Origin of the sequence: Ferruginibacter sp. (assembly GCF_028288465.1) — a bacterium.
GTDB lineage: Bacteria > Bacteroidota > Bacteroidia > Chitinophagales > Chitinophagaceae > Ferruginibacter.
In genome coordinates this window covers 115343-173013 of record NZ_JAQBNR010000050.1, presented here as the reverse complement: position 1 = coordinate 173013, position 57671 = coordinate 115343, and the positions used below count along the sequence as shown (strand labels likewise).

General features: G+C 42.4%; 46 protein-coding genes (1 of these 46 cut by a window edge). 12 read left to right on the top strand and 34 right to left on the bottom strand.

Translation table 11 applies throughout. The annotated features are described in order from the left end of the window. The 6 genes from cysC to JWR61_RS19315 form a co-directional block, all read right to left on the bottom strand. Positions 1-497, bottom strand: partial view of an adenylyl-sulfate kinase gene (gene cysC, locus JWR61_RS19340; protein ID WP_301929373.1) — the 5' portion only. 28 nt of this gene lie to the left of the window's left edge; only the first 497 of its 525 coding nucleotides appear in the window; it begins with the start codon at positions 495-497; the stop codon falls past the left edge of the window. A gap of 418 nt (positions 498-915) precedes the next feature. Next, positions 916-1461: a 3-oxoacyl-[acyl-carrier-protein] synthase III C-terminal domain-containing protein gene (locus JWR61_RS19335; protein ID WP_301929372.1), complete on the bottom strand. Its 546-nt coding sequence runs from the start codon at positions 1459-1461 to the stop codon at positions 916-918. A gap of 53 nt (positions 1462-1514) precedes the next feature. Continuing rightward, positions 1515-1784: a hypothetical protein gene (locus tag JWR61_RS19330; protein ID WP_301929371.1), complete on the bottom strand. Its 270-nt coding sequence runs from the start codon at positions 1782-1784 to the stop codon at positions 1515-1517. 315 nt (positions 1785-2099) lie between these two features. Beyond that, positions 2100-4484 (bottom strand): T9SS type A sorting domain-containing protein, encoded by a 2385-nt coding sequence (locus JWR61_RS19325; RefSeq protein ID WP_301929370.1) that lies wholly within the window; start codon positions 4482-4484, stop codon positions 2100-2102. Positions 4485-5360: 876 nt separating this feature from the next. After that, the gene (locus JWR61_RS19320; protein WP_301929369.1) at positions 5361-7379 is read right to left on the bottom strand and encodes a M13 family metallopeptidase; all 2019 of its coding nucleotides are present in this window, start codon (positions 7377-7379) and stop codon (positions 5361-5363) included. 156 nt (positions 7380-7535) lie between these two features. Then, entirely contained in the window at positions 7536-8255 is a 720-nt protein-coding gene (locus JWR61_RS19315) for a hypothetical protein (protein WP_301929368.1), read from the bottom strand. Positions 8256-8739: 484 nt separating this feature from the next. Here JWR61_RS19315 and JWR61_RS19310 point away from each other — a divergent pair, with 484 nt between their 5' ends. Continuing rightward, positions 8740-10638 carry a 7TM diverse intracellular signaling domain-containing protein gene (locus JWR61_RS19310; RefSeq protein WP_301929367.1) on the top strand — a complete coding sequence of 633 codons (1899 nt, stop codon included), beginning with the start codon at positions 8740-8742 and terminating at the stop codon, positions 10636-10638. Here the strand turns inward: JWR61_RS19310 and JWR61_RS19305 are convergent. Further along, positions 10603-11244, bottom strand: coding sequence for a response regulator transcription factor (locus JWR61_RS19305; RefSeq protein ID WP_301929366.1), 642 nt, complete (start codon positions 11242-11244; stop codon positions 10603-10605). The genes JWR61_RS19310 and JWR61_RS19305 overlap by 36 nt on opposite strands. 467 nt (positions 11245-11711) lie before the next feature. Here JWR61_RS19305 and JWR61_RS19300 point away from each other — a divergent pair, with 467 nt between their 5' ends. Further along, complete coding sequence (locus tag JWR61_RS19300; RefSeq protein WP_301929365.1) at positions 11712-13328, top strand: thiol-activated cytolysin family protein; 1617 nt, start codon at positions 11712-11714, stop codon at positions 13326-13328. A gap of 125 nt (positions 13329-13453) precedes the next feature. On the opposite strand, the gene JWR61_RS19295 is transcribed toward JWR61_RS19300, so the two are convergent. From JWR61_RS19295 to JWR61_RS19270, 6 genes are all read right to left on the bottom strand, one after another. Beyond that, the gene (locus tag JWR61_RS19295) at positions 13454-14056 is read right to left on the bottom strand and encodes a M13-type metalloendopeptidase (RefSeq protein ID WP_301929364.1); all 603 of its coding nucleotides are present in this window, start codon (positions 14054-14056) and stop codon (positions 13454-13456) included. 417 nt (positions 14057-14473) lie between these two features. Next, positions 14474-15700, bottom strand: a complete 1227-nt coding sequence (locus tag JWR61_RS19290) for a beta-propeller fold lactonase family protein (protein ID WP_301929363.1) — start codon at positions 15698-15700, stop codon at positions 14474-14476. A 119-nt stretch (positions 15701-15819) separates the two neighbouring features. Further along, positions 15820-17073: a hypothetical protein gene (locus tag JWR61_RS19285; protein WP_301929362.1), complete on the bottom strand. Its 1254-nt coding sequence runs from the start codon at positions 17071-17073 to the stop codon at positions 15820-15822. Beyond that, on the bottom strand, positions 17061-17633 hold the full coding sequence (locus tag JWR61_RS19280; protein ID WP_301929361.1) for an RNA polymerase sigma factor: 573 nt from the start codon (positions 17631-17633) through the stop codon (positions 17061-17063). Before JWR61_RS19280 ends, JWR61_RS19285 begins: the two co-directional genes overlap by 13 nt. A 631-nt stretch (positions 17634-18264) precedes the next feature. After that, entirely contained in the window at positions 18265-18702 is a 438-nt protein-coding gene (locus JWR61_RS19275; protein WP_301929360.1) for a VOC family protein, read from the bottom strand. A gap of 614 nt (positions 18703-19316) precedes the next feature. Beyond that, entirely contained in the window at positions 19317-20234 is a 918-nt protein-coding gene (locus tag JWR61_RS19270) for a glycoside hydrolase family 16 protein (RefSeq protein ID WP_301929359.1), read from the bottom strand. A gap of 303 nt (positions 20235-20537) precedes the next feature. Here JWR61_RS19270 and JWR61_RS19265 point away from each other — a divergent pair, with 303 nt between their 5' ends. The 3 genes from JWR61_RS19265 to JWR61_RS19255 all read left to right on the top strand — a co-directional run bounded on the left by JWR61_RS19265 (position 20538) and on the right by JWR61_RS19255 (position 22029). Beyond that, complete coding sequence (locus JWR61_RS19265; protein WP_301929358.1) at positions 20538-20921, top strand: response regulator transcription factor; 384 nt, start codon at positions 20538-20540, stop codon at positions 20919-20921. Positions 20922-21067: 146 nt separating this feature from the next. Next, complete coding sequence (locus JWR61_RS19260; protein WP_301929357.1) at positions 21068-21430, top strand: response regulator transcription factor; 363 nt, start codon at positions 21068-21070, stop codon at positions 21428-21430. Between the two features lie 230 nt (positions 21431-21660). Then, positions 21661-22029, top strand: a complete 369-nt coding sequence (locus tag JWR61_RS19255) for a response regulator transcription factor (RefSeq protein ID WP_301929356.1) — start codon at positions 21661-21663, stop codon at positions 22027-22029. A gap of 252 nt (positions 22030-22281) precedes the next feature. Here the strand turns inward: JWR61_RS19255 and JWR61_RS19250 are convergent, their stop codons facing one another. From JWR61_RS19250 to JWR61_RS19240, 3 genes are all read right to left on the bottom strand, one after another. Continuing rightward, positions 22282-22839 (bottom strand): hypothetical protein, encoded by a 558-nt coding sequence (locus tag JWR61_RS19250; protein ID WP_301929355.1) that lies wholly within the window; start codon positions 22837-22839, stop codon positions 22282-22284. A 265-nt stretch (positions 22840-23104) separates the two neighbouring features. Beyond that, positions 23105-23812: a LytTR family DNA-binding domain-containing protein gene (locus JWR61_RS19245; RefSeq protein WP_301929354.1), complete on the bottom strand. Its 708-nt coding sequence runs from the start codon at positions 23810-23812 to the stop codon at positions 23105-23107. Then, the gene (locus tag JWR61_RS19240) at positions 23809-24870 is read right to left on the bottom strand and encodes a sensor histidine kinase (protein ID WP_301929353.1); all 1062 of its coding nucleotides are present in this window, start codon (positions 24868-24870) and stop codon (positions 23809-23811) included. The genes JWR61_RS19245 and JWR61_RS19240 overlap by 4 nt, the downstream gene beginning before the upstream one ends. Before the next feature lie 214 nt (positions 24871-25084). Here JWR61_RS19240 and JWR61_RS19235 point away from each other — a divergent pair, with 214 nt between their 5' ends. Beyond that, positions 25085-26512 (top strand): C1 family peptidase, encoded by a 1428-nt coding sequence (locus JWR61_RS19235; RefSeq protein ID WP_301929352.1) that lies wholly within the window; start codon positions 25085-25087, stop codon positions 26510-26512. Positions 26513-26787: 275 nt separating this feature from the next. On the opposite strand, the gene JWR61_RS19230 is transcribed toward JWR61_RS19235, so the two are convergent. After that, on the bottom strand, positions 26788-27213 hold the full coding sequence (locus JWR61_RS19230; RefSeq protein ID WP_301929351.1) for an energy transducer TonB: 426 nt from the start codon (positions 27211-27213) through the stop codon (positions 26788-26790). A gap of 498 nt (positions 27214-27711) precedes the next feature. Between JWR61_RS19230 and JWR61_RS19225 the strand changes: the two genes are divergently transcribed. Further along, a complete protein-coding gene (locus tag JWR61_RS19225) occupies positions 27712-28443 on the top strand; it encodes an SDR family oxidoreductase (protein WP_301929350.1) in 732 nt (243 codons plus the stop codon). A gap of 279 nt (positions 28444-28722) precedes the next feature. On the opposite strand, the gene JWR61_RS19220 is transcribed toward JWR61_RS19225, so the two are convergent. The 11 genes from JWR61_RS19220 to JWR61_RS19175 all read right to left on the bottom strand — a co-directional run bounded on the left by JWR61_RS19220 (position 28723) and on the right by JWR61_RS19175 (position 39024). Further along, a complete protein-coding gene (locus JWR61_RS19220; RefSeq protein ID WP_301929349.1) occupies positions 28723-29625 on the bottom strand; it encodes an NAD(P)-dependent oxidoreductase in 903 nt (300 codons plus the stop codon). A 1100-nt stretch (positions 29626-30725) separates the two neighbouring features. Beyond that, positions 30726-33896, bottom strand: coding sequence for a Z1 domain-containing protein (locus JWR61_RS19215; RefSeq protein WP_301929348.1), 3171 nt, complete (start codon positions 33894-33896; stop codon positions 30726-30728). Beyond that, positions 33893-34420: a hypothetical protein gene (locus tag JWR61_RS19210; protein ID WP_301929347.1), complete on the bottom strand. Its 528-nt coding sequence runs from the start codon at positions 34418-34420 to the stop codon at positions 33893-33895. Before JWR61_RS19210 ends, JWR61_RS19215 begins: the two co-directional genes overlap by 4 nt. Beyond that, complete coding sequence (locus JWR61_RS19205) at positions 34421-35401, bottom strand: DNA cytosine methyltransferase (RefSeq protein ID WP_301929346.1); 981 nt, start codon at positions 35399-35401, stop codon at positions 34421-34423. Next, positions 35388-35891, bottom strand: coding sequence for a hypothetical protein (locus tag JWR61_RS19200; protein ID WP_301929345.1), 504 nt, complete (start codon positions 35889-35891; stop codon positions 35388-35390). The genes JWR61_RS19205 and JWR61_RS19200 overlap by 14 nt, the downstream gene beginning before the upstream one ends. 13 nt (positions 35892-35904) lie before the next feature. Beyond that, the gene (locus tag JWR61_RS19195; protein ID WP_301929344.1) at positions 35905-36123 is read right to left on the bottom strand and encodes a helix-turn-helix domain-containing protein; all 219 of its coding nucleotides are present in this window, start codon (positions 36121-36123) and stop codon (positions 35905-35907) included. Positions 36124-36264: 141 nt separating this feature from the next. After that, the gene (locus tag JWR61_RS19190) at positions 36265-36687 is read right to left on the bottom strand and encodes a very short patch repair endonuclease (RefSeq protein ID WP_301929343.1); all 423 of its coding nucleotides are present in this window, start codon (positions 36685-36687) and stop codon (positions 36265-36267) included. 202 nt (positions 36688-36889) lie between these two features. Next, positions 36890-38098 carry a DUF4932 domain-containing protein gene (locus JWR61_RS19185; RefSeq protein WP_301929342.1) on the bottom strand — a complete coding sequence of 403 codons (1209 nt, stop codon included), beginning with the start codon at positions 38096-38098 and terminating at the stop codon, positions 36890-36892. Positions 38099-38391: 293 nt separating this feature from the next. Then, entirely contained in the window at positions 38392-38589 is a 198-nt protein-coding gene (locus JWR61_RS19180; RefSeq protein WP_301929341.1) for a hypothetical protein, read from the bottom strand. After that, positions 38522-38788, bottom strand: coding sequence for a hypothetical protein (locus JWR61_RS28310; RefSeq protein WP_367881816.1), 267 nt, complete (start codon positions 38786-38788; stop codon positions 38522-38524). The genes JWR61_RS19180 and JWR61_RS28310 overlap by 68 nt, the downstream gene beginning before the upstream one ends. A gap of 95 nt (positions 38789-38883) precedes the next feature. Next, positions 38884-39024, bottom strand: coding sequence for a hypothetical protein (locus JWR61_RS19175; protein ID WP_301929340.1), 141 nt, complete (start codon positions 39022-39024; stop codon positions 38884-38886). A gap of 156 nt (positions 39025-39180) precedes the next feature. Here JWR61_RS19175 and JWR61_RS19170 point away from each other — a divergent pair, with 156 nt between their 5' ends. Then, positions 39181-39756, top strand: coding sequence for a hypothetical protein (locus JWR61_RS19170; protein ID WP_301929339.1), 576 nt, complete (start codon positions 39181-39183; stop codon positions 39754-39756). A 95-nt stretch (positions 39757-39851) separates the two neighbouring features. Next, on the top strand, positions 39852-40841 hold the full coding sequence (locus tag JWR61_RS19165) for a c-type cytochrome (RefSeq protein WP_301929338.1): 990 nt from the start codon (positions 39852-39854) through the stop codon (positions 40839-40841). Positions 40842-41120: 279 nt separating this feature from the next. Here the strand turns inward: JWR61_RS19165 and JWR61_RS19160 are convergent, their stop codons facing one another. Together JWR61_RS19160 and JWR61_RS19155 are read right to left on the bottom strand one after the other, a co-directional pair. Beyond that, positions 41121-45488, bottom strand: a complete 4368-nt coding sequence (locus JWR61_RS19160) for a T9SS type B sorting domain-containing protein (RefSeq protein ID WP_301929337.1) — start codon at positions 45486-45488, stop codon at positions 41121-41123. A 100-nt stretch (positions 45489-45588) separates the two neighbouring features. Further along, positions 45589-47088, bottom strand: coding sequence for an alpha-L-fucosidase (locus JWR61_RS19155; protein WP_301929336.1), 1500 nt, complete (start codon positions 47086-47088; stop codon positions 45589-45591). Positions 47089-47294: 206 nt separating this feature from the next. Here JWR61_RS19155 and JWR61_RS19150 point away from each other — a divergent pair, with 206 nt between their 5' ends. Next, the gene (locus JWR61_RS19150; RefSeq protein WP_301929335.1) at positions 47295-48518 is read left to right on the top strand and encodes an alkaline phosphatase family protein; all 1224 of its coding nucleotides are present in this window, start codon (positions 47295-47297) and stop codon (positions 48516-48518) included. 181 nt (positions 48519-48699) lie between these two features. Here the strand turns inward: JWR61_RS19150 and JWR61_RS19145 are convergent, their stop codons facing one another. Next, entirely contained in the window at positions 48700-51216 is a 2517-nt protein-coding gene (locus JWR61_RS19145) for a glycoside hydrolase family 9 protein (RefSeq protein WP_301929334.1), read from the bottom strand. A 161-nt stretch (positions 51217-51377) separates the two neighbouring features. Next, on the bottom strand, positions 51378-52265 hold the full coding sequence (locus JWR61_RS19140) for a dienelactone hydrolase family protein (RefSeq protein WP_301929333.1): 888 nt from the start codon (positions 52263-52265) through the stop codon (positions 51378-51380). Between the two features lie 285 nt (positions 52266-52550). Between JWR61_RS19140 and bla the strand changes: the two genes are divergently transcribed. After that, positions 52551-53423, top strand: a complete 873-nt coding sequence (bla, locus tag JWR61_RS19135; protein WP_301929332.1) for a subclass B3 metallo-beta-lactamase — start codon at positions 52551-52553, stop codon at positions 53421-53423. A gap of 143 nt (positions 53424-53566) precedes the next feature. Further along, positions 53567-54097: a DinB family protein gene (locus JWR61_RS19130; protein ID WP_301929331.1), complete on the top strand. Its 531-nt coding sequence runs from the start codon at positions 53567-53569 to the stop codon at positions 54095-54097. A 388-nt stretch (positions 54098-54485) separates the two neighbouring features. On the opposite strand, the gene JWR61_RS19125 is transcribed toward JWR61_RS19130, so the two are convergent. Then, complete coding sequence (locus JWR61_RS19125; protein ID WP_301929330.1) at positions 54486-54977, bottom strand: peptidylprolyl isomerase; 492 nt, start codon at positions 54975-54977, stop codon at positions 54486-54488. An 8-nt stretch (positions 54978-54985) separates the two neighbouring features. Further along, positions 54986-57649 (bottom strand): GH116 family glycosyl-hydrolase, encoded by a 2664-nt coding sequence (locus JWR61_RS19120; protein WP_301929329.1) that lies wholly within the window; start codon positions 57647-57649, stop codon positions 54986-54988. Between the last annotated feature and the right edge of the window lie 22 nt (positions 57650-57671).

Genomic DNA, 57671 nt, shown 5'->3' with positions numbered 1-57671 from the left:
AATATTTGCGAGGAATCTTTTTCAGAAGTTGTATTGGTATCTATGACCAAGTCAGGGTTTTCCGGTATTTCGAACGGATCGTCAATACCCGTGAAATTGATAATTTTTTCCGGATGTCCGTTTGGGAGAATAGCGCGACGGTATAAACCTTTTGTATCTCTTTGAATCAAAGTTTCCAAATTGCAATCAACCCAAACGGTATGTACAAAATTGTTTTGAGATTTAAGTTCCTGGCGGACTGATTCATAAGGATTGATGGCAGCCATTATCGTTATTACTTCATTTCGGGCTAACACGTTCGCTAATATGCCAAGCCTGCGGATATTTTCAATCCGGTCGGCTTTGGAAAAACCCAGGTCTTTACATAATGTTTGACGGTAGGCATCACCGTCAATTACTTCTGCCTTATATTGTAATTTTATCAGCATCGCTTTTACATTACAGGCCAGCGTTGTTTTGCCTGTCCCGGAAAGACCGGTTAATTGAATAATAATCATCACGTTTTGTTTAGCTATCAATATTATTTTTTGTATACAGGGTGATCCGTGTTTAGAACGAATTTTTTAGCCACGTATCTCAGCGCATTGACTATCAAATTGTCCTGCAATGCCAATGGAATTCTCCCTCACTGGTCAAAAGTCCTTCACCAATAATGCCTTCGCCATTTCCAACGGCCTACCTTTTACAAAATTCCGATGTTGTATCGTGAGCACCTCTTTAATAAAATCCGGGTGATTGAGTAAACGATCCGTATGGGACCAAGTTTAAAATGAACGATATCGCCGAATTCTTCAGCAATGTTTCTTAAAAAACAAATACTGTCCTTACGGAAGCTAAATAGATAACCTAAAGGAAGTCTGGTCTTCGGTCCGGGAGGAAGTTTAGATTTCTTGATAGCATTCATACACCTTAGAATCAAAAATGATAAATAGCACAGCCGACCTGGATACCTGAACCGACAGTAATCATTAACCCGGTATCACCAGGCTTTACAAGCTCCTTTTTATATGCAAAATCCAGGGCATAAGGTAGAGACGAGGTAAATAAGTCAGGCCCTTCCCCCACGGCATCAATAAACATGTCCGGTGGAAGATGCAACAAATCGCTCAATCGTACAATAAACCCGGATGAAATTTGGGGCGGGAAAACCTTGTCTATCCCGCTGAGATCGAGTCCTTCCATCTGCAGCAATTCCTGAACGGCAGGGAGAATGCAGGCTAAATACAATTCTTCAAGATTGTTGTCTTTCCGGATATGAAGATAAGGCTTTACGTTACTGGTATTACAATAGGTGGTATATGAATGTAGTGATTCTTCATGGTATTTGAACAGAAAACGCGAAAAACCGACATTGTTCAGTGGATCTGCATCCAGGATGATGGCCGATGCAGGTTCAAGTATACCCAACAAATCATCCGGAAAATAACCGGCGTTGTTTTCACATTCTGCTGCGACTATCATTGCTGTCTTGCAATTTTCGGCTACGATCATTTGTTGAACCACATAGCACGCATTCAGGAAGCCAATGGAACCATTAAAATATCAAAGGCAAGCGTTTTATTATTGTTGTCGTCCGGCGAAGTTGCATTCATATCCAACTCTCCAGCCAATAATGCAGCATAGGCTGGTTCAAGCAGATAATCTGTGCGATAAACGCCGCAATAAATTAAAAGGCCGATGTCATAGCATTGGTAAGAGGATTTATTAAGGCAAGTTGCAGCTGCGTGATGGAGTAACTCTATGGAATTATTTTTTAAGATGCGCTCTTCCGGAATCGTTCCCATACTAAAAGTAGCTGCCGAATTTGGATGTACAGCAATTGCCCTGAAGCTGAAAAGAAAAATAATCTCAAAAATAAGTGGTAAGAATAATTGTAGCCCAAATTCCTGCAACCAGCAAAATATAGTACAGGCCCATTCATTTTTAGCAGGCTCTTTCAATATAATCTGCGCAGCTGCATAATAACAAAAGGAGGCTGCTCATATTTTGAGACAGCCTCTTGTCATTTTTAGCCTCCCGGCGCCGCCCCGGGGCCGCTTACTGTCCCGGAGAGAAAGTTGTGCTGTATCAGGCCAGCAAGCTTTTGCTACATCTTATAGTTAGTCGTTTTTAACCAGTTTAATATTCACGCTGTTGCCGGAAGCATCTTGTACTTGTGCCAGGTACATGCCCGCCGGCAAATTGCGTAATCCTAAGGCCACCGTTAAGCTGCCTTGTCCGCCGGCGGAAACTGTGCTGTTTGCCTTCATTAGTTTTCCGCTTAGATCAAATATATGAACCGCTGTTACTGGCTTATTGCTTTGCAGCATAACAACGCCTCCGCCATCTGTTGGGTTGGGAGAAGCTGACACGGCCCAGTTTGCAAGTGCTGTAAATGTCACCGTTCTTGTTATGCTGTATTGTTCAGCGGCATTTAGGTCAACGGCCCTTAACCGGTAATAATTGGTTTCGTTTGCAGGTGCCATATCAGTAAAATGGTACTGGTATGCCAGTGTGTTATTTTGCCCTGCCACTTTTCCAACAGCTAACCAATGAACGCCATCGGTACTCCGCTGCACTTCAAAATAATTAAAGTTCACCGCTGCTGCAGCAGACCAGTTTAACAAAGCTGTTTGCCCTTGTTGCTGTGCAGTAAAATCAGTAACTGTTACCGGCAGTGTGCATAATGCGCTAACCGAAATATCATCAATTGCCAGGTCGTTTCCAGATCCGCCTGGGGCGTTATTTTGAAGGAAAATATCTGCAGTGGACACAGAGGGTGTAAATGTAAAAGTGTAATGGTGCCATGCATTGCCGGCAGGAAACTGGCCGGTGTTTACAGAGCCTAATAAAGTTGATGAAACTGTATCCCTTATACCAGCAGTGATATTCGGCTGCAAAGGAGAAGTCGTTGACAGGTTACCTGCCCAAAAAGACAACATATAACTTCTGCCGGGCACCAAACCGGTGATCCGGCGCTGGTAAAATAAATCCGGTGCAAAAGAAGCGTTTACCAGCATAAAATATCCGCCACTGAGACCGGTATGATCTGTAAGTGTGGCATTAGCCCATTGGGCAGAGCTCTGTGATAAGGCATAGTAGCCATCACTCATAGTATTGCGGGCGGCATCATTCCAATAATGGTAATCGGTAAGGCCGGATAGCGCATTACCGCGGATACCCGTTGCGCCTGATCCAAAGTTTTCTATCATAATGCTGGCACCACAGCTTGACGAAATTGCGGTGGCGGATACAAGGCTGTTGGTAAATACTACATGTACTACCTGGCCTGCGGTAACAACAACAGAAGTGCTGTTGCCGGCAATATTAATAGTGCTTCCGCTGGCAGGATTGTAGATAGTAATATTCTGCAGGTTGTAATTGGCGGGGCTGCCTTCTGTAATGGTGTAGGTGCCAGCAGCTACAGGAATCATAATGGCATTGCCATTCCGCGAAGTCTGCACCCGCTCATCGTCCAGCCACGTACCTGAGCCATCGCCTGTCCGGGTAAATATTGAAGAAGGAACCGCATAGTACGTTTGCTGACTTGCTGTAACTCCGGTAACCGTCCACGCCTGGCCGTTATCGCCGCAGGTAAAAAAGAAATGGTGACTGGCAGTAGGTTCTTCCGTCCATGTGCCGCTACTATACCTGTAAACAGAACCCATGCCGGTAAGGTTGGATGCATCTCCATATACATTGCCATTGCCGTCAACCGCAACATCATAGTCGGAGGTGCCTGTGCCGCCGCGGGCATAATATACTAGGCTGCCGCCCGTGGCATCTACTTTAGTGATATACCCTGCGCCATCTGTCAGCACAATATCATTGTTAGTGGGGTTAATGTCGAGTCGGGTAAATGAGAATCCGCCATTATCAACAGGTGTTATTTCCGTCCAGGTAAAAGTTGAACTGTAATTACCGGTGTAGCGGCCAACCCGGCCACCGGATACAACAATGGCTGTAGCTCCTGTGCCATTGGTGATGCTGCCGTTACTGGCAATATCAATAGCTTGCAGCCCGCCGTAGGTAGCGTGGTTATAGAGCATAATAAAAGAGCTGCCATTGTACACGTATGCGTCGCCTGCAGAATCTGTCATTACAAAATGACCCAGGTCCGCACCATCTATCGTAACCGCCTTTTGGGTAGCAGACACTTTGTTCCAAACGGTGCTGTTAACGGAGCGGTGGTAAATGTAGCCAGGCGCTCCCAGCGTTGGCCCTGCCACTGCCCAAAGTTCACCATTGCCGGTACCATGACCAGCACCAATGTCTGTGGGTTCAATATTGAGTGCATTATCTTCCAATGTGAAATTGGAAACGGACGTGGGGCCGCCCGAAACGGAAAAATTAAAAGGTTGATTCAGGTCTTCACTGAGGGTTTTAGCATGCAGATACAGGTATCCGGTTTGTGCATGTACTGCTTCTGCAGCGCATAGCGAAACAAAGCCGGCGATAAAAGAGGCAATAACTCTTTTTTGAAAAAGGTGAGTGATTGTTTTCATTTGCGGGGCTGGGTTTTTAAAAATGAGTTTGTTATTGTAATTGTAAGCGCATTGGGTAAAACAATGTCAGTGCCGATTTTATAACAAGCTGTCAACCAGGATACATTACATAATACTCCACGACCAGCTTTCCGGTTTATGGATGGCAATTCTCAATTCTGTATCAATGCTTGTATTGTTACACTTCGTTAATGCCATTCACCGGGGGAAACGGATAGTAACAGGGAATTACTAATACAAAGAATGATTGGCATCATTGGTACCAAGTGAAAAATGAATAAAAGGCAGCTTGATTTATGTTGATTAAGCTTACTCAACCAAGTTCATGAAATAAAAGTATGGTGTTAGTAGTTGGGGGTAGTGACATTTAATATTAAAGAAAAAATCAAGATCAAAGTATGGAGTTCTGAAGGAAGAAGTAAAGCGTGCCGGCGTGCAAAAAGACCAAATTCATTTTCACAAAAATGATATTTTTATTTGCTTCAATATGCTTTACAGCTGTGCCCGTTTTTTTAGGTTGTGGAGTTTGACATATCAGGCCCCGACCAAATGGGTTAATACAATGCAGGTATTGATTTTCGATTCATCCCAATATCTCCAAATTGTCCTTCATCATCCTGGCTGGCGTGCCTGTAAAAATAAGGGTGAGAAAAAAGTTTTGCCCGTAAGCTCACCGCATGGTATCTTGAATTTGGTCATGTGGTCAAAAAGCGCATCCCATTTTTAACTATCCTAACCAACGGATCAACAACCCGTCCACCGGTTGCAATATGCAAAAAATCAAAAACCCGTGGCAGACTAACCGCCATACCAGGTTTTTGTTCGCTGAATCAGTTTGCTAAATGAGGTAAAACGGTCTAAATTCACCCTTGGCCACTACCAGATCTTTATCCTGTCTTTCTCCGCTACATACATCTTATCACCCGGTTGTATATTGAAAGCCTTGTGAAAATAGGGCATGTTCATCAGCGGGCCATTCACACGCCACATGGGTGGTGAGTGCGGGTTATTGTTGATCCAGTAACGAAGAAACGCATCTTTCATCTTCACGCGCCAGATGCGTGCAATGGAAATGCAAAACCTTTGATCGGGTGTAAACCCATCTATCCTGGTTGTACCATGCCCTTGTGGTGTTAATTTAAAAGCATCGTATGCAATGGATACACCACCCACATCTGCTGTGTTTTCTCCAAGGGTTAAAGCTCCTTTCACATGCAGCGTATCCAGCACTGTAAAGGTGCTGTACAGGTCAACAACCTGTTGCGTTTTTGCCTTGAACCTGCCGTAATCACCTTTGGTCCACCAATTGGAAACGTTGCCATCTTTATCAAACTGGGCACCCTCGTCATCAAAGGCATGCGTCATTTCATGGCCGATTACCATGCCAATGCCGCCGTAGTTCAAAGCATCATCTGCGGCTTCATCAAAATAAGGCGGTTGTAAAATGGCTGCCGGAAATACAATTTCATTGGCTGCCGGATTATAATAGGCCGTAACGGTAGAAGGGGTAGTAAACCACTCCGACCTGTCGACCGGTTTACCTAACTTCTCCAGTTGGTGCCGGTAATCGTTGCTGGCGGCCGATACAACATTCTCAAAGTAGGTACTGCGTTCGATATGCACCTGTTTATAGGCTCTCCATTTGTCAGGATACCCTATCTTTTTTGTGATGGCAAATAATTTTTCTTTCGCCTTTTGCTTGGTGCTGTCGCTCATCCAGTCTAGGTGGTTAATTCTTGCCGCGAATGCCTGCTGTAAATTATTCACCAGTTCAAGCGCCCTTTTCCTGGCATTTTCTGTAAAGTATTTTTTTACATACAATTGGCCTAATGCTTCCCCTAATAGCTGATCCACAGCTTCCGCTATTTGCTCACCTCTTGCTTTTTGTACTGCCTGGCCCTTCAACACTTTGGTATATTCAAATGCCGCATCCCCAAAAGGCTTGCTTAACTCACCGCTATAAGCGTTGAGGGTGCTGGCTTTAAAATACAGTTTCCAGTCAGCCAGGTGTATGCCTGTCAGTAAGGCGTCCAGTTGATCATAGTAAGCAGTTTGGGCAACATCAATCGAATCTGTCGTTACTCCTAAAATAGTTAATACATTTAACCACCCTATGTTGGGTTGCTTTTTTGCAAGTACCGCTACAGGCATTTTGTTGTAATTGGCATTGACATCCCGCAGTTCAATATTTGTCTTATGCGTCGCGGCCAATTGTTTTTCTATGCCATATACCAGTGTTGCATTGCTGACTGCGGTTGCAGCATCGCTGCCTGTTAACGTAAATAAAGCGGTAAGGTATTTTTTATATGCCGCCTGTATGGCAACCGTTGGGGAATCAGTTTTAAAATAGTAATCGCGGTCTGGCATACCAATGCCGGTTTGGTATAGATGCGCAATATTAAGATGGCTGTTTTTATTATCCGGCCCGACGCTAAAAGATAGTATAGAACCATTACCTGCTTTTAAGCCACCGGCAGCAAAGTGCACCAGGCCTGCAACATCAGCTATGCTGTCAATTGCACGGAGCATATGTTTGACGGGATCGTAACCACGTTTGTCAATGGTGAGGGTGTCCATACCCGAAGCATAAAAATCGCCGAGCTGCTGCTCAATGCTGCCTGTTGTATTGGTAGCCTTCGACACACTATCCAGGATACCCTGCAACCGTAACCGCTGCGGGTAATTCATAAACATATAAGCACCAACGCCCGACTGCGACGGCGGTATCCGGGCGGTATCGTACCATTTGTTATTGATGTATAAAAAGAAATTATCACCGGGCTTTTTAGCCGGGTCGATGCCCTCAACGGCGATGTATTTTTTTTGCGCAGCAACATAGTTGTTACAGGCAGCCAGCGACAGGGCTACTGCAAGAAGGAATACCAGTTTAGTCATACCCAATTACTTTGTTTAAATGAAGATAAATTAAAATCAGCGATGTTGATTGCACCTGGCCCGTTACGGAAGGCAAAGGAAAATCTTAATTATTGTGTGTGTAGTATTGCCGTTCCCGCAGTGAAACCTTCCCTTCTGGTATACACTTGCTTTTCATTATTGGTTGCGGTATAGCCTCACCGTCCAGTTGGCGGCTTTGTACAGCTCCAGGTTAAATGTTTCTCCGTTGGAAAGGGTGGCAAAGAAATGGGCAGGAAACTGGCTTATTTCATACGAAACAGAACTTTTGGTTGCAGTTGCAAAGTTAGAGGTTCTATTGGCAAATACCGCGTTGACAGGCGTTAAACTGGTAAGCGTAAGCACCGGGTTTCCGGACGGAGGCGCAACATTGGCTGCACCGCTGGTAGTAGAAATTTCTATCTTTAATATATGGCCACTTTCTTTTGAAGGGATCACCTCAACGTTATCGAAAAAGGTGGTGCCGTTTAGCAGGTAGGTAATGTATTTTCCTCCCCTGTATTCTCCACCACTCCAGAATCCTGACAGAATGCTGTCCGGTAAACTGCCCCGCATGTAATGCAATTCGCCTTTCCCTTCCTTGATGCCATCCTGGAAATTGCCGGAGTACCAGGTACTGTCACTGTAGTTGTAAACGCCGGCACCGTTCGGCAAACCATTCCTGAAAATACCCTTGTAGTGATTTAAGCCGGTGGCCTCACCCTTGCCATTGGCCAGCCCGTTTTTACAATCACCGGTATACTTGCCTGCCAGGTCCATCAGCGCAACTTTACAAGCCTTGCTGCTGTCCTGCGCAGCGACAATATTTATGAAAAAGCTGACAGCCAAAACAAGTAAAACAACAGGGGTTAGTTTCATATCATTTTTTTAAGAAGTTACAATCATTGGTAATGCGGGCGCCGCGGCAAGGCAGAATCAGAAGCACGGGTTACGTGCCATTGGCATTTTTTACAAGGTAAGGTAATATATCGTTTGCACAAACGAACCGGCTAACCATTGTAAATTTACCGGGTTGATTTTTTTCTTCAGGGCCCAATGCCCGCCCCTTCTCCATACCAATGTGTTACTTTTCTTAATACACATGTTTTTCACTACCGTTTTTGCTCACCTGAAACAAATTATTAAAATCAATAGTAATACTCGGTTTTATTTTTTAATTTAACCGTATCATTATTCTTTACAAGAATAAAAGTTGAACTAACTGCATGAATTATCAAAGATGTTTTTATTACATCATCCGGCTGTTAGTATTTATTTCCAATCCTCTTTTACATTTTTTTATTAAACAATCTACCTCTGTGCCATAATTGATTGAAGCATGTACTACTTCATTTAATTAATTATGTCAATACTCTATAATTCGCTTCTAAAAACCGGCAGGGAAAAGCATATTTTTTTATTGCTATTATTGGCCTCAGCAGTTGGTTTCACCAATGCTCAACCGTTGACTGTATTTGATAGCGTCCGGATATTTACAAACAACCTGGAACCGGAGCAGACCCTTGACGAATTGCACCTGGCTTTATTCCGCTTCTCCAAATTCCCGGACAATCAAATCAACTTTGGCCTTACGGGGAGCGCCTATCACTACATTTTATTAAAACTCAATGCTGCCGCAATTGAAAACGATCAGCGGCTTTCCATTGATAATACCAGCCTTGATTCCGTTGCCATTTACCGGGTATTTACCAATGGCGAAAGACAGTTATTGTACCAGGGTGGCAATGCAATGGCCTACAAAAACAAATTGTACAACTGGCATACAGCAATTGTCAACGTTGGGCCTGTTCCATCTTTTTATCTCATCGCACTAAAAGCCAGTCAGAAGAACATAAACGTACATTATGAAATACTGGATAAAGATGCACTACAGCTGAAATACCTGGCGTACGACAGGGTGGTTTATTTTTACATCGGTGTGGTCAGTATGATCCTGATTGTAATTACGGTGGCTTTATTCCATTTTAAGAAGCCTGAGTTTGCTGCTTACACCGGATACATCCTTTGCTTTGCCGGTTGGGTATTGGCGCATTACGGAAGGCTCTTTCCTTTGTTTTATCCGCGGGTGCCTGTCATCAATGAAATCATTAAACCGGTCAGCAGTTTGGGTGCCTGTTTCTTCCTCATCCTCGTTTTACAGCTGGTCTTCCAACAACAACTGCTCAACCATCGCTGGATTAAAGCAATCATTCAATGGACGCTCTATGGCCTGGTGATCATGATCAGCTTTATGTTATCGTTCCTTGATGCCAATCTGCTTCCTTCGCTGAAATATGGTCTCGTTGCATTATGGCATGCTGGTTTAATTGCCTCCATTTTACTCGTTGTTTGCATACCGCTCCTGCTGTTCAAAACGGGCATCACTGCCAAAATATTTTCGGCTGCCATGTTTGCTGTTGCAGTAATGGCCTTCATGCAGGTGTTTGCGACGGCAGGCGTTATCAGCAGCTTTTTCCTGAACGAACACGGCCTTACAGTGGGCAGTTTACTTGAGATTACCATCATGGCATTTGGCCTGTTCTTTAGTTTGCTGGAACAAATGAAAGCGCGGGAAAAGCAGGTACTCGCACTGGAACAGGAACAAACAGAAACCTTAAAAAGACTGGTAAGTGTGCAGGACCATGAAAGAAAAAGAATAGCGGCGGATCTGCACGACAATATTGGTCCGCTGCTGGCAGCGCTTAAAATAAATTTTGGCCGCATTGTGCATACTAAAGACCCGGCCCTGTTGAATGGCGTGGTCGTAAAAACGGAAGGTATCATTGATGATTCCATTGCCGAGATACGCAATGTGGCGCATAACCTGATGCCCAAAGGACTTTCCTCCAATGGCCTTATCAGTACGCTGAAAGAATACCTTGATTCAATCCAGCAATTGTATAATAAAAAGATTGATTTTAAACACGAGGTGCAGTCAATCCTCAGTATTGATTTACAGACCAATTTATACCGCATCATTTGCGAGCTGGTATTGAATGCTGCCAGGCACAGCAAAGGCAGCCTGATCAGTGTAGAGATAAAAGCCGACTGCGACGCAGTGATGGTAAATATTGCAGACAATGGCCAGGGGTTTCTGCTCACCAATGGCGATCAAAAAAAATCGCTTGGGTTGCAAAGTGCAGAGAGCAGGGTGTTGTATTTAAAGGGAAAATTTCTATTGCATACCGCAAAGGAAAAAGGCACTGCCATCCATATTGAAATACCCTTACAATTTGACGAGACCCATGTTGACCGCTTTTAAAATCAGGCCGATCCTGTTTTTTACTTCGAACTTTTCAAACAGTCTTGCCCGGTAGGTGTCCACCGTTGACTCACTGAGAAACATTTTTTTTGCTATCTCAGCATACGGCATTTCTGTACACAGGTGATTCAGCAATTCTTTCTCCCGGTCTTTTATCTCAGGCACATTGCCCGATTGATTTTTTTTCTCTACGTGCTTGTGAATGTTGCTGGTAATGATGGGTGTATAATAATAACCAAACTTCACTACCTGCTCCAATGCCATACGCAATTCTTGTGCACCGATATTTTTTAGCAGGTAACCTCTTACGCCATACTGCAGCATTTGTATCACGCTGTTGTCATCCTCCTCCATGGTAAGCGCCAGCAATTTAATATCCTTTCTATTTTCGCAAATCCATTTGGCTACTTCCAAACCACTCATGCCCGGCATCACAATATCCAGGAAAACAATATCCGGCTGTTGCGCATTTTGCTGCAGTAGCTGGATTGCCTTGGCTCCATCCTGTGCCGACCAGCAAACAGTAAACCCCTCGAAGTCGTTGATTAAACTTGCAAGCGAATCACTGAATATTTTATGGTCATCAACCAGCGCAATGGTAGTCATCCGCCAAAGTTAAATTATTCAACAGGCAGTTTTTCCATGAAAATTTATCAGGGTTTTTCCTGATGAGGTTATGGGGTTTTCCCTCTGGTTTGATTTAAGCACACAACATACTTTTGTTGAAATAAAAATGGTTACTATAATGAGAAAAGATATTTTCCATAATGTAATCAACAGTAGATTTCTTGGCTAGGGAACAAAAGTGATTTAGGAATTTCGAGGGTAATGTATATATCTGATGTGCTAACGACCATGCAAGTAACCAAACACAAAACCGGAAACATTCAGTGTCAAATCTAGCAAGGTTTTGATGGAGAATAAGTCTCAACAACAGGTCTCAACATTAACAATATCACAGACCGAGCAACAGTTCCGGGCTAGATATTATAAAAACCCACGCCTGTAGCAAATATTAAAAGTTGTACATCACCTTTATTTACGACTCACATAACCAAATAAAAAAATTAACCATGGCTAAAAACTACACTTTATTTCTATCAGTACTCATTCTTAGTACGACATTTTTTTATTCCTGTAATAATTCAGAAACTGATAATAGTTTAGATTCTAAATCAACAGCAAAGAAAATTGACAGCCTAATAGTAAATGAACAAAAATTGTCTGTTAATCCATCCGGTGATGTTATAAAGGTAACTACAGAAAAAATTGACAATTCAGAAGAACATGGAACGAAGACAACCGAGCAACATAAACTTACTAGTCAATTTGAGAAAATTGTCGCTTTCGACCCAAACGTTCAATCTTTTTATCCTGGTGCTTTAGTACAAGGAAAAGGGTTGCCAGATGGAATTTTAATTCCAGTAAACACGTCAAGAAACCCTCTTACAATTACGATAAGTGATTTTTACCAAAAAGGAGCGTTTTCAGTAAGTAGAATAGTGAAAGACCCCAACCTTGCTAATATCAACGACAGTATTCAAAAAATATTAAAGCAAGAAACTAATTCCGCAATGGGAGCTGATATTACTTATTCGGTGACACAAGTTTACAGCATGGACCAAGCTTTCCTGAAATTTAATGCATCATATAAGTGGGCAACTGGTGCAATAAATGGCGCCTTATCAATAAGCAAAGATGGAACTTATTCTAAATTTTTAGTACGATTTGTAGAAAAATACTTCACCGTTTCTTGTGAGCCACCTCATTACCCTACTTCTTATATTAAAGAAGATGGATATAAAAGTTTATTAAATTACATTGATAGTAATTCACATAATACTTCAGCCAACCCTCTATGTTATGTAAGCTCTGTTTCTTATGGCAGAGAATTATGGGTTCTGATAGAATCTAAAGAGAGTGCATCTGATGTTGAAGCCTCGCTTAATGCATCATTCGGAAGTTTAAATACTGGAGGCAAAGTCAATATTAGCGGTGGAACAAAAAAGATATTAAACGAGTCGTTTATCCAAAGCTATATCATTGGAGGTTCTCGTGGGGCAGCAACTGATTATTTAGCGGGCGATAAAATAACAGGATTAGCAAATTTTATAAGTGCAAAAGATACGTTTGATATACTTCGGGATCCACCTAGACCAATTAGTTATTCAGTAGCTTATTTGAGTGACAATTCTCCTGCCCGAGTTTCGTCGACCACCGATTACACGGTTAATACAGAAAATATAAAAATTAAATCACCTTTAATGTCTGCAACAGTTCACTTTGATAATGGTAATGATGGTAAAGATAAGACTACCGGCTTAAGAGTTTATATTTTCGATAATAGAACTTTAGGTGTCAACTATGCAGCTGCACTCAACAAAGCAAATCCAGACATAACCCCAATCGCGTACGGGGACCTAATCAATAATAATCAAGGGACGAAATTTCCTGATAACTCTTCAAATGATTTTCCTTTGGATCTTAAGGGAGCTACTAATAATGAACTACTACAAGATGGAGTGTTAATTGTATGGATTTTTGTTAATGGTCATGACCGATGGCAGTTTACCCCCACGATAAAATTAAAATTTAAAGATCCCAAAGTTAATCGGGATATTCAACTATCGCCCATAGATATAGATCAAAGCAATGGTTTTGTAGCCATCCCATTTTCGTTACGACAATAGCCAAATGCATTCTTCTATACCCAAAAAATGAATGAAATACAAAGCATGCTGAAGTTTTTTATCACTGCGCCAAACAATTTTTGGTTTGCTTACCAGGCAAGTCTCTGCGCTGATCATGAAGCCTATCAATTTGGGTAACCTGCATAAATCGCCGACCTATAAGGAAAAAATCCATCCAATTGTCTACACAATACGCTTGTAAATATATGTACTCCTGTCAGTCGGCGAGTCTTGCAACTACTGCTGGTTGAGGACTTCAACAATTCGTACAGAAACTCCCTTAAGCAATTTCTGGGTTGAGATTCAGAGTAGAAAAAAGTAAAATTGCATACAGCAATCCTTTCCCCTTGCCAAATCTTAACTCGCTGCTTCTCTCCCAAATACATCCTATCCCCAGCCTGTATATGAAACGCCTGGTAAAAATAAGGCAGGTTCATCAGCGGGCCGTTTACACGCCACATGGGCGGGGAGTGCGGGTTGTTGTTGATCCAGTAGCGTAGATAGGCATCTTTCATTTTCACCCGCCAGATGCGTGCGGTGGAGATAAATAATCGTTGACCGGGTGTAATGCCGTCGATGGTGTGGCCCTGTTGTGTTAATTTAAACGCATCGTATGCAATGGCTACACCGCCTGCATCGGCCGTGTTTTCACCAAGGGTGAGAGCGCCTTTTACATGCAGTGTATCCAGTACCGTAAATGAATTGTACAGGTCAACTACTTGCTGCATTTTGGCTTTGAACCGGGCGTAATCAGCCTTCGTTCGTCAATTGATAACGTTGTCATCTTTTCCGGGTGCCCTGGTCATAAAAGCCATACGTCATTTCATGACCAATCACTTCACCGGGGCTGCTTATTTGTAGTGCTTGGTGTAAAAGCCCCGCAGGCCCGGAAGTCCGCTGCAGCTGAAGCCTGGTAGTAATTTGCTCACCTATTTTTGAAGTGAATAAATCACTATTGAAAGCAGCATAGCTGCGAGGGGCAGTTTTGCAAACCGTTGGGGGATAACATTTGTCAGCCGCAATTATATGGGCTTGCTTCGCCCCGGGGGCGACAACACAGTATGGCGGCATTATGAAATTGAGAAACAAATAATAACAGGAAGCGGTATCGACACGCTTCCTGTTGTTTGCATGACCCAGCCTGTTTAGTAAGTGGCAAGTCCTGTAGCAGATACAGGCAGGTTGGTTATACTGCTTTTAAACTCCAGCTCACCCATTAACTTTCTTTGATACCAGCCAATGGTATTGGATTTGGAATTCAATTCATACACATCGTAGTTGTTGGTGCCAACCACTATATCCACAGGATTCATACCTGTTTTGGCCGCCGCTCCAAGTACTAAATACAAAGCGCCCCATGGGGTAACATAATAAGAGGAGATGCTGTTGCTGGCAGTGTTGGTGATGTAGGCAAAGCGTCCATATTTTGTAGTGGCTACCCAGCAGGGGGCTGCCTGCTGACTGGCTACAGCTCCGTTAACGGCCCTTGGTATGCCCCCGTTTCCGATGGAATAGGATGTTGCAGAACCTGCGCCTGCAGCTCCTCCTGCGGCATTGGAAACAATCATATAACCTCTTGAAAAATCAAACCCAAATGGAGTAGGCCCTGTGGATGCTGTAAAAATGCCTTTGCTTACCGAACCATCACTGGCTACTTTGAAAGTGCCGATTGTATTGGTTGCTTTTTCTGTTACCAGCACCTGGTCTCCATCCGGTGTAAATGAAATTTGTGGTGCATCAACACCTGTTGAACTCAACGGCTGCATGCTGCCTTCAATCGCGGTTAATTTACCACCGCCACCAATTTTAAAACCCTGTATATTATCACTTCCCCTGTTAAGTACATAGAGCAGATTGTCGTGCACGGTTACACTTACAGGAGTTGTACCATTGACAGAGGCCGTGTGTGCAAGCCGCAGGTTGCCATTACCTTCAATTTTAAAAGATGAAACAGAATTTGCACCGGCGTTGACTGCATACAGCCACTGTTGCTGCTGATCAATTACCAACGCTCCCTGCGATCCCAGCGATTTACCGGTTCCTGCACCTCCTGATGCTATGACTCCGCTACTTTCCGGGGCACCATCCGGCTTAATTTTAAAAACAAGAATTTCGTTTGTTGCGGCACTGTTACTTTCTGTATAGAGATAGTGATTGCCATGGCCTTCCCTGCCGCCAACGTTTGCCGGCGATGTGTTTTCCGTAACAGCTGCTTCATCCGGATTGGCGTCTTTTTCTGATATCATTTCTTCCATTCCTGTTGCTGACTGGTTTGCCGGAGGTATTTTTGTGTCATCCGTTTTTTTACAGGCGGCAAAAGAAAGCACGATCACAGCCGCTATTGAAAGCTTAAAAAAAATCATCTTTTTCATTGTTGTTATTTTTTATTGTTAGTGATTAAATTTTAACCGTTGTCATTTCGTTCTGTTAAAAGCATGGCGATGCCCTTATCTTTTTTTAAGATTTTTTTAGTAACCCGAAAAGCGAAGTGTTATTTTAGAAGCCTGGCTATACCAACCTGCAGCCCTGCACTGGTGATATGTAATTCGCCTACTCCCATTCCCTGTAAGGGAATTTTTAGAAAGGGTTCTATACGTATGTTTATAAACTTTGAAACATTTTTTTGATACCCCAAACTTATATTGGCTACTGCCGGTAAACCATAGGTATTTTTTTTGTAAACACCCGCCATCATGCCGGTATTGCCATTCATGGTTACATGGTACCTGTTTTTTTCACTGGTCATAATATAGGCTGAAATTCCTGCTGCTGCAAACCATATTGCATTCGCCTTATGCATAAAATCGTATTTAATTTTTACAGGAATTTCGATGAGCGAACTTTTACCTTCCAGGCTGGTGATTACCATACCCTGCGGCATTGTGGAAGCAATCTTTTTCATACTGAACTGGTCGCCCATACTGCTGTAATTTTTCCTGTTCCAGCTAATTCCGGTTTCAATATATACGTTGCCTGCCAGGTTTACGCCTGCAAATAATCCTGCCCCAATGCCCGTATTTGTAAATGCAGCCGATTGTACTTTGCTCAGGTCAGGACCCGCTGCAACACCAATATAAAATGTTTTCTTTTTCTGGAACCGGTCGCTATCTTTTCCTGGTGTTTCCTTTTTGCTTGTTGTATCCAGCTCACTTTTTTTCTGATTCGTCAAACTGGTAGCATCATCGTTTAGCAACCGGACAATTTTATTTGTTGTACTGATTTCATGTACTTCATACAATTTTTTTTCAGGAGCATACAATGATAAAAAATGACGCTCATTATCTTTTCGGTCCTGGGAAAACTGGTTATTTTGCTTGTCGGGCCTGGTTGATTTTGAACTGCTTTTTTTTGAATACAAATAATGCTGACCTGAATGCTTTAATGACTGGCCCGCCGGTAATGTATTGTAAGTATGACGGCTGGTTTTATTGGTTCCCTCTTCCTTCAACAGCGCAACAGCAACGGCATCTTTTTTCGCTAACAGCGTTTTGGGAGTATTAAATAATTCCCAGGTTGTGGGTTGCTGTAACAGCGCATCGCTGACAGGCAGTGTAAACAAAACCAGTATGAGCGTAAGCAATTCTTTACCAATGCTTTTTTTAGAAGGGACTGCAGCCTGGGGTGTAGTTAGTTCAGGTTTAATTCTCAGGGCAATACTTTCCCAATCACCGTCACCTGTTTTAAGAGGGTAGTTTTCCGCAGCCCTTTTAAACAAATCATCCATATCGTTTTCTAAATACTGCATGCTGTGAGCGATTCTTTTTGGTTTAAATATTTTTGTAACAATGCCCTGGCCCTTAACAAATTTGATTTTGACGTACCGACAGGAATTTTTAAAATTTCGGCTATTTCTATATGGGTGTATCCGTCTATAACATGCATATTAAATACAATCCTGTAGGCAGGTGGCAGCTTTTTTACCAGCAGTACCAGGTCTTTATAAATAATCAGCTGCTCGGCTGATACAGTTTGGTCTTTCATATTCCACACATCTTCTGCTATACCGCCAATCTCGGGCAACAACATTTTTTTGCGTAAAAGGTCAATGGAGGTATTGATCATAATTCTTTTAATCCAGCCCATTAATAATTTTTCAAGATCAGCCTCGTTGTCACACCTGAACTTATCAATCTGTAAAAAGAATTTAACAAAACCATCATTGGTTATCTCCAGTGCTTCTTCATAGTTATAGATATAGCGAAACACAATTTTGAGTGCAAATGCACGATAGTTATCATACAACAGCTTTTGATACTTATGATCATTTGCCCTGCATCCATTTACTATGTTGATTATTTTATCCAAAAAAGCTATTCAATGATTTTAAAATGTAACTGTGGCAACCCGCAATTTGAATTATCGTTTAGGTGAATTTAAAAGTAAAATCCTTTTAAGCCATCAACCTGTTCAGGTTTACTTACACTTTAAAGTACGTTGGTATTAAAGAAAGGGTTGCAATCAATTCAATTATTTTTTAGAAACATCAGGTACTCTGCAAAACAGCAGGTGAGTTATTATTTTTAGCATCTGATGTAACAGCCCGCCAGAACTGCAGGTTGAAATGATTGCGGCCGGTATTGAAACCGGAATCCATAAAAATAGTGAATAATGTTTTCAACCTTTTTTGCTACCAAGTCCGCGGGGCAGTGAAGCGGGATGAGCTTAAGTTTAATTTGTGAGATCATTCCAGCGCCCGGCGGCGATATAAAAACAAAGGCGAAAGAAAAGGCAGCCTGCCGGTGTAAGATTGTATCACCAGAAAAATTATAATTATAGGTAGTGCGGCAGCATTATATATGCCGCGTATGCTATGCCGGGGTTTTAGTGGAGATGCGTTATTATTTTAGTACCTGCTGCGCAAGTCAGGGCTGAATAAACAGCCAAAAGAGCAACAAGTATTTTGTTGCAGCAATGTTTTAATTGAATGTTTTTTTAATCACCCCTGTTGATTGGTAATATTGAACATCCAGCGAATGCCGAATTTATCTTTGCAGGTTCCCCAGTAGCCCCAGAATTCGTCATGAGGCGCCACGCCATCTGCTCCGTCCAGGGAGAGTTCGTTGTACAGCCGGTCGGCTTCTTCTTTTGTATCCGGGTTTAAACTGATGGTAACATTATTGCCTTCCACCAAATGATGCCCCATACTTTCAAGCATATCGGTTGCCATAATTTGTGTGCCACCCAAAATGGGCAATGCCACATGCATCACTTTTGTTTTGTCAGCTTCAGAAAGGGCGGGCATTCCCGGTTGAGCTGGCATGTCGCCCATACGCATAATGGGAGCAGAAAATTCAGCCTTAAAAATTCTTTTATAAGCATTGAATGCTTCTTCTGCATTGCCTGCAAAATTGAGGTAGATAGATACGCTTGCCATGCTTTTTGTTTTAGTTATAAGGTGAAAATTAGGAAAAGTTTTTAAAAATTCAAATGGGCGAACTTTTAAGATGGCTGCAAATGGAGAACAACACAAGATGCACAGTCCGCTCACGATGCTATTGGTAAGCCGTTGTCCGAAAGATACCTTCTTCATCAACGGTACTGCTAAAACAGGCGTTTAAAAAATTGTTCCTGCGGCGCAGAAAAACCTGCAGCAACAAGGTTCAGAAAAATAAAAGCGATATGCTATTGTATAAACCAGTCAGCTTACACGCGGGATAACCCAAACGCATAGAATTTAGTTAACCAATAAGTCAAAATGCTGACCATGGTCATTTATTCCCTTAATTATCCCACTTATTTTTACCGCTCATAGATATTAAAAACACGGGCAATCTATTCTTGGATAGCCCTTTTTATTTTTTGCAGCCCCTGCCGTGAAAACCTTGCCGGTAAGGAAAACGGCAGGCAGGGGTGTTAACAGGTCATTCAAAAAACTGATGGTGGCCGAAAGCGCATGGTAAAACTGCCAAACCATTCCCCGCCCTGGTGCAGGCCCCTTACAGCAGAGCCGGCTATGAAAATTTGTGGTAACTTTTACCCGGCCAAATGCTAATTCGATTTAAATACTTTTACAAAATCTACATACATGCTGCCGGTTACAATTTGTGCAGCATTAAAATTAGAAAAGAAATCGCCGCCAACAGCCAGGTTCAGCGCAACACGTTCTGTTTTGCCAAAGAGATTGGGCACATAACTGCCCGTTTTAGTTTCAACTATAACCCCGTCAAATAAAGAGGTTAAACTGTTTTGCGACCATATCATTTCATACACATGATAACAATCTGTGAGGCTTACACCGGAGGTAATAATGCCCACCTGGTTTTTTACCAGGTTCCTGTTGGCGGCCCTGCCATAAAAATAATTGGTTTGGTATTTAAAAGGCTCCTGCCCTCTCGCTTCCAGGTAATCTATTTCTCCCTGTGTTGGCCATGGATCGCCATAGCTCCAAAAGGCAGGCCACATACCATAACCGGCGGCCAGTTTTATGCGGGCCACTATCCGAATTTTAGGAGTAACGGCGGATGCTGAAATATTGGTTTTACATTCAATTCTGCCAGAGGTATAATTAAATGTTTTGGGTGTTGCATCAAACGGGGTTGTGGCGCCCGTTACGGTTTCTTTTTTTGCGGTAATAACAAGATTGCCATTCTGCAACTGGAGGTTGGCAGCCTGGTAATATTGCAGTTCATTGTTGAAGGCACCACCGGTCCACACATTCCATTTGGTAAGGTCGGTATCAAAATTATCTTCAAAAACTTTGGTATAGCCCGCCGCTGTTACAGCGGTTTCGTTAAACACATAATCGCAGGTGCCCGTTGCACTTACAGTGACATTGCTTAACGAAACTGGGGCCAGGGTAGCATTTTGCTGCAGGGATGCATCCATCGTTTTATGGCAAGCTGCCAGGTTGGTAAGGCATACAAGGGCTGCAAATAACCTGTTGCCTGTTTTGGTTACACTTTTCATGCAATAATCGTTTGGTGAACTATTTTATACAATAATAATACTTTATAATGTGATTAAAGGCATGCTGCTGCTGGTTTAGCCGGAGGGGACAAAAATAATTTGTAATGAAGGCGTTTATTTTAAACATGCGGTGATAAACCGACGCCCATTGCGGAAGGGAGTCTGTGCAGGCTGTGTTTTGATGCATATACAACAGGGTGGTTGGTGTGTTAAATCAAACAGGAGTGGTTTAAATCATACAATGATATGTTTCATGCTCTGTCGCAACTAAATAAAAGGATTTAGCTTACTGAAAATAGAATCATGTATAATATTTTGATTGTTGAAGATGAAGTTGAGTTGTCTCACTTGTATGTGAGGTTATTTAGCCTTTGCAGGTACCGTATCAAAGTTGTATCTGCCGGAAAAGATATTCATGCTGTGATAACCGACTATCAACCAGACGTTATTCTCCTGGATATTTATTTAAGAGGTGAAGATGGAAGGGATATATGTAAAGAAATAAAACAAATCCATCAAAATATTCCCATCATTTTGGTGTCAACAGCCAACCAGCTAAAGCAAATGGCGGATGCCTGCGGCGCAGATGACTACATTGAAAAGCCCTTCGACATTTATAACATCATGAATAAAGTTGCCCGGTGGGGAAAGGGATGTGAAAAATTAAAACTTGATTCTGCAAAATAAATTTCCACTCCTTTTACGTGGCTGAATGCTGATATCATCCAACTTATACAATTAAATAAATCCTATACTACCGCTGGTTCCTGTCAATATTTTCTTTGGGTCCATTATTGTACAGTGCAGGCTTTACTTTAATTAAAAAGCTAACCATGCCCAATATTTTAATTGTTGAAGATTCTGCTGAGTTTAAACATGTTTACATTCAGCTTTTTTCAATGTATAATATACATGTTACAGCAGTATCAACGGGCAACGGGCTAGATACTATTATAGAAGCTGCAAAACCTGATCTGATTTTATTGGATATATATTTAGGGCATGAAGATGGAAGAGATATATGCAAAGCAATCAAACTAACCCACAACGCAATTCCAGTAATTATGGTATCAATTAGCAGTGGCCTTAAAGCAAAGTCGGTTGCTTGTGGTGCGGATGACTATATTAAGAAACCTTTTGACATAAAACATTTGTTGGGGAAGGTGAATAAATGGACACAAAATAACCCGAACTAAAACAGGGTTCACCAAAATAATTTCAACTCATTACACCCGGCACAATACAACTGCGCAGTAACTATTTTGATGATTGAAAACAGGTCATTAGCAAAGTAATTGTTAAACACAACTTGCACCATATGTTGGTTTATATAATTTTGATGTTGGAACTTTAACGCAGGCAATTTCTTTCAAAGTGAGAACGTTTGTACTGATAATTACCATCTGAAATTTTAACATTGCCCCACATGAAGAAGATTCTGATAGTTGATGATGAACCTGATTTACTACAAATGGTTTCGATTGTACTCAGGTTAGAAAATTTTGAAACATTTACTGCTGGCTCCAGGGATAAAGCCCTGGCGATTTTACAAGGGGTGATTCCGGATTTGATCATACTGGACGTAAACCTTTCCGGCTGCGATGGCAGGGATTTTTGTAAAGAATTAAAATCCAGTACTTCATTTAAACATATCCCAATACTGCTGTATTCTGCAGATTCACAAAAGTTAGCTGATTTTGAATTATGTAATGCAGATGCAGTGATTGGTAAACCATTTGAAATTGCACAGCTTACTGCTACCGTTAAAAGTTTAGTCATAGCAAGATTCAGCTGACCAGGTATAGACTTTAAATATTTACCTCCTGGTAAACCATTACGGCCCGCACATCAACAGGATTTTTACAATTGTAATTATCGCCCGTACGGCAGCGTTACCGGTGCTGTGTATTCAATGCCGGCTTTTATGGCAGATGCGTTATTATTTATAGTGTGTGCTGTAAAAATCACGCCGCTACGGAAACCAAGCCGTGACACGATGACGCAAAGGTTCAACGTTGACACTGTGAGTTTGCATTCCCTTTCTCTGTTAACTTTCTTGAAAAGATGAATCATCATATTTGTTTCCGATTGAAGAAACGATGGAAGAAATTTTTCTGACTTCCAGTTCTTCGTGGACCTTTGTTCTTAATTTATCTATCCAAATTACCAGTACCAGGGCAATCAAATTGATTTCAATAACAAAGTCCGCAGGGTCATTTATTGAACCAAATGCGAAGCTGGAAATATCTGCATCAAAGGTAAAGTTGATTGTATGGGTCAGGTCAAAACCAACCATAATACCAATGCCTGCCACATATTTAAAAGCAAATCCAAAAACAGTAAATGGAACCAATTGAAGTAGTTGGTTTATAAAAGAGTGGGTCAATGCCGCTTTTTTTACCTTCATACAAAGTATGCCGCAATAAATAGAATACAAAAAGAAAACCAGCACAAACATATAAGGAACAAAGGCCAGTAAGGTAAACACCTGGCCCCGGTAAAAAAGCCAGATAAATACTATGATCCCGGCAACACCACCAATAACCTGGTAGAGGCCAAGCTTTAACAGGTTTAACTCTGTTTGTTTTGAAATGTATTTTTTCATATTTAAGTATAGGCAAGCAGCGATGTAAATATAAGTTATACCACCACTACTGAACTGGATCATCCAAAATGTTTCTACTGAATTTTTTGGCAAATGATAACTGACTATGAAATAGCACAACACGAAGGAACAATAAAATATTTTCGGGCAGTGCATCCCATTTGAAGTTTAGTAACATCCAGGCACAGGACGGAGTGCCCCGCCTGAATTGTGGAACCCGCATTGTTACGGACATCCCTGCCCCTGATGGGTACGTGATATCCCATCACTTATTTTTAATGATACCTGAAAATTGTTCACGATAAGTTATGCCAACCGGTATTTGTTTTTTATTGATAACAACCATCCCCTTCTCAATAATTTCAATATGCTTCAATGAGATGATATAGGATTTATGAATACGGATAAACTCTTTAGCCGGCAGCATCTTTAATATATCGGTCATAGGTAATAAGCTCATGATTTTTGCTTTTACCGTATAAAAGGTCATATAATTTCCTGCAGCTTCAATATAATAAATGTCATCAGTTGCTATTTTATATGTTTTCGAACCGCTTTTAATCAGTACTGATTCTCTTTTCTTTTCTGTGTCCGCAGTTACGGATGAATCTTCTTTTTTTGAGGAGGAAAAGTCAGCCACCTTGTTAACCCCTTTTAGAAAGCGGTCATATTTTATAGGCTTCATCAGGTAGTCTACAGCATTAAGCTCATAACTTTCTGCGCCGTATTCTGAATAGGCGGTGGTAAATATTATTTTTGGCAACACAGGCAATGCCTTCAACAATTCAATACCTGAAAGTTCCGGCATATTAATATCGATAAACACCATATCCACCGGAGTTTTTAATAAGAAACTCATAGCGTCAAATGGGTTGGTAAATGCCGCGACAAATTCCAGGTGGGGCGTTTTTTGAATGTACCCGGATATCAGTTCAAGGGCCAGGGGCTCATCATCTATAGCAATGCATTTCATACATGAACTGGTTTAAGCTGGATTTCTAATGTTACCTGGAAAAAATCATCCCCGTCGTTTATTTCCAATGAATATTGGTTTGGATACATCAGCAGCAGCCGTTCCTTTACATTTTTCATTCCAATACCTGAATGGGCCTTGCCGGGGCCAACCGGACTATGGTTCTTTAAATTTTTTGATTCGAACAGCAGCACCCCCGAATGTATCGATAACGAAATGGACATTTCAGGTTCCTTACTTAACATGATCCCATGTTTAAATACATTTTCAATAAATGGAATAAGAATCATCGGGGCGATTGTAAAGCTTTGATAATCTCCTTTGACTTCATATTTAACCTTACCTGCAATTTCGGGTGACAAACGCTGCAACTGTAGGTTAATATAATTGTCAATATACAGCAACTCTTTTTCAAGCAGCACCTGGTCCTCGTTACTCTCGTAAAGCACATAACGCATAAACCCGGATATTTTTTCTATAATGTCTGCAGTAGGCTCATCATTACTTTTTACCGCACTGGCATAAGCCATATTTAAAGTATTGAAAAGAAAATGAGGATTGATCTGGGCTTTAAGATATTTTAATTGGGTATTTAAATTTTCGCTTACCAACTGTTGCTGCAATTTATTGCTGATCACCCAGTTTTTGGTTAGCCCATAACCTAAAGACAAAGACAGGATTAAGAATTTACTTATAAGGTTAGCATTGACTTCAGCAAAAAGCGGTTCTTTTTCACTGGAAAAAAGAGATATCGCATAAAAATGATCAACAGTAGTATTGATCAAAACAATACCAACATATATACCTGTCAGTGAAGCAATATACCATGTGAACCGCTGCCTCGAAAAAAAGCGGGGGATGAGGTACAATGCATTACAGTAGAACAGTAGCATGCTTAAAAGCGTATTCCAAATCAATGGCGGGTAAATGCTCCCATCTACTTTACGAAACGGTCCCAAAGTTCTAACCTGCAACCACATCACCATAAAAAAAGAGCTCCAGATGAGAAAATGAACCAGGGGTTCAATACGGTCTTTCAACCGGGATATTTTGAGCATCTTCATCATTTAGCTTGTAAATATAGTTGAAGAACAATTGAATAGCAGGGCTGAAAATTCATTATTATTTGAATTGCGTGTATTGCTATTTGTATTGCGTTTGTCCATTAAATGGAGGCGGTACCATCACTTTAAAGCCTGTTCAGATAATTGATTTATTTCTAAAAATTAAACCCTGGTATTTTGTAAAAAATTATCATTAAACAACTTTATTATGACAACAACAACTTACCTATCAGTAATCCTGTTATTTATTGGATGCTCCGTTTATGGCCAGCAAAAAGAGCAACCCTCATTGGAAGGCTCCTGGATGGGTAAAGCTAACGCCAAAGATTTGTCTTTGGAAGAATTGGTACTATTCAGGTTTGAAAAGAAAAACAATTCGATTAAAGGCTACATGGATTTTCCTGACAAGAGATTAAAAGACATCCCTCTTGATAAAGTTTGGATGGTTAAGGATAGTGTTTTTGCAGATGCAAGAAAGTCGTTGGGCTGGCCAGAGTCGGCGCCATTAATTTTTAAAGGACGCATCATGCCTGGCGATTCCATTATAGATGGCGTATGGGGCGGTGAAAGGCATTTAGAAGTGAGGCGCACCAATTATGTATTTACACTTAAGACAAATTTAAACCCTGCACTTGCTGGTTATAAAATAATTAAATTAATAGAAAGTACTCCCATTAAAGACCAGCAGGTTACCGGTGCCTGCTGGAGTTTTGCAACTACCTCTTTTATTGAAACCGAGGCAATCAGGCTAAAGAAAAAAGCGGTTGTACTTTCACCCATGTTTTTCGTTCGGCCAACTTATATCAACAAAGCCGAGAACTATATAAGAAGAAACGGGAGCAGCGCTTTTGGGGAAGGGGATTTAACTTTCAGCGTTTTGAAAGCCTACAAAGAATATGGCGCCATTCCTGAAATGGTTTACCCGGGAAAAAATGGTTCTGATACAAAATATGATCATTCTGAAATGAATATTGCCCTGCTGGAGAAAGCTAAATATTATTCGCAATCTCATGGCAATTTAACACCGGCACTTTACATGAAAGATATGGACGACATCCTGACTCAAACCCTGGGTAAAGTTCCTGCCACATTTGTTTACGAAGGAAAAGTATTTACCCCTAAAACGTTTGCAACAGAAATGATTGGCATCAATCCCGACGACTATGTAGAAATTACTTCCTTCAGCCATCATCCTTTTTATACAAAATTTGTTTTGGAAATTGAAGCAAACTGGAATAATAATTACTATTTGAATTTGCCTCTTACAGATTTTAATTCCGTCATTGATGATGCCCTGCTGCATAATTATTCGGTTTGCTGGGACGGCGATGTTTATGAAGGGTTGAATAACGGTTTTGCTGTTTTGGATAGTAATAAAATCATTACACAACAGATCCGGCAGGCAGCCTTTGATAACCGCACCACAGAAGATGTACATAATATGCATATTATTGGTATGGCTAAAAACCAAAAAGGTGAACCATTCTATATCCTTAAAAATTCATCTGATGGTAAAGACTGCGGAGGGTATCTCTATATGTCAAAAGAATATTTACTTTTAAAAACCATTTCTGTAATGGTTAATAAAAATGCTATTTCCAAAGCAATAGTTAAGAAAGCAGGAAATAATCTTTAGAAGTAATTATCACCAGCTGCAATGACTGCTGGTTGCAGAGTTTAGCAATTTATGTAGAGGCTCGCCTCGGAAAATTCTGGGCGAAGACTCGGAGCGGAAGAGGCGGCCGCTCGGGGTAGGAGTGAGGGCCGGATTGTTTTTACTGCTGTCGCTGTACTGGCGATGTGGCTTTGATTTTTTTGCAAGCCGCAGCACTCGCCCGGAAATTTCAGGGCGAAAAACCCGGAGCGGAAGAAAATTAACCCCGGGTTAGCAAATAATTTCAAATGATGAACCTACATTTTATCAAGCACAAAAAATTGACGGAACTCGGTAATCGAATTAACGTTCATGCCATTGCGTTTTGCTGGTATCCAATTTGGACTCAACTTTAAACACCTTATCACTTCGTCTTCTAATCCATACCCGAATTTAGTTTTCTTCTGAAAATTTACCAGTGCACCTTCGCTCGTTACTTCAAATTTGATGATCACTATGTATTTTCCGACTTTTGCCCCGTTGTCAATGCCAACAGCACCATTCATATTTTTTGCTACAAACTTATTTTGTTCTACCATGCCGCCAGGAAAGTGGGCAGCAGAATCTACAACAGTATAAATGGTAGAATCATTGATAACAGTTGTATTGGCAGCGACATTTGTTTGAGCAAATCCATTAAACGAGATCGTCAATAGCAAGAAAAAAATAGCAGGTTTTAGCATATACCGGTTTGGGTTTAGGTGAAAGAATTGTAAGGTACAAGATAGCACAAAATGTAAATGAATTGACTAAGCAAAGCGCAGCGTTGCAATGCAGTACCGCTACCTGCGTTCACCTTTTTTTTACAAGTCGCATTGATCGCCGACCTGGCGGGGGTAACTTTCAAATTGTTTCTGAACGATCATGGTGTAATGCGTGTACTCCACGCTGTTAGTCGGCGAGTGTCTGCAACTAATGGTGGTTGAGGGCTTTAGCAATTTGAGCAGCAACTCGCCTGTGAATTTTTTGGTTGGAAAACTCGGAGCGGAACAAAGACACCGGACGAGTCTGGCGCCTGGTGAGTTATGAATGAGCTTCTTTTTTAGGCGATTTTTTTAGTCGGATAAATACCCATTTCCCTAACCCAAATCAGCTAATTTTACACAGCCTCACTTGTCTTTACAAAGAAAGCTGTTGATGTAGAAAATTAGCCGGAGAATACATTTAAAACCATTTCAATTATGCCAGGAAAATTAAGCGGTAAGATCGCCATTGTAACAGGCGCCAGTGCGGGAATAGGCAGAGCATCCGCCCTTGCTTTAGCCGCTGAAGGAGCTAAGGTTGTAGTAACAGCCCGTCGCCAGGAAAGGCTGGACTCCTTGGTAGCTGAAATCAAAGCAATGAACTCGCAAGCCTTTGCGGTTGCAGGGGATGCCAACGACGAAGCAACCGCCAAAAGATGCGTTGAAACCGCCCTGGATGAAGCAGGAAGAATTGATATTCTTTTGAACAACACCGGCATAGGCAATTATAAAAATCTTGTTGACACTTCTTTGGAAGAGTATGACCAGCTGATGAATACTAACATGCGTACCACTTTTATTTTTACGCGGCAAGTGGTGCCGCAAATGTTATTGCAAAAGCAAGGCACTATCATTATGATCTCATCGATGGCAGGCCTGTATGGTTTTGCAAACCAGGCAGTGTATTGTGCCACCAAATTTGCCCAGGTGGGTTTTGCCCAATCGCTTGATAAAGAACTTAGACCGGGTGGCATTAAAGTGGGCGTTATTTGCCCCGGCGGTGTAAAAACGGAGTTTGCCATTGGTGCCGGCCGCACGGAAGAAAGTGTTGCCCAGTCGGGCATGCTCGAAGCAACGGATGTAGCGGGGGCAGTGTTACTGGCTTGTACGCAAGCCCCGGGGTCAAGAATTATTGAAATTCAAATGCGGACGATGAGTGAGTCGCTGTAAGCAATTTATAATTCCATACGAATACAAAATACCAGTACTGTTTTTATGGGCCCGGCGGCATTGCTGCTATTGCACATCGTTGCGTCGCAGCCGATAGGTATCGGCTCTTGTACGTTCTGTTCCTATGCAGCGATCAATACATACCAGGGCAAGAGGCGGGCGGAAATGCTGCCAAATAAGCAAACCTTCTTTTTAGTGGATCCTTTCAGGTGCCCACTCACGCTGCCGGCTATGATACGATCACCTGCAGGAACAATAGAGCGGTTGTAAAATGCACACTTAGTCCGGCTTCACATATTTGCGCCAGTTATGTTGTTCTTTAAACCCCAACACTTCGCGGATTTTACGGTTTGAAAACAGAGCTTCATGTTCCTCCAGGTCATGGGTAACCGGCACACCTGGAAAAAACCGCTCAGCCAGTTCTTTAGCGGGGATAATAGCGCCATTGTGATCATTGCCGGCATTGAAAATCTGGAAACCAAGATTGTCATTTTTCAAACATAAATCCACAATTTGTCCCAGGTCACGTGCATCAATATAACAGAAAGCATTCCTGCGTCGCATGGCAGGGTTTTTAAAATACAACGGAAACAGTTCGGCGTATTCGTGGGGCTCAATCACATTCCCAATACGAAGCGCATAGATATCAAAGCCTGACCGGCGCTGGAAGGCACGAGCCGTTTTTTCATTCACCACCTTCGATAAACCATAGCTATCCATTGGGTCAACATCATAGTCTTCCTGTAAAGGCAGCACATGGGGGTCTGTTTGGCCGTCTGAAAAGCAGATACCGTAAGTGGTCTCGGACGAAGCAATAATAATCTTTTTAATGCCAAGCTTCACGGCTGCTTCAATCACATTATACGTACCGATCGTATTGACCCGAAAAGTTTCATTATCAGGTGTAATTAAGATCCTGGGGATAGCAGCAAAATGTACTACCGCATCAAAACGTGGTACGCCGTTACCTGGTTCCAGCTCATCTAATCCTGCATACGAACTCATTGCATTAAACATTTGCCCGGAGTCTGTAATATCAGCTACCAGGTTATCCACCCCCGGATAGTCTAAACGCACCAGGTCTACATTCATCACCCGATGGCCCTGGTTCAGAAGGTAAGGGATCACGTGTTTTCCTGCTTTTCCCGATCCTCCTGTAAATAATATACGCTTTTTAGTCATGAAGTTGCCTGTTTAATAGTGATTGTATTCTTTGGCAGCCGGCAAGCTCTGCGGTACAAGTTCCCCGGCAGAACCATTGGTGATTGCAAATGTAGGAAGAATGAAGTCTTAGGCCTTAGTTTTCAAAGCCGCTCTCACCGACGATGCAATGACAGTGATGGCATCGTTGTCTTGCTGGAAAAAAAAGTGACTCCCTGCCGGAGATCAGGCGGCCGTATGGGGTAGAAGTGAGTGCCGGGTTGTTTTTCCTGCCCTGTCTTTCCTGGTCATGAGGCTTTGATTTTTTTGCAAGCCACAGCACTCGCCTAGGAAATTAGAAATCGTTTGAACCGGTGTACCGAAGCCCCCGCCTGGACTTCGACCAACGGGCCGGGTTTGCGCTTGTTCGTTTGTAAACAGGTATACGCTATTGTGATAGTCGGCGATGCCTGCAACTATTGCCGGTTGGCGACTTCAGTAATTTGTGCAGCAACTCGCCTGAGAAATTTCAAGGCGGAGATTCAAGCTGGAAGAAAAAGTTTATGGAAATGGCAGCGTTACTTGCTCTTAGCGTAAAACACAAACCATGAGAAACTGTATTTTGTCGTTTCTGTTAGTTATACTGAATGAAAGTTGCACGAGTATCACTAATAAGAACGAAGATCCATTGAAAGTTGCAAAGTTCTATTGTAACTGTGTAAACCACCAGCTGGCCGGCGCAAAAGACTCGTCCGTAAATTTAAATGATTGCGAAACATTGCTAATTCATCAAAGCCGCCTTCTAACAATTTATACTGACTTTGATAATCTTAATAATTATAGTTACTTAACAATTGATAGCGCCAGAAAATTCGCCACCCAGGTTTTTAATATTGAAGATACCCTCTGTTATGAAAAACTTGACTTTAGAAAAGTCAAAAAAATCCCTCATATAAAAATGTGAACGACGTCAATCTACTGCTGAAGGTTTCGGATAAAAGCTTATAACGTTCCGGTTTGGCGGTAAAAAAAAGCAAGGGATGAGTGCTTATATTTTTTTGAGTTTCAGTCCCGGCGAATTTCACAGGGCAGTTTTATTATTTGTTGCGCTTGCTGTGAAAACTCAGCTGTGGTCATAAGAATTACTGGTCGTCATCATCTTCCGGATTTTCTATAGCCTCGTCAGGTATTTCAAATAATCCTTCAATAAATTGCTGATTAACTTTGTAAGGTATTTTCTCGTCATTCACAATTTCAGGAAAGCTCATCGCGAATCCAATTGCTGGAACTTCTGGGTGCCCACCAAAACCCAATGGATCCAAAACATAAATTATAAGTAGTGCATTTTTTGATCCCCGAAATTTTCTTATATATTTTCCTGCAGGCAAACGCGAATCTGTAGGGTGCGTTTTAGCTTCTATTGCTGTAGCCTCTTTTGCTTTTATATATCGCATGTCAGATTCGTCCATATCCAAATATTCATGGGGAGGGCTAATAATATGTGATTTCCTTATGAGATATTTTTTATGATCAGTAATTGTATTTCCGAAAGCATCCTTTTCTTCGACTTCTTTTCGAAAAGTGTATCCTACATTAAGTGTTGAATGAGAGGCTTTCAAGGTGTAAAAGTCTTTTGCATTAGAATTATGAATCAACACCACTGTCCAATTGCTTAAATTCCCATTTTTTAACTGTTGCATAATATATCCTCGTAAAAAGTCCGGATGGATACTACGCTGATGTATTTTATAATTTGCTATAAAACTATCAATACTATTATATTTTACCCCTTCCCAAATAAATTTTTGTCCTTGTCGGACCAAGTCTGAATTTGGACCAAGATTTTCAATAAAATTGTTTAGTGCCAATAGATTGTTATTCAAACTATCCGCTGATTTTGATAAAATATATGTTTCTTGAAGGTCTCCAGAAAAACTTAAATTCAAATCGGTTGCGCCTTTGATTTTTGCGGCGGAAGAAATCATTAACATACCAGGGGCAGATCTTACTTTTAATCCGAAATTTTTTGGGGTGCGATCAGCAAGATCCATAATATCAAACTGTTCTTTTAGCTCATCGGTTGCATTGGCTATATACTGATACCAAGTAATTAATTCCTTTGTAGTAAATAATCTGCACAAATCCACATACCCAGGTCGATACCCAAACCATCTACCCATTTGCAGTAAAGTGTCATAGAATCGAGTGGCCCTCAAGAAATAACTGATAGAAAGTCCCTCCAAGGTTAATCCTCTGGACAATTTGTTGCCGCCTATTGCAATTACAGATAGGCCGTTTTTATAATCTTTATAATTTAAAGCTTGGGTATTCAAGTATTTCAATCCTTTTTTTGCACCATGCACAGCTCTTACTTCGATTTTTTCAACCGCTTTTACTAAACAAAACTGAATTTCATTCCAATTATGTTCAATAATTCGTGGGTCATCATAACCAACTTGACTAATTATTGAGGCAGTCCTTGGTTTGAACTCTTTTTCCCAGATTGATTTTAAATTTAAAAATGTAGAATCATCTTGGCTTTTTATTTTCTTTTTTAGTTCGACTGTAAATTCATTAACCAACCAAGCAATTTGATCTAGCCATTTTACATACCAAGAAGCGTGAATCAACATTGAATTATGTTCCTTTTCTTGACCACGGGCTGACCTTACTGCACATGCCAAGAAAAAACATTTGATCGCATCTTTTAGGCTTAAAGGAATTTCATTTGGCAAAGGGCCGTTTTTTTTATGCCCTTTGGGAATCGAAGGTTCATAATCGTTAACGATATTTATCATGGGCATATCGCCATTAACATAACTATCTGATAATTTTAGTTTAGTATCAAAAACTTTTGAATAGCCAATATAATTTGATGGTGATGGGATGTTAATAATAAAATCTCTTGGAAATAGATCTTCGCCTAACCGAAATCTTTTTCTGTCAATTAAAATTTCGTGCCCGGATGTTTCATTATGATCAGAAATAAAAACATTTGCAAACGGCGTAGCGGTATATCCGATGAATGCACTCTGTTCAAATAAGGCGAGTATTGCCCGTATACTTCCATTGATCTTTGAGACAAAGTCATTGTCGACATTAAGAGATGCATAGTCTGCTTCATCGTCGATTACCAACAGGGGTCTATTTTTTATAATTTTATATTCTCCATCATTTTCGCCTCGAGCATGTAACCAATTTAAAAGCGTCTTTAAAACCGTTGGATTTTTTTTGACAACAATAGCGTAGTAATCATTTGTATTAATTGGCAAATTTGGCAAATTCGATTTTCTTAAATCGCCTGCGTCTCCCGCTCTTGTTATTGGATGAACTGGTAAGTTTTTAGGTGTTCTATAATTCTCAACACCAATTGGTTTGCCGACATCTTGATTGTTTAGATCAGATATAGCACCAATGAATCCCTCATCAATTCTCTCTTGTGTTTGTTGTCTAAGATTTTCATATAACCCTGTGAGAACTATTATGATTCTAAAACCCAAATCAGCAGCTTTATTAATTAGGCCAACGTAGTTACTTGTCTTGCCAGATTGAACATCTCCTACAATCATTCCTCTTTTATCCCATACACCACTTTTTGATGGGTCACCAAGGCGGCTCAGTATGTCATCTGTTAACTGGTCTAGTTTTTTTATTGTCGTACTAGCAAAATTTTTTTTGTCTAGATAGATTTTGTATGCCTTCCAAAAACTCCAAGGTAGTTTCTGCCTTCTTTCTGCAATCCAAGATCTGTCAACTATAACAGATTCGAAAATTTGATAATCAGGATTTAAGACTAGGTTTTTATTTTCTAGAGATACTTCTAATGCAATTCGGTTAAGCAGTTTTTCGATAGTCTCTTTTCCGAAAAAGTTTTCAACTGCTGCAATTGAGGCATTGATCGCCCTGGATACATCGCTCGGCTCTAAGCTTTCACTATCAAGAAAGCTTTGTGCAAGTGCCACCGCTCTAGATTTGATATTTTCACGTTGATTAATTTCAACACTAATGCTATCCAATTCATTTTTTACTTCTATTGGAGGATTTCCGTCGTTAGCTTCACGTAGCAAAAATTTTGCTTCGTCGAAATGGTCTAAATTTAAAGCAAAATGTATTGCACTTTTATATAATAGTGATCTTGTGGGTTCTATTTGCTGCTCTTCGATCAGGACTCTTGCCGCTGCCTTTTCATAATTAAGAGCTCTTTGAATAAACTTCCAAAAATTATAATACTCACCCCTTCTTTTTGCAAAAAAGGCCATCTCAGCTAAATCCATCGCTTCTTCATGCCATATCGTCACTTTTTTGTTATTCATCTTATAGCAGTTAAGGATTTGGGATTACTAAATTCAACAATAACTGCGCAAGCTGAAATATTTAATTCATCTGATTTTTTAGTTTGTTCCAATTTTTGCTTTAACCTAGCATTGATTTCCGGATCGGTGCCTTTTAAATCTCCACTTACTTCTACTCGTAATTTGTTTTGAAAAGGATATCCTTCGTCTTCAAATCCAAACCAATAATCAAATCCGGTTCCTTTCCAAGATCTAATAACTTTCCATCCGGTTTGATTATTTATAATTGCCACAGCAATTCCCATCGCTCCAAATTGCGCAGCTTCTTCCAAATCCGCAAAACTATTTAAGGCTAATTGATTGACTTCGCAACGTGAAAGATTGTATATCTCAGCTAGATAACCTTCCACTTTAAAGAGAATACTCAATCCATGATTGTGAGATTGTAAACATATTGATGCAGCCTCTGCAAGAAAGCCTCCATTTCGAACTGATAATCCCGTAGAGATACCATCTTCTAGAATACTTAAGTTTAATTGCTTCATTTAGGGTTTAGGTGAAATACATAAATTTTTTATAATAGAAGTCATCACTGGTGGACAAACGCCGTTTCCCATAAGTTTTATTTTCTCTCTTCTCGTAACTCCTATATCGAGGCTATAATTATTGCCAAATCCCATTGCTAATTTTAATTCTTCAGGTTGTAACATTCGCATAATATGACCTTTCTTTGAGGGCTTTACCAAAGCAAAGCGATCAAGGGTCGTAATAGTTCTTAAAGGATCTTCTATGCTTTGCCATCCACTACCTGTTCCATAATAAACCATTATAAATGGCTCCTTTGCACCTAACTCGTCTATCGCATTTTCAGCTCGTGCCAATGTGTTCAAGGCTCTTCCTTCCTGAAAAAGTGGTGTGAATTTATATTTGTCGCTCCAATCAATTATTGTTGATGCCGCATTTAGTTCTGCACCTTCTTGTTTATCATTCATTGTAGTTTCACCTGATAAGGAACAAAGTAGAAATAATCTTTTCCTGGCTTGCGCAACACCAAAATCAGCCGAGTTTAATTCAATCTCTTTTACAAAATATTCTAAATCCCAAAGTTCTTTCAGCAGTCTAGAGTGGCCACTCCATGATTGCATTTCCTTAACATTTTCAATAACTATCCATTTAGGTGAAAATGCTTTTGCATAGCGGGTTACTTCGAATGCAGTTTCTTTACTTGCTTCATCACGCAACTTGGCTCCTTTTGCCAGTGAATGGTTAGTGCATTCAGGAGATGCTAGCATCAAATCAATTTTACCCAATTCCTTTTTTACAACTACAGGGTCAAGATTTCTTAAATCTCCTTCAAAAGTTCTTGCTTCAGGGAAATTAGCTCCGTAGGCTTTAATCGCAGTACTCCATAAATCAAAGCCGGCAACAATATTAGCTCCAGCATTTCTTGCGCCGTAACTGCTGCCGCCTGCGCCGCAAAAGAGATCTATGGTTCTAAGGTCTTCACTAACTTCATTTTTTCTCATATAATGTTTCGCCTTCTTTTAGTGCTTTTAAGGTTTTTGGTACATACCATGCGTTCATAGTTTTATCCCACTGTCTTACGTTTAAAAATTGCTCCCATGAAAATCTATGCAACTTGTGAAGTTCATAATCATCATCAATCTGAATTACCAGAAGAAATTCAAATAACTGTTTGCCATTATTATCAGGATCAGGATATATTGTTCCGGTCTTAGAACCATCCTTAATAGTTTTGATTGAATAGCGGTCGCCATTTCTCGATAACGCATCAACGCTTTTTGTTCCTATAGGCGCTCTTTGTAAATTGGTAAGGCCAGGTGTGTTTTTAAAAAATGTAATAGCGATCGTCTCGCCAATTTCTCCTACATTAAATTTTACGCCCCTCGTCTTGAATTCTTTATCCAATTGAATTCGGAGGGAGATAAGTTCATCTTCGCTTTTCTGACGCAAATCGATTTTGACTGCAGGAATAAATTTCGCTGGTTTTGGCAAAGTGTTTTTGGGTTTAAGAGGTCATGCCTTTAAAAAAATCTTCAAAGGAACTATCAAGTGCTTTAATAATTTTTTCCAGGTTGATTATTGAAACGTTGCGTTTACCATTCTCAACTTCATTGAGATATGTTTTATCAACTTCTGCCTTAAATGAGAGTTTTTCCTGTGTCAGATCAATTTTTAATCTGAGTTCTTTGAGGCGTCTGCCCACTCTCACTCTGATATCATCCATCCATGCAAGCTATTTCTTATTCGACTATAAGTCAATCGGATATAAGTGAACTTTTTGTCGAGAAAGATTGGAGGGCAAATGAGATTAACTGGCAGATGGAGGTGAAGTGAGAAAAAATCAGGATCGAATTAATGTGGATATTTAGGAGGGTTCAATCAAAGTTTCGGTTAAGTTATTTAATGTTTTTTGAACTGTGGTTGCTTTGAGTTCACATTCCCAAATGGTAATTACTATATAGCCCAGTTGCTTTAAAGAAGCAATGGCTTTATCGTCATTGGAGATATTGTTATTTATTTTTTCCAGCCACCAGTCTGTTCTGGTTTTGGGCACAACATAATACCGGCAGTTTTCATGGCCATGCCAGAAGCAACCGTGTACAAAAATTACGGTGTTGTATTTTGGTAAAACAATATCTGGTTTGCCGGGGAGTTTTTTATCGTGCAGGCGGTAACGGTAGCCATTGGCGTGTAAAAACCTGCGCACCAGCATTTCGGGCTTTGTGTTTTTGCCCTTGATCATGCTCATGTTGTAGCTACGGGTTGCTTTGTTGTGTACATCGGCCATGGTGCAAATTTACAACTGCTTGTTTACAACGTTGGCCAAAGCTCCACAATGGTATGCCGTACAAGGGAGTGACACAACGATGCCGCCCAAAGCTTCCTCCGCCGGTAACAAAAATAAAAACCCAGTTCCGGGGAAGTGGGCCATTATTAATTAATCTATTATCAATTTTCCATTAATCTTGTCAGCAAGCTTTTAATGAAAGTTATTTAACCAGGTTCTCCGATAAAATCCTGTCAATGTCAGTTGGTTTCAGCCCGTGGAATAGGTTAACTATTTCAGGCAAAAAGCTTTTAAAAGTAGGGTATAGTGTACGGTTGTTTTCATATTCCGTTATTTTATTTTCGAGCAAGGGCAGCAAAATAAATTTGAATTGAGTTACATGCAGCTTTCTTACACGCTGCTCTTCTTGATCGTCGCCCATCGATCTTGCAATCCTTATTTCACCTAACCTTACCAGGTGTTCAATCAAACAGGTTTCCCACCTGTCTATGTAAGATGGTTCAAGCGCCTTTACCAGCGTTGGTGTGAACAAGGCAGTATCTTTTAACAGTTCAGGCAGCAGGCTTGTCACAACAGGATTAACAAAAGAATGCCCCAGCTCGTGCACTGTCAAAAACCTGGTGACTTCTGCATTATCAAAACCGAATTGTTTATACTCTTTCAATGAATGGAGCAGCGGCAACTGTACACTCGAACTGAAAACCATGGCAGAGACTTTTCCTTTCGGACTGATGAGCATGGGGCCGAATGCACGGTAATTATCATCTCCGGGTGTTATAGGCATGCCAGGCATCAGGTATAATTCATAACCGGCAAACTGCTGTCCATACCATTTTTCCATATAAGGAATGGCAGCAGCATTTATGTGCTTCCTGGCTTCTGCAATAGCTCCTTTATAAAAAAATTTGTTCCGTTTAAGAAAGCTGTCTACATGCGCCTGCCGGTAAAAGGAAGCAAGGCTGTCGGCCAATTCTATTCCCAGCACTTTGGCACCGGGATAAAGTTGTTCATTAAACATCGCCAGGTTAGCAGGCACCGGCCACCTGAAACCTTTTTTTGGAAACTGGTTCCTGTAAAGCAGGTATTCCAGTTGTTGTGCATTATCATGCTGTATATCCCGCAGCTGCTTTAAAATAGCGGCGATTCTGAGTATTACCGGTTTATCCTTCCACGGTGCAAATTCTTTTAAACCGAAATAAACAATGGGCTGATGCGTAAACTGAATGTTACTGTAGCTGAACACATAATTACCGATGTGCTCTACTGCCAGTTTCTCTGCAATAAAATAAGTTTCAATATTGGTGTTGACTGCAAGGGTAACTTTTGCAGAAAGTTTTTCACTGATTTGAGCAAAAGAAAGGGCATTTACCATTACGATGAAAACGCCTGCAATAAATAACTTTTTAAACATATTTTCAAGACGCTTCTACCTGCTGAATTGTTACAGGAAAGTACACATTTAATTTTATGGTTTTGGCATGTATGCTATATCTATTTCCCAGTCTCTGCGCCGGTGATGAGCTTTGCAATTTTTACTAAGCGCAGGCCAACTGATCATTCACTGCAGCAATTGCAACACGTTGGTTTTTATAAAAAGAAAGGAAAGCCTGCACGTTGGTTCATGGCTCGTGCGCCAACTCCGCTTCGGTAAAAGTTCCATATAGGTGTACAGTACAAGAGTGCGACGCCACCGCAGCCAAATAATTATTCTACCGCCTGGCCCAAAATATTTTTTACCAGTGCAGTCAATGTGTTTTCAACCAGGGCGGGTTTTAGCTGGCACTCCCAAATGGTAATTACATTATAACCGAGTTGTTGTAAAGCAGCAATGGCTTTATGGTCGTTGGCGATGTTGTTGTTTATTTTTTGCAGCCACCAGTCGGTTCGGGTTTTGGGTACCACATAATATTTGCAATATTTGCAGTGGGTAGCCATGCCAAAAACAGCCATGTACAAAAATAACCGTACGGTATTTGGGTAATACCAGGTCGGGCTTTCCTTGCAACTTTTTAGCGTGCAGCAGGTAGCGAAAGCCGCGGGCATGCAAAAACCGCCGCACCAGCATCTCCGGTTGGGTGTTTTTACTTTTTATACGGCTCATGTTGTAGCTCCGGGTGGTTGGGTTATGCACGTCCATTACGCAAAGGTAGCACCCGCAGCCGGGCTAACCTGCAGGCGGGAAGGACGATGTTACGCTTACCCGGCTGCAGGCCCGCCGCCGGCAACATCCGCGAATGGATGACCGCCTGTTGCCACCAATGCGCCGGCACCAGCACACTGCCACTGGTTGGCTGAGGCCGTATTTCGTTCGTATAACACCTGCCCGCATTTATCCACACCATGTGGAGTTTTAATTTATACCGAATGCTTGCATTTTTAATTATAACGCCCTACCTTATCGAAAGTTTTAACAACCCTGCTGTAAACTGTTGTTCTATCCTGCTTCCCTCTGTTGCTGCCATTTTATTTGTTTTATCCTAAAAATTTTTAAACATGAAAAAATTATTTTTTTTCGCAGGCATCGCATTGGCTGCAGGTTGCAGCGCACCCGCCAGCAAAGAAGCTGAAACGGAAAAGAAGGACAGCATGGCTACTGCTGCTACAGCTGTTACTACCGCCCCGGCCGCTACTGTAACAGACTATCCCTACACGCTGGCCAAGCCCTGGCAAAACTGGCAGGCCGGCGACCCGCAGCTGGCGGTGACAGCACTAAAAGCGCTGAGGGGTTTTGAAACCGGCGATATAGCCGCCAGTATGGCCAACTTTGCCGATAGTGTGGAACTGCGGTTTGATTATATGCATGCCAAACTAAGCAAAGACAGCCTGGCAAAATTTTTTACCAGCGAGCGGGCAAAATATGGTACCATTAATATTGAAATGCAGGACTGGGAACCGGTGACAAGCGCTGATAAAAAAGAAAGCTGGGTAACGATGTGGTACAAGCAAAAATGGACCGACAAGAAAGGCAAGGCAGACTCACTGAACGTGATTGATGATTGCAAAATGGAGAATGGCAAAGTAGCCATCATCGACGAAAAAATACAACACTTTGCGGTGTCAAAAAAATAGACGGTTCCTGATGATCAACCAACGCCTTGTGCACCAATGCACAAGGCATTTTTTGTATTCCTTTTATTAAAACCAAGCAACCAAACAACCTTACAGTGAAAAAAATAATTAAAACCATCAGCATACTGCTTGTCGTGATAGTGCTCATCATTATTGGCATAGCGGGTTATGTAAAACTGGCTTTACCCAATGTTGGTGCAGCACCCATTGTTACCGTTCCTAAAACGGCCGCCCAGGTGGCAAGGGGCGAATACCTGGCCAACCATGTTACCATTTGTATCGACTGCCATTCTACCAGGGACTGGTCAAGGTTTTCGGGTCCGCCGCTGGAGGGTACCAAAGGAAAGGGCGGAGAATTATTTGACCAGAAATTTGGTTTCCCGGGTGCATTTTATTCTAAGAATATCACACCGGCAGGCATCAGCCGGTACACGGATGGAGAACTTTTCAGGGTGATTACAACCGGTGTAACGAAGGAAGGAAAAGCCTTGTTCCCGGTTATGCCGTATCATTACTACGGCCGCATGGATGCAGAAGATATTTACAGCATCATCGCCTATATACGCAGCCTGCAACCTATCCGGAATGAAGTGCCGGCTTCGTCGCCTGATTTTCCGATGGGCATTATCATCAATACCATGCCTTCAAAAGCAAGCCTTAGCAAAATGCCGCCCGAAACAGATGTGGTGAATTACGGAAAATACCTGGTGAATGCGGCCGCCTGTATGGAATGCCATACCCAATTTGAAAAAGGTAAGCTGGTGGCAGGCACCGAGTTCGGCGGCGGCAGGGTTTTTCCTTTCCCCGACGGCAGTATTGTGCGCTCGGGTAATATCAGCCCCGATAAAGCAACGGGCACAGGCTCCTGGAGCGAATCTACCTTCTTAACGCTGTTCCGTTCCCGTTCTGATTCTGCAACCTTAACCAAAAAATTGCAGCCGGGCGAGTTTAATTCCATCATGCCCTGGACCATGTATGGTAAAATGAAAGAAGAAGACCTGAAAGCCATTTTTGCCTACCTGAGAACGGTGAAGCCCATCAATAATAAAGTGGTAAAATTTACACCGGGCACGGCGAAAATGTAATGGATGTTGATTTTTAAATATTGTTCAGGCAGTACGTTGTGCTGCTTTTTTATTGTTTAATGGCGTGGGTTTGGCAACAGCGATTTCCAAAAGTAAGAGTAATAACCCCGAAAACCCGCTGCTGAAAAGGGGCATCTGCCGCAGGCGTTTACTCCTGCATTGCATCCTGCTTTGCAGTACAGGCATTCGCCGGTTACTTCCCCGGGATTGCGTCAAGGGTTTTGCAACACGCATGTTGAATGAAACATCAATGGAGTAAGCTGCATAGGGCGCTACAGGTTAACGAAACATCACTACATTTCCCTTGATCATCGCGGCAGACTGTCCTGCAAACTGGTACGAGCACTGCCAGATGAAGGAAGAAGTGGGCAAAACCGCTCCCTTAAATTTTCCATCCCAACTTTTTTGGGGATCGGTGGTACTAAACACAAGTACCCCGAAACGGCTGAATATCTGCAACCGGAAACTGAGCAGGTTACCATGAACAATGGCTTTAAAAACATCATTCCTGCTATCGCCGTTGGGCGTAAAGGCGGTCGGTATAAAAACCCCGGCAACACAGTCTTTTTGAAAGATATAGATGCTATCGGTACCTGCGCAGCCATTCGCATCTTTTACAGTAAGGGTGTATAAACCTGGGGCGGTGATTGTGATTGCAGGTTGTATTCCGCCGGCAGACCAGAGGTACGAAGTAAAGCTGCCCACCGCACTTACAGTCATTTTTTCGTACTGGCAAATACTGTCTGTAGCTTTTAAAAAGCCGGCTGGTAACGGGATGATATTTTTTACAATGACAGTATCTGCGGCGGTGCAGGCATGTGCATCGGTAACACCAACGCGGTAAGTACCGGTAGTGGTGATATTGTAATACCTGCCTGTACTGCCATCCTGCCAAAGGTAGCGGTTAAAAATGCCTGCATCCAGCTGCTGCCGGCTACCCTGGCATAAATTAAAATCATTGCCGAGTGAGGGCTTTGGCAAAGCATACAACCGCACCTGCAGGGTATCTTTTGCCTTGCAGCCGTTCACATCCGTTGCGATAAGGGAATAGCTTCCCGCCTGCTTAACAATAACCGTTTCTGTAACAGCACCGTTGCCCCAGCTGTATTGCTGATACCCTGCCCCGGCATGCAACACAATTGAATCCCCTGTACAGAAACTGGTATCATTCCCCAGCGAAACCGGTCTTGCTGTTTTAACGGACAGTGCCAATGTATCGTAGGCTTTGCAACCATCAATGGTGGTTGCAATGGCAGTTATAGTCATATCCTGAAGCGGGTTAATTGTAACGGCGGCACCTTGCCCGTTCACCACCGGTGTGGGTTTCCAGGCATACTGTTTAAAGCCAGCCGTAGCTGCCAGGCGCAACGTGTCGCCTTTGCAAATACTGGTATCTCGGCCTATGTTAAACACGGGTACATTTACCTGTTGTACAATGATGGTGTCCTTATAAACATCGCCGCAAACATTGTCAACGGTTACAGCATACATGCCCGGCTTTGTTACAGTAAAAATAGAATCGACCGATCCATCCTGCCACAGGTAGCTGTTAAAACCACTGCCGGCATTCAGTTGTATGCTGCTCACTTTGCAGAGGGCGGTATCATTGCCCAGGCTGAAAATACCCGGCGATTGTTGCACCTGCACCAACATACTATCGGTAAAGAAACTGCAGCCAGCATTGAGCTTGAGCTTTATCCAGGTGCTGCCCTGTTTCTTAAATGTAATTGTTGCAGTGGTGTCATTAATCGTTTGCAACATTGCAAAAGCAGTATCATAAAACCATACCGGTTTAATGGTACAACCTGTATTTCGGCGGGCTGTATAAGTATAGGGCTGGTTGAGCTTACAAAGTTTATTGGTGCCTGTTAGTTTAATTGAAGTGCAGGTAGGTTTACTGCTGCATAGCAATGCTGAAATTTGGGGGCCGTAGGTATCGGGTACAAAATCGAGCGGGATATTAATTTGTGTAAAAGGACTAATATTAATTTCACTGAAATCAACGGTTTTTGTTTGCAGGTCAATCTCTTTTATTACAGGGACAATTCGTCGGTACGCACAGGTGCCTATCAAACCATTGGCATCATATTTTTTTAATAAAGGGTCATAGTAAGCGCCGTTTGCACCACCGTAGGAATAATTACCGGCAATGTAAATATTACCTTCTTCACTCACGCCCATGCCTGCGGGATAAATAAAAAATTCTACATCATGTTCATTTGCATATTCCAGTGTTAACGCTGTATCTGCCTTTACCAGCACATCTTTCCATCCGGTGCTGCTATACCAGGAATATAATGCATACAACTTGCCGGATTTTACGGTGCCCGTTCTTAAAGAAGAGCTTTCCTCAAAATACAACATTTTTACCGGCATGGCCATTGTGTCAACTAACCCTGTTACCAGTTGGCCCTGGGCATTGTTACCGGCATAAAATACACGGTCTCCATCAAATTGAACAACCTTGTTGTAAATTAGCCCCCCGCTGTTGTTTTGATAATTATACGCATTCAGCATCTGGCCGGTTGCTTTATCAAGTCGCAAAGAGAAGCTGCCGTTACCACTACCTTCCAACACCATAATCATTGAAGTGTTGGTGATGGTAGCATTTGTCTCAATTACATTATGGGCGTCTATTTCATACAATTTTAGCCATAAGGGATTACCTGCTGCATCCATTTTATATGCGATTACTTTGGCCTTTTCAAAATAACCGGGTGTAGAACCGAAAAAATAAAAATTTCCTTCCTTATCGATTGTGATTGAACTGGCGAAAACAGCGCCAAAAAAATAATAATCTGAAAAGGCTTTCACCGACCTGCTCCATATTACCTGCAGATTATCGTCTATTAGTGTAAAAGTAAAACATGGAATAGTATCAGCCCGGGACTGGGAGTAATAGACGATCATCAGGTGCTGGTCATCTACCTGCTTAGAATAAATGGGAGCAGATAAGCCCCTGTCATACACACTTACCCCCTTAATAAAATTTCCCTTTTCATCAAATGATTTAATACCATAAGCAATTTCATTCTGATCCCCCAATGCACGGTTGTATCTTCCGGTTACCATAATATGTTTGTTGCCCCGCATTAAATGGTAGCTGGAAAACGCGTCTACATAACTGTTGGATCTGAATGTTTTAAAATAAGTAGATAGACAGGTGTCTTCAACCGGTGGAGCAGGGCAGTAAGGCTGGTTGCAATCAAAAGTGCTGGTTAATGTAACAAGGTTTGGTATGATATTGCCAGTTTGCATTAAGGGTAAAATGTCATTGACATTGCTACTTAACGTTGTGTTTTTAACAACCAGGCTTTCAGTATAGTTGATTGCAATATTTTGGGAAATGCATCCTGCTAATACACCGATACTATCTGTTTTAACTAAAATACATTCACCGGATGCAGTTGTATTTAGGGCAAACAAATACCCTCCGTCATTTAATGACCGGGTTATACCTGCAATGGTTGATCCTGCGGGCATAGTATAGGTTACCGCATGTTCGGGGGCTATTTGGTAATCAGCAAAATGGCGGATCAATAAGAGTTTGCCTGTGGCAGGAAAGGAGAAGCCCATGGCATCTCCGGCGTTATCTTGTGCGGTTGAAATACCAAAGTCAATTGTTTCAGGAAGGGTGTAGGTATGCACTGTTTCGGTTTCTATTGCATTGTACATGATTTGCCTGCTCAGCATAAACTGGCCGGTATTGATTTTGGTGATGCCGGTAGAAATAACCCTTCCATTAAAAGAGGTAACCTTGCCTGTTTTATTTTCTGAAGTTCCATCTCCAAGCGAAGTGGAATTAAGCAGATTGCCCGAAGTCTCCTCAATTGTAAATAACCGTACCTGCTTTTTTCCAGTGTTTGTACAGTTGGCCGAAAGTGTTTGTTCAAATAAATTATGGCCGATGCCCGCCAGGTTATCCAGCCCTGTTAGGGGTAATTCTTTATTCCAAATTACAGCCCCTGTACTATTCAGCAAACAATAAGTTACGCCATTGTTTACCTGTGCAGCTACATAAATTTTGTTTTCAGGTAAAACATCCAGCGCTGTACCAACGGGGCCGTTTACGTCCATGGTCTTCAGCCAGCTCACAGAAAGGTCACTATTCAGCAAAGCAACAAACACCTTATCGGTAGCTTCATGCACAATGCCCGCCATCGCCACCTGGCCATTAAACATGGTTTTGATATTAAAGATGGTGGTTGGCTTGCTATTGATCCTTACCTGTTTTTGAGCAATGACTGCACCAGCGTTAGACATTATACAAAGCAATCCTTCCTGCTCAGTATTGACGAGCGTTACATTTCCTGCCAGTAAAAAATTGCCATCCGTCATCGTTTGAATTTCCTGCAGTTTTATTTTCTTACCGGCATCTGCGGTAAGGTGCATCTTAAAAGTAGTGGTATTGCAGGTGGCTGTAATGCCAAGGGTTCTGTTTGCCTGCTTATCCATTTTAGCAGGTATCATCGCAGGCCTGGCATGTTTAACGAACGAATCAGTAAAAGTGGAAAAAGGAATTTGTCTTTGGATACTATTTTTTACAGGCTGTTTAACCTGTGCTTTACCAGTAACGGCCACAGCCATACAACAGGCGAAGCAAAACAAGGACCTCAAGGCAAAACGGTAAGCAACAGGTAGGGTCATAAGCAGCTATAAACTAGGGTACTTGAACAATGGTACTGTAATATCCAGAAAATAGCTGGATTGGGAAAATTAATCTGGCAACCCCGGGAAAACAGTTTACCTATCTGCTGATCTTCCTGACGCCTTTCGACTTTGTATCCGCCACAGCAAAATGCGCAATGGATGGAACGGCACTTGCCTGCAAAATGTTCAACCTTATTTTTGAAGCAGTACAATATTCGGGCAATAAAATAATACGGCAGGCACCAATGGTATCGCCCATATGGACCGTGCTCCAGGCTCCGTTATTAAATACTTCAATTGAAAATTGCTGCACAAAAAATTTACGGATGGTACTGAAGCCATCCGTCAGGCTGCTGTCCTGTGATTGTTCAAATATAGTGATGCGGTTAAAGCGGCTGCCGGGTTTTAAATCCATTTCCAGCGAGGCCCTGGTATCACCAGCGGTCCACCAGGTCTCCAAGCTAAAATCATTTGCTTTTGCCGGAGCAAATTGTTTATCAGGCGAACTGTTGGTGGCAGTGATGGGAATATTAAATGCCATGTTCTGATAGCCTGATGGCAATGGCGCTTTGCCATTGCGGATGCCAAGCCTGTCAGCCAGCGACAAAATCGTGTTGCGTTCATGCGCTCTTATTTTTCCATCCTGCCCCGGTGGAACATTTAAGATGATGATGTTGTTGTGCGCCGTTGTCCAGTAAAATAATTCTTCCAGTTCATCCACGCCGCGTGCGGGCATCATAGCCTTTTTCTGAAACCAGTTCCAGCGATCAGAGAGGCAAAGCGTATGCTCCAGGATCAGGTATTTATTTTCCTTATTGCGACTGTATATTTTCGGGTCGTCCCATCTCGCCAGGTTGGGATCTTTTGTTCTGAAATCAACCGGGTAAAAACGGATGGGGTCACCCGCCTGCATATCAACCGGCAACTGAATTTTATCAATCTTTTCCCGCGTGCCGATGGTATGGTTAACCGTTACCAGGCAATTGGGCTGCAGCTTTTTAATGTGTGCATATACTTCAGGTATTTTCCAGTCATCATCTTTTTTTGCCCAGCCGCCGTCAAACCATACCTCGCAAATGGGGCCGTACTTTGTAAGCAGTTCCGTAAGCTGGTGCTTCATGTACTGAACATACACTTCCGGGTCAGGGTTGTTGTGCGTGGCCTCATGCCGGTCCCACAGCGAATAGTACAGGCCCAGTTCAATACCATATTTTTTACAGGCTTTGGCGACCGCACCCACCAGATCTGTTGTAACAGGAGACGAAGCCACATCGTAGTTAGTGTATTGACTGTTCCACAAACAAAAGCCATCATGGTGTTTTGTAACCAGTATCACATACCTGAAACCTGCTTCCTTAGCCGTTTTTATCCACTGGTCGCAATCGGGCTGTGTTGGGTTGTACGACGATACGGGCAGGCTGCCATCCGACCATTCTGTTTCATTAAACGTGTTAATGCCAAAATGAATAAACATACCATACCCTCTTTTAACCTGCGTGAGCTGTAAGGCGGAAGGTTTAATTTGTGCGGCTGCGCTGCCGGTTATTACAAGCAAAAAAAGCAACATCAGCGTATTGTTGAACAAGGCAGATTTCATTATAGCAGTTGTGTTTTTGAAACTTGAAATGTAAACTGCTTTAAAGATAAGGCTTGTAAGTTAAAGCCCATCCCAACCCCGCTCCATATGGCAGGTAAAATAGATCATTCAACAACAATTATTAATTGTAATGCGACTTGATTTTAGTCTGCAGACAAATAATTTTTTTGAACAACGCCCTGCTTAAATTTGCTCACAAACAGGATATGAAAAAATTGATCACGTTTCTTTTTATTGTGATTGCGGGCCACAGTGCCGCTCAGAAAAAAGCTGTATTTATAATTGCAGACGGCATACCTGCCGATGTAATTGAAAATGCTGCTGCACCGAACATACAACGCATTGCGAAGGCAGGCACGTACACGAGGGCGCATGTAGGCGGCGATAAAGACACCTACAGCCAAACCCCCACGATATCTGCTGTTGGCTACAACAGCTTGCTTACCGGCACCTGGGTCAATAAACATAATGTGTGGGACAATGACATTAAAGAGCCCAACTACCACTACCCAACTATTTTTACTTTGTTCAAAGCGCAATATCCTGCCAAAAAAATTGGTGTGTACAGCACCTGGCTGGATAACCGGACAAAGCTGGTCGGTGAAGGCATGGCGGCAACAGGCAACGTAAAAGTGGATTATGTTGCAGACGGATTTGAACTCGACACCATTCATTTTCCGCATGATGATAAATCTGCCTACCTGCACAACATTGATGAAAAAGTAGCCGCAGCCGCAGCGCAATCCATACAACAAAACGCACCCGACCTTTCCTGGGTGTATCTTGAATACACGGATGATATGGGGCATATGTATGGCGATAGTCCGCAACAGCTGGACGCCATCGAAAAGCTCGATAAACAGGTAGCTAAAATCTGGCAAGCCATTCAATACAGGCAACAACATTTTCATGAAGACTGGCTCATCATCATTACCACCGATCATGGCCGGGAGGAAATCAGCGGCCACAACCATGGGGGACAGACACCAAGGCAACGCACCACCTGGATGGTTAGCAACAAACGCTTTAACAATTATGCACAGGTAAGCAATCCCGGTATTGTAGATATTATGCCGGCACTGGCCGATTTTTTAAAAGTAAAAATTCCGGGCAGCATTCAACGGGAAGTAGATGGCATCTCCCTGCTTGGCAAAGTATCTGTAGCGCTGCCGCAATTGAATTACTTTCAAAACAAAATGGACATCAGCTGGCAGGTATTTGATACCGGAGGCACGGCAAAAATCTGGATCAGTACTACCAATCATTTTAAAGACGGAGGCCAGGATGCTTACCAGTTACTGGCAGAAGTGCCCGTAACCCAACGGCACGCCACCATCAACATCAGCCGCATGCCCGCCGATTTTTATAAAATTGTTATTGAAGGAAAATACAATACCGTTAACCGTTGGTACGTAAAGACGGCGAATTAAAAGCAAACAATATTGTGTGGTAATCAGCTGTTGACTGATACATGGATTTTTGCCTTCATCAGGCACTTGAATTTACCGGCGTACCTGCAGATTTTGCTCTTTAAATATCGATGAAGGAAGTACAGGCAGCACTTAAAAATAACCCACCTCAAGGTGTAAAAAATTTGCTACACAAATACTTTTACCTCAGTAACTCATCTACTCTTTTAAACGCATATCCTTTTTGTTTCAACGCCGTTATCAGTTCATTTAACCGGTCATACAATTTGTCGGTACGGCGGCTGTCTGTACCAATGTGCAGCAATAAAATATAGCCGTTTAAACCATGTGCATCACTTGCTTCGGTTTGCAGAATGGACCGGTAAATTTCACCGGAGCTGCGGTAATTTTTTAAACCGGGGTAGGTATAATCCGCATTGCTCAATGTACCGGGCGAGTAGTTGATGAGCTGCAGTCCGCATGCTTTTGTCCAGGCCGCAATACTGTCGTTGTACCATTCATAAGGTGGCAAAAAACAGGTTGGTTTTGCAATGCCGTTTTTGCTGATGGCCTGCAGGTTGGCCTTGAGGTCGGCGGTAAATTGTTGTTTTGTTACCAGCAAACTGTCGCGGTTGTTCCAGTCGCAATACAGCAGGTGCTGGTCGCTGTGTGGCCCAAGGTAGTGGCCTTGTTGCCGCAGCTTTTTAACCAGTGAACGAAAGGCGGGGTTGCGGTAAAATTTACCGGTAAAAAAGAAACCGGCTTGTATGTTTTGCTGGTGTAACACGCCAGCAATGTGTTCGCCGCCATCGGCAAATTCATCACCGGTAAATACCAGTGCCAGTTGTTTTTTATCTGTGCGGCCTCTAGTTACAGCGCCTTTAAATACAGTGTTGTGCGGGCGACTGGCTTCGGCTTCTTTGGCAGCCGCCAGGTAAATCAGCGATGCCGTTCCATCCATGGTAGGTTCGTTGGTGCTGTAGTCTCCATAGTCATCGTGGTAAACGGCCAGCCCGCTTTGAAAAGCCGCGTACTCATCTGCCTCCTGCAACCGGATGCCAATGAGGTTACTAAAAATGGTGGTGTACACGGGGCCATCTACCAGTCCGCCGTTGATGGGATATTGTTTTAAATGCGTAAAGGCAGAGTGCGGATCTACCGGGCTATCGCCCCAGGCCGGTAAGCCATACACCATGGAAGTGCCCCATGGATTGCAGCCAAAGAGCCAGTCAGTGTTGGCCTGTTCCAGCTCAGCAAAAGCCGTATCGCCGGTGAGTTGCCGGTACCAGTAACATTGAATGGCGAAGGACGTTGTTAAATTATTACTGCACCAGATAAATGGTATGCCGCGGTAAAATGCGTTTTGTTTGGCCTTGTCCCATACCCGTTCAATGCCAGCTTTGTAATACCCGGTGATGCTGTCTTTTGTTTTACCTTTTAGTTGTTTGGCTAATTCATAATGACCAATATTTATAAACGGGTACCACTGGTAGTGTTTGGCGGTATCAGCACCCAGCCAGGGCGTGACCGGCTCTGCCGCTGCATAACGCATGGCCTTGCTGATCGTGGCAGGCAACAATGCATTGGGTTTGTTACGCCCTTGTGTTTGAATCATTTTTGCTGTTACGGCATTGGCCAGTTCCATATCATCCACCCAATTGTCTTCTGCATAAATGTAAGGCGACCTTACGGAAGCGGTTTGTGTAACTCCCGGCTTCCTGCCTGCAAATGCCAGTGCGGTAATTGCCTTCTGTTGTAGTATAGTTGCAAATTGTGTATCAGTCTTGCCAAATAATATGGAACCCAATCCAAAGGCACTGGCAAACTTGGCTGCTGTGGAAGATGTGCCGGTAGTGTTGTTCATAAACTTGCCGCGTTGCTGCGGTTCGCCGCTTACAAAATACACCGGCCGCTCAAAACCTCTGCCATAAAAACTATCTTCTTTTGGTATGCGCATGCCCATGTGATCCCGGTCGTCACCCAATTGGTTAAATAATAAACCTGGCTTCGGGTGCATTTTTAACAGCCAGTCCAGCCCCCATTTGGCTTCGTTCAGTACGTCGGGTACACCATCTTTTCCATCCAGTCCGTTGGCCATTTTGTAATCAGTAAAAACGGAAGGAAAATCGCGGTACGCCATCAGTAAATGATAAGTAGCATTGGCTGAGGTGGTGGAATACTGCAGGTAATCGCTGGCATCATGCCAGCCGCCTGACACGTCAATATGCGTACTGTCTTTTATGCCGGCTGAAGCAGCATACAACGTATAGCCATCATGTGTATGGCAACTGTCTTTTAAATACGGATTAAAACCACTGCGTTGCTGCCGCATGTATTGCAAACAAAAATCCGCTACGCCTTTGTACACATCGGCACCGATGGAAAACACGGGCGAGGTTGCGTTGCCTGCTGAAAGAAAATACCTGCCGGGTTGTTGAAACATGGAAAAATTGAGCCGGTAAGTATTTTCAAAGGGACCATAAACGCCAAAGTTTTTTGAAGCGGCTGTTGTAAAAACTGCTTTGCCGCTGGCGGAATCCACGAGGTTAAATGAAGTGATTTGTTGGGCACCTTTGCCACACCAAACGGCTACCTTAATGCCATCCGGTGTATAACCAAGTTGATTAATTCTGATCCATGCATCCTGGCCCGGCGCATCAAACATGGAACACAACAGGCAGATTGATAAAAAAGAAGCAGCGATCAATTTACGGTTCATAATGCAGCATGGTTTATTTGAACCTAAAGTTAAACCATCAGCTCGCGTTTCAGAAAGGTTCTTTTCATTCAAAATAAAAGAGGAACCAAGCTGTCTTTACAAAGATTATTATCCATATCAATGGAAAAAATTGTGACGCGGAAAAATAAAAATATGCTTATCTATTTTAGTTTTTCTTTAAAAAAATCAATGGTGCGTTGCCAGGCAAGTTCGGCAGCTGCCTTGTCATAGCGGGGTGTGGTATCATTATTAAAGCCATGGTTTACGTTGGGGTAAATATATGCAGTGTATGCTTTGTTGTTTGCTTTTAATGCCGCTTCATAGGCGGGCCAGCCTTCATTTACACGGGTATCAAGGCCGGCATAATGCAATAACAGCGGCGCCTTTATTTTGGGTACGTCATCCACAGGAGGCTGACCGCCATAAAAAGGAACAGCGGCGGCAAGTTCCGGGATACGCACTGCCATCTGGTTGGCGATGCCACCACCAAAACAAAAACCTACCACACCCACTTTGCCATTGCAGTCTTTGTGTTTTACCAGGTAGTCGTAGCCTGCTATAAAGTCTTCCAGCATTTCATTTTTATCCCGCTTGCTTTGCAGTTCACGACCTTTGTCATCATCACCCGGGTAACCGCCCAAGGGTGTTAATGCATCGGGTGCAAGCGAAATAAATCCTGCAAGCGCCACCCGCCTTGCCACATCTTCTATGTGCGGGTTAAGGCCGCGGTTTTCGTGCACCACTACCACACCGCCCCATTTGGGTTGCGAACCGGTGGGCATTGTGAGCAACGCTTTAATAGTACCGCCGCCCCTTGGAGAGGGGTAGGTAATATAACCGGACTGCACCCGCGGATCACCGGCTTTTACCTGGATGGCACCTTCGTAATCAGGCATCAAAAAACTCATGAGGGAAGTTACGGTAATGCCACCAACCGCATAAGTAGTTAGCTTTTGCATAAAGTCACGCCGGTTTACGCGGTTGTGGGCATAGTCGTCATACAAATCAAATACTTCCTGTTGGATGTCTTCCTTTTTTATATTTTCCATGGCAGCTTGTTATGTGTTTTTTAAAGTTACAAAATAGGTTGCAACAAAAAGAGGGCCATGAAAAGGAGATAGGTGGCTTCTCTTCAACACAGCTTACAGGAAATATATAACCCCGCTGCTCATCTGACTTACCAGCAGGAAGCGGGATTTGATGATGAATGAACCAGTCACTGGTTGGTTTAAAATAAGCACGGGTTTTCGGTAGCGGGAAATCGGGATAACAGGCAGCATTCTAATAAAAAAGCCATGTATATTTGACGTTCATTTTCAATACTTCATTGCTGTATGGTTAACCATTTATTTAAAAATATATTGCTGGCGGTTGTGCTGTTGCTGACTGTTTCCGTAACAACTGCACAAAAAGTAAAAGAGCCCAGGACTCCTGCAGAATGGACAAGGCCTTACCAGCCATTCCGCATTGCCGGCAACCTGTATTATGTGGGCACGTATGATTTGGCGTGTTATCTTATAACAACAAGCGAAGGAAATATCCTCATCAACACAGGACTGGCAGCTTCCGGTGCACAAATTAAAAAGAACATCCAAACCCTCGGGTTTAAATTTGCTGATACAAAAATACTGTTGACTACACAAGCCCATTACGATCATATGGGTGCGATGGCCGCCATTAAAAAAGCAACCGGTGCCCAACTGATGGTGGATGAAAAAGATGCGGCAGCATTGACATCAGGCGGCAGTACGGATTATGCATTGGGTCAACATGGAATAAGCTTTAAACCGGTAAAAGCGGATCGTTTACTCCGTGATGGTGATACCATTCGCCTCGGCAATATGCAACTCGTGCTGCTGCATCACCCCGGTCATACTAAAGGCTCCTGCAGTTTTTTATTTACGGTAAAAAATGAGCAGCGGTCTTACAAAGTACTGATCGCCAACATGCCTTCAATTGTTACGGATAAAGCATTTACAGCTATCTCCACCTACCCTGAAATAGCCGTCGATTATGCGTATACTTTCAACGCAATGAAAAATATTTCTTTTGATATCTGGCTGGCATCGCATGCCGGTCAGTTTGACCTGCATAAAAAGCATCAGCCCGGCGATGCTTACAATCCGGCGGCTTTTAAAGACCAGCAGGGATATGATGAAGCCCTCAGGGATTTGCAGGAAGAATATCAAAAAAAGTTGCAGCAGTAAGGTGCGGTCGTCAGCAAGGATAAAGTGGCGCAACCCCCGGTGTAAATAACTTGCGGCGGTACAACGCTTTTTGTATTTTTATGCGGCACCGTCCATTTTTGTGGTGTGTTTTTTAATTATCTACTATACTAAAACTAACAAACATGAAAGCAATTCAATTTTTTATGTCGCTGTGCCTTTTATTGTGCACCGTCAATTTTGCCCAGGCACAAACACCAGTAAATGATATGGTGAAAGAATGGGAGCGGGCCAAAGAATATACAAAAGAATATTTGGATACCATGCCCGAACCGGGCTACGCCCTGAAACCCACGCCGGAAATGCGTTCATTTGCAGAACAGATGCTGCATTTAACCGATGCCAATTATGGTTTTGTTTCTGCCGTTACAGGGGAAAAAAGCCCGGTTGGTTTTGGTGAGTCAGAAAAAACAACCGACAAATCAAAAGCTAATGTAACCAAGCTGGTAATGGCAGGCTATGATTTTGTAATTAACAGTATTAAAAAAATGACGCCAGCGCAGCTGAATGAAAATGTAAAATTGTTCGGCAGATTTGATTTGACAAAAGGCGCAGCGCTCGCTAAGTGCTTCGAGCATCAAACGCATCACCGTGGACAAACTACTGTGTACATTCGTTTGGCAGGAGCTAAGCCACCAGCAGAGAAATTATTTTAAGCGATATGCTGATATATTATTTCCAGGCGCAGATAAGTTCTGCGCCTTTTTTTATCGCCAGGATTAGTACGCAAAAGGATCAGCAAGTTTCAATTATATGATACCAATGAATATGCTCACCTCATTTCAAATTATCATTACTATCCTATCAATGTGGAGTCTTCAAGGCATTCTCTGAACTGAAAACAGTAACTGCGTAGGCTGCCTCTTTTGCTTCGGTTCCGCTTGCCGGAATTCAAAAAAATGCGCAGCACATTTTTTTGAAAGAAGCAAAAGCAGCAGCGTCGCAGTTACGCAGCCCGCCGGCTGTAGAGGCGAAATCAACGAATTGAAAGAGGTGATGAAGGCGGAAGAAAATACAATATGGATCTTCAACGCGATTTAAACATCAGCAACAGCCCGGCTTGCCGGAACAACATTGTACTGCCGGGAAAGGTTGCCCGGTAAATATTTCTTCCGGTGTTGCAGCTCTTATATCTTTAATAGTCACATTGTAATAAAGCGTTTGCCCCGCAAGCGGATGATTGGCATCTGCTGTTAAAAAATGTTCATCCGCCGCAACAATTGTTGCTTCCCTTCCATCTGGTAATTGAATGGCATCATCCACATTCACAAAGCCAGTATGTAAGTAATCTTGTATTGGAAGCTGGTATACCTGCGTTTCATCATATAAACCAAACGCAAGCTGGGGAGTAAGGGTAATCTTTTTATTTTCATTGATGGCACAACCTTCGAGTGCTTGTTCTATTGCAGGTAAAATAGTTCCGGCGCCCTGCACGAAGTCCAGCGTTGCAAAACCTTTATTGCTATCCAGCACAAGGCCCTGCTCATCGGTGAGTTCGTATTCTATTGATACAACGGTTCGGCTTGTTACTTTCATTTCCATTGCTAAACAATCTTTATAATTAGTTGCTGGCTTTTATTTATAACGTTGCGGCTTGCCAGCGTGATTGTTATTTGATTATCTCTTTGATCGAACTGACAAGAAATATTCTTTGCACCCAATAGAACAGTTATCTTATTTGCTTTAGCATTTGTTTCCAGCGAAATGGTCTGCAACTGAAGGCTGCCGTATTTCACATGCAGCCTGGCTGTGATACCTGTTGTATTTTGTTGCTGTTCATACGTACCCCAGCCGGCTGCTGATGTAAAAGGCGCTTTAAAGTTATCGGGGCTTATTTTGGGAGCAAATTTTATATAGCCTTTCGGTCCATGGTATTCAAATCCACAGGCAGTAATGAAAGTACCGTAGCTGGCCATTGCGCGGGCATAGTGGTCGCTGCATTCTATTTCATTAAACGGGTTTCTTTTGGCTGCATGGTACCTGTCGTGAATGGTTCTTGTTAATACCAGCGCTTCATCCGTCATGCCTTCTGCCATCATGTGTGCGGCTACCTGGTGTTCAAAGCCACTCATGCATTCGTGAAAATAACCGATCTGCCAGCTCACATTTTCACCATAGGCATTGGGTTCATTTTTTGGATTGGTATTCATGATCATGCCACCCTCGCCGGGTAAAGCATAAGGTCTCCATTTCACTTTGTCTTTCAGGTAAGGCCCCACATCCGGCGTAAAATTATATTTCCATAAACTCTTCAATGCACGCATGGTTTTTTCTTTATCCAGCACCCTTCCAATGCCTGCCTGGAAAGCCCAGCTTTGTCCGTACACCTGGTCTATATGACAGGTATTGTAAGATCCTAAATTTTTTCTTCCTTTCACTTCATCAGGCCGGTGAATAAAATACTCGCCGTTAAATAATTTGTCTTCCATATTCTTTTTCCCTGCTGTTACATAGTTGGCGCATCGTTTGGCAAAACCATCATCCTGCATTTCAACCGCCATCATTTCACCGGCTTTTACGGCCGCAATACATAAGCCGACAATCCAGGCAATTTCTCCATCCCATTCCGCATCCAGTGTATTCATCAACGGCGTGTCTTCCATGCCATCCGTATTTTTATCCAGCGTCATCAAATACTGTATGGTGGTTTTTATTTTTCTCCAGTTCTGTTGTAAGAAGGTGTTATCGGTACTCATCTGATGCTCCCTGTAAAAGCGGAGAATGGTACCTGCCTGTCCGTCCACCGCCGGCACTTTGTGTGCTTCACAACGGTACCACATGCTGCCATCTTTTTGTAATGATAATCCAAGATCAACCCGTTCACGGATATCTTTTTCCATGTGCGGAAAAATTCTTCCGGATGCCTGTGCATACTGCCATACGTGCGTGCAGGTTCCTTCGCAACAGCCTACGCCTTCCCAGGCATAATAGCGGCCGCTTTCCATACGGTGAGAGGTTGTAGTAGCCAGGCAACCAATATTTAAAAATGTTCTTTCTAAAAACCAATAAGGTAAAGTGGATTCATAAAAAGTTTCTTTCCATAGACGGGTTTCACCCGCAAGCTTTGTAAAATTTTTTTGAATATAAGCAGTTACTTCGGCCGCATTTTTAAACAGTGTGTTGTAAAATTGTCCGGCATCGGGTATCGCAGCCAATGTAAGATTGGCGAAATGCCACGCAAAAATAAAATCAGCTTTTTGCGTTTGATTTAGTGACATATTTAATGTTGAACATACGGCGCCAACTAATTTTTTATCAATGGACGATGTTACTTTGTTTATAGTCGCTGGAACAAAAAGTGCTTGATTATTATCTGTATCCACGGCAGCAATGGCAAATGAATTTTTATGCAATGCGGCTACACCCAGTGTGCCATAATCCGGCTGTGCCGCTAATTTATCCGGATCGGTTTTGCTTTCAATTGAACAAAGAACGGCTGCAGTACGTTGTTTTACGGCTGCTGTATTGATGCGCTCTTCGTCCTTACCAGCAGAGCGGATACCGGTTTTGTTTTCTATCCAACCGGTAATTTGAACCTGTACCGGAGCGGCTGAATTGTTTTTAATATTGAAAGAGTAAATGGTGGCCGGAAGGCCGGAATTCAATTCATCCAATGGAATAAACGGAGAAAAAATTTCCGCCACAATCTGCACCGGTAATTGCTTATCCAGGTAGGTAATTTTGGCCATGGGATAGGTTGCTTCAAATACAATATCATCCCAGTCTGCGGCCAGCATTCTTTTAACAACGGTACCACCCTGATGTGTGATCTTAAATGCAAAACCCTGGTCCAGCGGCCGGATATCTTTTGCCGGTGCCACGTAAGCGGAGCCATCCTGGGAGCGGACTTTCTTTCCCACATGCAATTCGGTAGGCCAGTCAATTTCCTTTGGATCGATGCCGTTTTGATTGGCGTTGAAAATATCCCATAACCACAGTCTGCCATCTCCACCCAAATACACCGTGCCTGCGTTGATACCGCCTACGGGCATGCCAATGTATTGCAGCTCGTTCCTTGACTGCAGGTATTTTGTAACAAAGCCCCGCTTGTATAAAGACTTAATCCACTCAGGGTCTATCTTTTTATCAACGGGTATGCGGGGCCCTAGTTCACCCGGCGCAAAAGGGCCGGCAATGGCATTAAAACGGGCACTCAATACACCTGCGGCAAACAGGCTGGATGTTTGTAAAAATTTTCTCCGCTGCATGAAATTATTTTAGTTAATAAAT

Coding starts and splice junctions, on each gene's coding strand:
- JWR61_RS19235 (WP_301929352.1), top strand. CDS start 25,085: ATGACAACAACAACTTACCTATCAGTAATCCTGTTATTTATTGGATGC.
- JWR61_RS19305 (WP_301929366.1), bottom strand. CDS start 11,244: ATGACTACCATTGCGCTGGTTGATGACCATAAAATATTCAGTGATTCG.
- JWR61_RS19295 (WP_301929364.1), bottom strand. CDS start 14,056: ATGCAGCAAGTAGTTGACCTGTACAATTCATTTACGGTACTGGATACA.
- JWR61_RS19215 (WP_301929348.1), bottom strand. CDS start 33,896: ATGAATAACAAAAAAGTGACGATATGGCATGAAGAAGCGATGGATTTA.
- JWR61_RS19140 (WP_301929333.1), bottom strand. CDS start 52,265: ATGGAAAATATAAAAAAGGAAGACATCCAACAGGAAGTATTTGATTTG.
- JWR61_RS19285 (WP_301929362.1), bottom strand. CDS start 17,073: ATGCAGTATTTAGAAAACGATATGGATGATTTGTTTAAAAGGGCTGCG.
- JWR61_RS19220 (WP_301929349.1), bottom strand. CDS start 29,625: ATGACTAAAAAGCGTATATTATTTACAGGAGGATCGGGAAAAGCAGGA.
- JWR61_RS19260 (WP_301929357.1), top strand. CDS start 21,068: ATGCCCAATATTTTAATTGTTGAAGATTCTGCTGAGTTTAAACATGTT.
- JWR61_RS19225 (WP_301929350.1), top strand. CDS start 27,712: ATGCCAGGAAAATTAAGCGGTAAGATCGCCATTGTAACAGGCGCCAGT.
- JWR61_RS19325 (WP_301929370.1), bottom strand. CDS start 4,484: ATGAAAACAATCACTCACCTTTTTCAAAAAAGAGTTATTGCCTCTTTT.
- JWR61_RS19125 (WP_301929330.1), bottom strand. CDS start 54,977: ATGAAAGTAACAAGCCGAACCGTTGTATCAATAGAATACGAACTCACC.
- JWR61_RS19330 (WP_301929371.1), bottom strand. CDS start 1,784: ATGGGAACGATTCCGGAAGAGCGCATCTTAAAAAATAATTCCATAGAG.
- JWR61_RS19210 (WP_301929347.1), bottom strand. CDS start 34,420: ATGAAGCAATTAAACTTAAGTATTCTAGAAGATGGTATCTCTACGGGA.
- JWR61_RS19300 (WP_301929365.1), top strand. CDS start 11,712: ATGGCTAAAAACTACACTTTATTTCTATCAGTACTCATTCTTAGTACG.
- JWR61_RS28310 (WP_367881816.1), bottom strand. CDS start 38,788: ATGAGCCGTATAAAAAGTAAAAACACCCAACCGGAGATGCTGGTGCGG.
- JWR61_RS19205 (WP_301929346.1), bottom strand. CDS start 35,401: ATGAGAAAAAATGAAGTTAGTGAAGACCTTAGAACCATAGATCTCTTT.
- JWR61_RS19230 (WP_301929351.1), bottom strand. CDS start 27,213: ATGCTAAAACCTGCTATTTTTTTCTTGCTATTGACGATCTCGTTTAAT.
- JWR61_RS19160 (WP_301929337.1), bottom strand. CDS start 45,488: ATGACCCTACCTGTTGCTTACCGTTTTGCCTTGAGGTCCTTGTTTTGC.
- JWR61_RS19315 (WP_301929368.1), bottom strand. CDS start 8,255: ATGAAACTAACCCCTGTTGTTTTACTTGTTTTGGCTGTCAGCTTTTTC.
- JWR61_RS19195 (WP_301929344.1), bottom strand. CDS start 36,123: ATGGATGATATCAGAGTGAGAGTGGGCAGACGCCTCAAAGAACTCAGA.
- JWR61_RS19245 (WP_301929354.1), bottom strand. CDS start 23,812: ATGAAATGCATTGCTATAGATGATGAGCCCCTGGCCCTTGAACTGATA.
- JWR61_RS19320 (WP_301929369.1), bottom strand. CDS start 7,379: ATGACTAAACTGGTATTCCTTCTTGCAGTAGCCCTGTCGCTGGCTGCC.
- JWR61_RS19130 (WP_301929331.1), top strand. CDS start 53,567: ATGAAAGCAATTCAATTTTTTATGTCGCTGTGCCTTTTATTGTGCACC.
- JWR61_RS19265 (WP_301929358.1), top strand. CDS start 20,538: ATGTATAATATTTTGATTGTTGAAGATGAAGTTGAGTTGTCTCACTTG.
- JWR61_RS19270 (WP_301929359.1), bottom strand. CDS start 20,234: ATGAAAAGTGTAACCAAAACAGGCAACAGGTTATTTGCAGCCCTTGTA.
- JWR61_RS19185 (WP_301929342.1), bottom strand. CDS start 38,098: ATGTTTAAAAAGTTATTTATTGCAGGCGTTTTCATCGTAATGGTAAAT.
- JWR61_RS19155 (WP_301929336.1), bottom strand. CDS start 47,088: ATGAAATCTGCCTTGTTCAACAATACGCTGATGTTGCTTTTTTTGCTT.
- JWR61_RS19275 (WP_301929360.1), bottom strand. CDS start 18,702: ATGGCAAGCGTATCTATCTACCTCAATTTTGCAGGCAATGCAGAAGAA.
- JWR61_RS19255 (WP_301929356.1), top strand. CDS start 21,661: ATGAAGAAGATTCTGATAGTTGATGATGAACCTGATTTACTACAAATG.
- JWR61_RS19145 (WP_301929334.1), bottom strand. CDS start 51,216: ATGAACCGTAAATTGATCGCTGCTTCTTTTTTATCAATCTGCCTGTTG.
- JWR61_RS19120 (WP_301929329.1), bottom strand. CDS start 57,649: ATGCAGCGGAGAAAATTTTTACAAACATCCAGCCTGTTTGCCGCAGGT.
- bla (WP_301929332.1), top strand. CDS start 52,551: ATGGTTAACCATTTATTTAAAAATATATTGCTGGCGGTTGTGCTGTTG.
- JWR61_RS19190 (WP_301929343.1), bottom strand. CDS start 36,687: ATGGCCGATGTACACAACAAAGCAACCCGTAGCTACAACATGAGCATG.
- JWR61_RS19290 (WP_301929363.1), bottom strand. CDS start 15,700: ATGAAAAAGATGATTTTTTTTAAGCTTTCAATAGCGGCTGTGATCGTG.
- JWR61_RS19240 (WP_301929353.1), bottom strand. CDS start 24,870: ATGCTCAAAATATCCCGGTTGAAAGACCGTATTGAACCCCTGGTTCAT.
- JWR61_RS19170 (WP_301929339.1), top strand. CDS start 39,181: ATGAAAAAATTATTTTTTTTCGCAGGCATCGCATTGGCTGCAGGTTGC.
- JWR61_RS19150 (WP_301929335.1), top strand. CDS start 47,295: ATGAAAAAATTGATCACGTTTCTTTTTATTGTGATTGCGGGCCACAGT.
- JWR61_RS19310 (WP_301929367.1), top strand. CDS start 8,740: ATGTCAATACTCTATAATTCGCTTCTAAAAACCGGCAGGGAAAAGCAT.
- JWR61_RS19335 (WP_301929372.1), bottom strand. CDS start 1,461: ATGATAGTCGCAGCAGAATGTGAAAACAACGCCGGTTATTTTCCGGAT.
- JWR61_RS19250 (WP_301929355.1), bottom strand. CDS start 22,839: ATGAAAAAATACATTTCAAAACAAACAGAGTTAAACCTGTTAAAGCTT.